The organism is Actinoplanes sp. NPDC051537 (genome assembly GCF_055586105.1).
The window spans coordinates 427,011-484,181 of record NZ_JBVJIU010000008.1 but is presented as its reverse complement, the minus strand read 5'-3'; the positions used below and the strand labels follow the sequence as shown (position 1 = coordinate 484,181).

Genomic DNA, 57,171 nt, shown 5'->3' with positions numbered 1-57,171 from the left:
TCACATCACAAGGCTTGGTGATAGCGGCCGGGTCCGGGGCGTCCGCAGGCTGGGAGCTAAACGCGGCATCAGTCGCTTCCGCGCGGCGTGAATTCCTGCGCCGACATCCGGCGGAGGCGGACCTGCTTTTTTGGGCCGCTCAGCGCTGGAAGGCATCCTTGTCCGCCGCGGCGAAGGCGCGGTCCAGAGCGTCCCGATCATCGAGATCAGCCACAGAGTCAGGGGTCAGGCGCCGCCAGTTTCCGCCGTCCCTGTCTCGATAGAGGGACTTGACACGGAGGCGCCCACGGTTGGGACCGCCCGCAAGGGACACGGTCTCAACCCGGTAGGAACGAACCTTCCCGTCGCGGCCAGGCAACCCAGCCCCCTCCCACTGGTCTGGCGCATTGTCGCGCGGTCCGGACACCTTCCAATCGATGGTTTTGCACTGCTGGAGCCGACGGAGTGCGTCCATCGCCGTGGCCGGCCGCGACGACTGATTCTGCGAGATGAGCGCTCGCACAGCGCGACGTACTTGTTCGTTGACGCACGGTGGAAACTCCGCAAAGCGATCCGGGAAGGCGCGACGCCCCCTCCCCAGCCGTTCTTCCATCTCCAGGGGGTCCATTTTCTCGTACGGAAACGACCCGCGGATCATCTCCAGAAGGGTCACCCCGAGGCTGTAGATGTCTGACCGCACGTCCAAGATGCCGGTCCCGTACTCCGGGGGCCGATAGAGCAAGGTACCGCCGTGCGCCTCGCACGTTCGATCACCCTCCGACAACGGCGCGGCCGACCCAAGATCCCCGAGATAAGCCGTCACCCGCTCCTCGTCAAGCAGCACGTTTCCCGGCTTGACGTCACGATGCAGAAACCCATGCTTCGCGTGCAGATGGTCGAGTGCGTCGAGAATGTGCCCCGCAAGGGCCAGCGCCCGGCGGACCCCGAAACGATGACCGTCTTGCAGAGCGCCGTCCACGCTCCCGCCGGCCAGATAGTCCATCACGAGAGTCAGGCCATGCTGGATGTCGCGGTCCGGTTGGGCATCACGGATCCTGACGACGTGATCGTGTTCGACTCGATCGAGCAGCCTCGGCTCCCGGTAGGCGACGGCGTCCTCGAGCCCGAGCAGGTCAATCGTCTTCTGTACCAGCATCCGCTGAAGCGGCTCGTGCCAGACGAGCCGGACCTCGCCGACCGAACCCCCGGGCAGTGTCTGGAGAAAGGAATAGGTCGGCTTGTCGAGCCGATCACCGTGGATCACCTCAGGCTCGCTGTTCCCCAGCGACGGCAGCGAGCGCGGCGACACCGCGCCCATCGCCCCAGAATTTGCCGCTCCGGGCGACCCTGCCCTTACCGAGCTTCGCCAAGCCGCCACGTCCGGTAAGCCCGAGCGCGCCCTTCACGGCCTGCTGCGACAGGTACCGGCACGGCACGCCCGCCTTCGCGCATTCCAGCCGTATCAACGTCTCCATCGCCAAGCGATCGGTCCATCCGGTGTGCGTGTCCGAGTAGTTAGAAACAGCCCGCAGAACCACAACCTCAGACGCCGCGGCGTCGCGCAGAGCACGGACGACGTCCTTGCCGAACTCCACCAGACGATCGGCATCGGACAAACCGTCGCGAAACGCAAGCCGCTCCGGTTTGCCCTCCAGAACGGATTCCCCGTCCGCGACCGCGAGGTAGGCACACGACGATGTACAGGCAACCCCGAGCGTAGCCATGGTCCTCCTTGACCTCTGGCCGCCGCGCCCAGCTCGAGCGCAGCCGCAGGGCGTCCGAGGTGCCGGGCAGTCGCCGACCGAATACAGCTTAGAGGACTCTGAATGGTGCTGAAAACGCCAGGTCGACGGCGTCGGCGACCAGCGATCCATCCCCGCGGGCACTTCTGAACCACCGCCGGCATGGACATCTCGCGACGCATTTCTCCGGCAGTGACCGAGCGCTCACCGGCGGGGTCGAGCCGCGCCGAGGGAGTCAACCCCTCCGATTGGCCAGGCCACCGCGATGGCCGATCGGATTTCGCCCTTCACGCCCCGTCCCAGCCCGAACGGCTTACGAAGGCCATGTGGTCAAACGCAAAATCCAACCCCCGTGGTCGTGGCCGGGCCACCCCCTGCCCGAGCTCACCCGACCGCGCCGAATACCACACCTTCACGCCGGAACAGCGAGCCCAGTTCGTGGCGCTCCTGACCAACATGATCGTCAGCTGGCGCCAGGAGCAGCACCTCGAACGGGTTCGCTCGGGGGCGGCAGCCCAGTCGGACCTTCGCCAGCCAGAGGGAGTTCCAGGTCACAGCCCTACGCAATGATCGAAGAGTTCGTATGCCGTAACCTCAGCTCCACTTGGGTTCGAGTACGGACGTATTATCACAATTCCCATGCAAACACCATTCGCACGGATATGCACGCGCGGTCTACCCCGATAGGCGCCTCTATCTCCGAGATGCCAGGACGAATCGGTCTCGAATGACGAGCTGGCCGGCTGATCTTGGCGCGGACGGCGGTTGAGGTGTTTTGGGTGACCCGCCCCGGGCACGCAAAAGGATCCCCAACGGGATCCTCCCGCTCTTCGGAGGCGCATGCGCCGACCCGGTGGCGGCTATCGGCTCGCGGTTGAGTCGATCGTGCGAGGCATCCGTACGGTGCGGTCGGTGCCGGTCCGCGACGGCGACGCCCGCCGGCTGATCGACCGCGTCCGATTGACGATCGCGGTGTCCCGGAACCGAGCCGAACTTTCCCGAGGCCGCCTGTCCACCTGCCTCGATCGGTTGTGGAGATTGGCGTCGGTAATCATCTCCGGCCGATTCGGGGCCGCGGAGTATCTGCTTGATCCCTTTTCGCGTTTAGTCCCGTAATGGGGGTTCACGCAACAAGGGAAATAGGATGCAGAATACATTTTTGAGCCAAGGCCGTCGACTGCGGCTCGGCGCCGCCGTGGCCTGTGCTCTTGTCGCCGGTATCGGTGTGGAGGGGCCGGTGAGGGCCGCTTCGTCCCTGCCCGAAGGGGTCACGCAGCGTGCGGAAGCGCCCGGAGGTGCGGTCTTCACCAGAGCGGGCGGACCGTACGGCTACCTCGTGCCGGCCGGTGTAGCGAGCGTGTTCGTGCACATGGTCGGCGGGCGGGGCGGTAGCGGCCGCATGGCCGGCGGTCACGGTGCCGTCGCGGACGCGCCGCTGGCCGTGACGCCGGGCACCGTGCTTCAGGTCTACGTGGGCGGGAACGGCCCCGATCAGTCGGCCAGCCGGACGCGTTCCGGCGGTGTCAATGGTGGCGGCCGGGCGAATGGCAAATTCGCCGCCGGCGGGGGCGGAGCCTCCGACATCCGCACGTCGGTCGACCTGCAATCACGAGTCGTCGTGGCGGCCGGCGGTGGCGGCGGAGGCGACGTCGCCGGCGGAGACGCCGGACAACCCGGATTGCGGTACGAGTGCGGCTCCCCGGAGGAGGCGGGCCCAGGCACCCTGACCGCGGGCGGCGCCGGCGGAACCGATCCGTGCGACGACGAGCGTGCGACGGACGGCGGCGCGGGCCGCTTCGGCGCCGGTGGTGCCGGCGGACACCTCATCGACCGGAACGTCGGCGGTGGCGGTGGAGGCGGCGGCTGGTACGGCGGCGGCGGAGGCGGGGCGTACGGCGGTGGCGCAGGCGGGTCGAGCCTGGTCCCGGCGGGCGGTACGGTCGGTCTCGACTCGACCGGCTCGCCGCAGGTGTGGATCACACCTGCGGGAGGTGGCGCCGTCCTGGTGCCGTCGGTCACGGATCCGGCGGCGGTGGCGCCGCAGGTCATTCCGACGGTTCCGGCTGTTACGCAGCCGGCGGTGGTGGCGCCTGCGGACCCGGCGACGGTGCCCCAGGTCATTCCGACGATTCCCGCTGTCGTTCAGCCGACGGTGGTGACGCCTGCGGTGGTGACGCCGGCGGTGGTGACGCCTGCGGGCCCGGCGGCTGCGGTGGTGACACCTGCGGACCCGGCGGCTGCGGTGGTGACGCCTGCGGACCCGGCGGCTGCGGTGGTAGTGCAACCGGCGGTTGTCGCACCGGTGCAGTCGGCTGCGCAGGTGATCACGTTCCCGCAACCTGCGGACGCGGCGCTGACCGAAGGCGTTCGAACGCTGCCGGCGGTGGCCTCCTCCGGTCTGCCGGTCACTTTCGTCAGTGTGACGCCGGCCGTGTGCGCCGTCGCGGGGCCGGCCGTGACGCTACTTGCGGGCGGCGTGTGCGCGGTGGTGGCGACGCAGAGCGGCGGTGGCGGTTGGCAGCCGGCCGCCAGCGTGACGCGCATGTTCTCCGTTACCGGCGGCATTCAGACGCAGTTGGCGACGGTCTCCGCGTTGAGTGGCCTGAATCCGAATGGTCTTCTGCCCGCCGGTTGCGGTCTTGTGGTTTCGGCATTGTCGTTGCTTAGCGTGGGCACCTGTCCGACGGCCCGGTAATCGGTCGGCCTCCCGTCGCGAATGCAGAATGCAAGTGTAATTCGATCGAGGGACTTAAACGCCGCGACATCGCTGGGAAAAACGGCGAAAGCGGTACTTTTTGGGCATGACTTTCAATAATGTCAAATCACGAGTCCGGGTACGGCGGATCGCTGCTGCCGGGCTGACCATGATCGCGATGGGTGCGCTGGCCGTCAGCGCTCAGCCGGCCAGCGCCTCGTCGCACCGGCCCTGCGGGGTCGACAAGCACACCTCGACGAGCGGCGTGCAGAAGGTCGGCAGCGCGACGGCGACCCTGCAGGCGGACGGGATCAAGCTGACCACGGCGCAGTCCACGAACGCGGACAAGGTGTCGTGGCGGGCGAACTTCCTGCTGCCGGTGTCGGCCAGTTCGGTCACCGAGATGAACTACGAGACGATGAAGCTCGACACCGGGGCCGGCAACAACAACATCGTCAACGACGCCGCGCTGCCCGCGTACCACATCTACGTGCGCACCCAGCAGGGCGACGGCGTGCTCGTCTACGAGCCGTACTACTACCTCATGACGCTCGGCACCGGTAACCCGCAGCGTCACGTCCGCACCGAGTGGAACGTGATGACCGGCCCGCTCTGGACCAGCTCCACCACGATCAACGGGCTCCCGCAGACGGCCGGAGGGCCGGCCACGCTGACCTTCGCCCAGGTGGTCGCGCAGAACCCAGGAATGAAGGTCACCGGGATCGGCTGGGGGCTCGGTACCTACAACGCGGGTGTCATCGCGATCTTCGACGACCAGCGGTTCGCGACGACGACGACCTGCACGGATTACCAGTGGTCGACCGGTTTCAGTACCGGCAGCTGGTGGCCCTGGCTGTTCTGAGCCGTCGTGCGGCGCCCGGGGTTCGCCCTCCGGGCGCCGCATGCTCTTTCGCCGGGCCGGCGATGCGCCCACACTCCTGCCGGTCAGCTCCCGCTCATCGCGGCGACCGGGACGCGATGCCGGCTGTGCGCGGAGATGGGGTTTGGCACGAGCAGTTCCACGTTGCGGTCCACGAGGTCGCCGCGGCGGGCGTCCGTCCGGTTCGGCACGTCGTTGGCGGCTAGTTCGCGGGACAGCGAGGCCAGCGAGGCCGTCTCGGTCAGCCGGCTGCCCCGGGAGATCGGGCCGGTGTGATCGATGATCGTGCAGAAGATCGACAGGGTGTCGTCCAGGTTGTCGGCCAGCTCGACGATCCTGGACTGCTGCGGCCAGTCGATGTGTGCTGCGGTGTTGATTTCCCAGAAGCCGCCGCCGATGGCCGCCTCGGACGGGCGGGCATGCGACGACACCTGGTTGCGGTGGGTATGCCCATTGACCCAGGCGATCACGTTCGGGTATCGCAGCAGCAGGTCCCGCACCTGCGGGCCGCCGAGCCGGCCGCTGCCGTCGGACACGTTGGTCATCGTCTCGATGGTGTGATGGCTGAAGATCATGATGTACTGGTCCGTGCCGCCGCGGCGGCGCACGACCTCGCCCGACGGGGCCAGCCACTGGTTGCTCGCCGCCTGCAACTGCGCCTCCAGCCAGGCGAACTGCACCGGATCCATCGATCCTTCGGAACCGCCGCTACTGGTGACGGTGTCCAGCACGATGCCCCGTACCGGCCCTCGGTTGAAGGTGTAGTAGGCCGTGCCGGCGGCCAGGTTCGCGGCGGTGAATCCGTGCCCGACCGGGCCGCCGGTGGTCTTGAAATGCTCCTCGATGGTGATGCCGCGGTCCACGATCCGCCGTTGGGCATCGGGAGTGACGAATCGTCGGCCTCCCTCGGCCAGCTGCTTCGCCACCGCGGCCGGATCCAGCCGCAGCAGCCCCGCGATGAACTGCACCTGCGCCGGAAGCGGCGCCGCCAGGATCGACGGCGGCAGGCTGGTCAGTTTCACCGGGCCGGTCGCAATCTGTCGTAGCAGGTCGATGCCGGGTATGTTGCCCTGGACCAGGCCGTCGTGGTTGCCGTAGACGGCGTACCACGGCCGATCCAGACCGGCCGACCGGAACGGCGCGCGCGCGGCATCGAGCAGGCCGGGCGTCCGGGGGAATCCGTACGCCGCGGTGGGCACGCCGAACCCGCTCTCCGGATGCCAGAAGTAGGGGTCCGGCGCCACGTCGTCCATCACGCCCTCGTACCGCCCGGTGTCCCCGGAGTCCGGCCGGATCGTGCCGCCGTCGAGCAGGTCGATGTACCAGCGCAGCTCGTTGAACTGGCAGTTGTCGGTGTTGTCGCCGGTGACCACGGCGAACCGCACCGGCGCGCCGGTCGCCGGGCCGCGGCGCACCCGGCGCAACTGAGCCACCATCGCATCCGCCACCTGTGCGCTCAGCATCTCCTGTGGACGGTAGGCGCTTCCGAGATCCGACAGGCCGGGAATGGCGCTGTACTGATCGAGATATTCGAACCGGGCCGGCGACTGCACATCCATCACATGTACGTCGGTGAGCTGCGCGAAGCAGGTCAGCACCCGCCGGCGGCGGCAGGCATGGCGGGACACGCCGGCCAGGTCCCCACGGAACAGGAAAGGCTCGCCGGCCGCGGCAGTCAACGGAGCGTAGCCGCCGGCGCCGGCCGCGCCCCGGACGATGGTGCGTGCCAACGTCGTTCCCGCGCCTGAGCTGACGTGTGCGGACGCGGCTCGCTGAGAAAGCGGATCCACGGCTCCGGCGACGGTGAACCCGGCCGCGCCGAGCGCGCCCCTGAGGATCGTGCGTCTGGTAAGTCCCACGCGATGCCCCTCTCAAGCCGCCTCGTTGCGGTCCCTCCACAGTTCCCATTGGGTTTCCCGACCGCAATCAGCCGAATGGCCGCGGCGGTGCCGGCGAGGCATCGCTGTCACACATGCACGACGGCATCCGACAAAGGAGTAGGAGAAAGGAGCACGTCATGAAGATCGGCAGCATTTCCGGCCTCGTCTACCCCAGCAGCGATCTGGAGAGGACCGCCGCGTTCTACGAGTCCCTCGGCTTCCGTCCGGGCAAACGCACCGACCACGAGTACACCTGCTACGTCAATTGGTTCTGGCTGACCTTCTCCACCGAGGCGCACACCGCAGCCGAGGCCGCTGGCACCCTCTACCTCAAGGTCGACAACATCGATGACGCCTACGGTTTCGTGCTGGCCAACGGCTTCACGCCGCGCGACGAACCCCACAAGGACCAGGCAGGCCGCCGAGTCTTCGTTCTGCCCGATCCAGACGGCAATCACTTGGCCTTCTTCGCCAAGTGAGCCCGCTCCCCGCCGTTGGCGACCTGGCCCTGGCGGGCTGTCCACCGGATCTCGCTGCCCAGCAGCACACCGAGTGCGACGGCGACCATCGTCGCCGCGGTGGACAGCAGGGTGTTCAGGCCGTCCAGCGGGTCGGCGCCGAGGTACTTGGTCACGCCGAGCAGGCCGAGCGCTCCCGGCACCAGAAGCCAGAAGGCGGGCAGGACGCTGACCGGCGCCGGTGGTCCGTTCGGCGCGCGCGCCACCAGCCGGGCGACGGGGGTCATGAGCACCGCTCCGACGAAGGCCGACAGCACACCGCCCAGGAAGAACCCGCCGATGACCTGCCCCGCGTACGCGATGTAGAGCACCAGCAGCAGCCACCCGAGGGAGGCCAGGCGGGCGCAGTGGTGCAGCACGATTCCGGTGCCGAACAGAGCGACGCCGAGCCAGGTCGTCCAGACCGGCAACGGCTGGGCGCTGACCCCGATGATGGTCTGGACCGGGGCGCCGACCAGTTCGGCCGCGCTCGTGATGCCGAGCGCCAGCAGGAACAGGCGCATGCTGCCGGACGCCAGGCGACCCGCGCCCGAGATCATCTGCCCGGTGGCCAGCTCGATCGCCGCCGTCGTCAGCAGCGCGCCGGGCAGGAACGTCACCAGCGGCGCGGCCAGCGGCGCCAACGCTCCCGTGCCCGGAGCGAGCCGGACGAGTACGAAGGTCCCGCCCGCCACGCCGAACGCGTACAACGGTGGAAGGAACGGCTGCCACCGCGCCGGCGCCCGTTCCGTGGCCAGTTGCAGGAGGCCGACGCCCGCGCCGAGCACGGCGGCCGCCCAGAGGCCGAGCCAGTCCGCTCGCAGAACCAGCGCGAGCCCCGCCGACAGCAGGACATAGCCGGCGACCCGGACCGCCGGCCCGAACGCCGTCGGCATGCGGCGGATCCGGTTGAGCTCACCGAGCCCGTCCGCCGGCCGGACCTGGCCGCGTTCCGCCGACCGAACAAGCCGGTGCAGGGCGTCCATCTGCTCCAGCCGAAGCTGCTCGGTGCCGGCGGGCGCCACCGCGGTCTGCACCGTGCCCAACGTGGGTGCGGTGACGAACAACGCCGTCGCCAGAACGACGACTTCGGCATCCGGAACGCCGTTGACCGCCGCCACCCGGCCCAGGATCTGCTGGACCGAGGACACCGGCTCACCGCCGTCGATGAGCGCCTGCCCCAGGGCCACGAGGAAGGGCACGAGCGATCGGGAGACATCCGGCTGCGGCGGCAGCGGGCCCGTCTCGCGGCGGGTGCCACGCGCTGTTCGGCGGCGGATCGCCAGCGCGAACACGCCCGCGGCCAGCAGCGCACCCAGCGCCGCGAGCAGTGTGGACACCGCGATGCCGGACCGCGCCGCCGCGGGGGACCCCGCCGAATCCGGCGCCGGGGCGGGCGTCGGGGAGGGCGGTGGTGACGTGCTGGGCGGAGGCTGGGTGGACGCGGAAACGGAGACCGACGCGGAAGCAGAAGGGGAAGCAGAAGCGGAGGCGGAAGGGGAAGCGGAGGCGGAAGGGGAAGCGGAAGCGGAGGCGGAAGGGGAAGCGGAAGCAGAAACGGAAGCGGAAGCCGGGTCGGATGGCTCCGCGCCATTGGCCGGCCCGTCCAAGATGAGGGCGGCGACGAGACCCGCCAGCAGCAGGGCGGCCCGGCGAGCGCAGCCCGAACAGCGGACGGCCATTGCTCCTCCGAGACGCCGAGTGCTCTCGCATTCTGGCCTACATCCGCCGCACGGGGGCTCACCCGTGGGGGGTGAGATCGTCCTGACCACGGCCGGTGCGAGCGGCGCCGCAGGTGCCCACGTCGCACCGGGTTGCCGCTAGATTGCTCAGCGACGGCTCAGGAGAGATCCGCGCCATCAAGTCGCCGCGACATTAAGCCGCGACATTAAGGAGCCTGGTGTGGAATCAACGGGGTTCAAGGTGCCGCGTTCCGTCACCGCCTTCGTGGTTCTCGGCGGAATCGTGATCACCGTGCTGGGTCTGCGCGAGTTGGCCTGGCTGGTCACTCCGGCGGCGTTCGCGCTGGTGATCGTCATTCTGGTTTACCCGGTGCACACCTCGCTGGTGCGGCGCGGAGTTCCGGCGGTCCTGGCGCTGGCGGCCTTGATGCTGTCGATCTTCGGGGTCCTGCTCGCGCTGGCGGCGATCATCGTGTACGCGATCGCTCGGCTGGCCGCGGTCCTGCCGCGCTACTTCGCCGAAGCCGCCGCTACCCGGCGCGACCTGTCCGAGTTCCTGACCACGCTCGGTGTCGGCCCGGCGCAGATTCGCGAGATCGTCCGCGGCATCGATCTGCCGGTTGTGGCCGGCTGGCTCACGGCGCACATCCCCTCGCTGGTGGGAACCGCCGCGAGCCTGGTTCTCGTCTACAGCCTGCTGCTGTTCGTCGGTATCGAGTCCGCCCAGATCAACGGCCGGTCCGTCGCGCTGCGGGAGGACCATCCCCGGCTGGCCGGGGCGCTCGCCGCCTTCGTCGCCAACACCCGGCGGTACGTGGCCATCACGGGAGTGTTCGCGATCGTCGTCGGCACCCTGGACACGGCCTTCCTGCTGATCCTGGGGATTCCGCTGGCATTCCTCTGGGGGCTGCTGGCGGCGGTGTGCAACTTCATCCCGTACGTCGGCTTCCTCATCGGTTTGGTGCCGCCGGCCTTGCTGGCGCTGCTGACCCAGGGTTGGCAGAGCATGCTGCTGGTGATCGTCGTCTACACGGTCCTGAACTCGATCGTGACGACCTTCCTGCCGGCGAAGGTGGTGGGCGACGCGGTCGGGATGTCCATGACCGTGACCGTGGCCTCGGTGGCGTTCTGGTCCTGGGTTCTCGGTCCGCTCGGCGCGGTGCTCGCCATCCCGCTCAGCCTCCTGGTCAAGGCCGTCTTCATCGACGCCGTCCCCTCGGCGCGATGGCTGGCCGGTTTCGTCGACGCCGGCCCACGACGGCGGAAGCCCGCTCAGATCGACCCGCCAGGCCCCACCTGATCGGCCAAGACGATCCGCCCGCGGCCGGGCCGCTCATTCGTCAGGGAGGATGTCGCGCCTGGCGGTACCTGCCTGACTAGCGCTGAGGCCGGCCACGCCCGGCGACGATCACCGGCCGGACCCGAGGGCGGACCTCGTCGACACTGCGGTCGGGTGGGCGCCGAACCGAAGCGGGTGATCGATGTCCTGGGCGTTCATCTTCCGGATCCGTCAGTACCTCAAGGGCAGCCTCTGGATGTTGCCGGCGCTGGGCGGAGCGGCCGGCGTGGTCCTGGCCGGGCTCGACGACCGGCTGGAGCACCGCATCCACCTTCCGGACGCCTGGCAGTACTCCGCCGGCACCGCCTCCAGCGCACTGTCCTCGATTGTGGCGGCGACCATCGGGCTGCTCGGCTTCGTTGTCACGATCAGCGTCCTGGTCGTGCAGATGGCCACCGGGACGTTGTCGCCGCGGTTCATGCGCCTCTGGTATCGCGACCGGATGCAGAAGATCGTGCTGGCCGCTCTCACCGCGACGTTCGGGTTCGCGTACGGGCTGCTCCGCCGCATCGAGGAGAACTCCGTCCCCAGCCTTGGCGTCACCGTGGCCGGCGTCGCCGCCGGTGGCAGCGTGCTGCTGTTGCTGGTCTACCTCGAACACTTCGCACACGGACTGCGCCCGGTCGCCGTGGCGGCGAAGGTCGCCGCGGCCGGGCGCACGGTAGTCACCGCGATCTCCACGGATCGAACGGTGGAGAGCGCCGGGGACCGCTCGGCATCGACGGCGGGAAAACCGCTGGCGATCGTGCGATCCGCCCGGCCGGGCGCCGTTCAAGCCGTCCACCACCATGGGCTTCTCGCGGCGGCGGTCCGGCATGACTGCCTTCTCGTCATCACCTGCGCCGTCGGCGACTTCGTGTCGGGCGGGGCGGTGGTGATGGAGGTGTACGGGGAGGGCACGGCGCCGAACCCGCGGCACCTGGCCGCCATGGTCGCCCTCGGCCGCGAGCGGACCATCGACCAGGACCCGGCCTTCGCACTGCGCATCCTGGTCGACATCGCGATCCGGGCGCTGTCCCCGGCGGTCAACGACCCGACCACCGCTACTCAGGTCCTCAACTACATCGATGACCTGGTGCGGGTGCTGGGCCGGGCCGAGCTCCGGACCCCCTTGGGACTGCGGGATCAGGCGGGTCGCCTCCGGGTCGTGCTGCCGGCCAGGACGTGGGTGGATTACCTCGGTCTTGCGGTGACCGAGATCCGTCAGTACGGCGCGACGTCGCCGCAGGTGTGCCGCCGCCTCCGCGCGATGCTCGAAGAGCTGCTCGACGACGTACGCGCGGACCGGCGGCCCGCGGTGGCGGCGGAGCTCACGGCGCTGGACACCATCGTGGAGCGTTCCTTCGCCGACCCAGGCGACCGGGCCTTCGCGGCCGGCGCCGACCGGCAGGGGCTCGGCGGCTCGGCGACCGGGCCGCTCATCCAGCAGTCAGGTGACGGGAGCTCGCCGGCCACGCCAGTGTGAGACGACGGCCGGCGTCGCCCATGCCGAGGTCATCCGCGGCGGATGGCGTGTCCGCAACGGGCGCGCCCGCAGGATGGTGGGATGTCCGGACAGAGTGCGAACGCGACCGAACGGTCCTCCCCGCAGGACTCGGTGCCCGGGACGACCGGCTGGGTCGGCGTCCTCGTGTTCGGCGGGTTGATGCTGTTCCTGCTGGGTGTCTTCCATGTGATCCAGGGCATCGTGGCGATCTTCCACCACACCTTCTACATCGCGCGCAAGGGCGACCTGGTGGTGGCCGGAAACTACACGGCGTGGGGCTGGCTGCACCTCGTGCTCGGGGTCGTCGCCATCGCCGCCGGCATCGGGATCTTCGTGGGCGCGCTCTGGGCACGGGTGGCCGGGGTGGTGGTCGCCGCGGTCAGCGCGCTGTCCAGCATGCTCTTCATGCCGGCGTATCCGGTCTGGGGAGTCATCGCGATCACTTTCGACGTCGTGGTGATCTATGCGTTGGTCGCGCACGGGCAAGAGGTGCGCGGGGCCGAGCTCTAGCTGTCGTCGATACCCGGCATCTTGCCGACGGGGTCGCGCGTGCCGGAACGGGCGAGACCGATCGCGACGGACGGAAACACGATGACCGACAGAACGCCCGCGCCGACGAGCGCGGCGGCGTTCTCCGGCAGCATCGTCCCGGATTCGAGACCGATCTCGGCCAGCGCGACGAGCAGCGGCAGCGCGGTCGCGGTGAGCAGCATCATCTGGACCCGCCGGCGCCTGGGCAGATCGCGGCGGTAGATGAACAGGGCCGGCACGCCACGCACGGCAAGGAACAGCACGAAGAAGATCACCAGCCGCGCCGGCGCCTCGACGATCGACCGAAGGTCGAGGCTCAGACCCGATGACACGAAGAAGATCGGGATGAAGAATCCGTAGCCCACCGCATCGAGCTTGGCCTCCAGGGCGTGCACGTCGCCTGGCGCCCAACGGCGTAGCACCACTCCGGCGAGAAAGGCCCCGAGCACCACGTCGAGCCCGAAGTCCGCAGCGATCACGAGAAGGGCCATGAGCAGGAAAATGGTCCAGCGAAGGGTGGTCTGCGACGTCGCGTGCTCGCCCTCGGCGACGATCTTTCTGGCCCTCTCGTTCCGAACCAGCCTCGGAACGAACGTGAACAGCAGGCTGATTCCGGCGATGACGACCAACGAGATCAGGCCGAGAAACGCCCCGTTGGCGCTGAGGAAGATCGCTATGGCCAGGATGGGCAGAAACTCGCCGACCGCTCCGGAGGCCATGATGAATTGACCGAATCGGCCGGCCAGGAGGTTGTTGTCGCGCAGGATCGGCAGGAGCGTGCCGAGCGCGGTCGTGGTCAGTCCGATCGCGACCGGCACGAAGGCGTGAACGAACCCCACAAGCTCCAGCGCACCGGTCACGACGACCGCCAGCACCGCGGTCAGGAGCCAGGACCGGAACGCGAGCCGCCCGGCCCGCTCGCGAAACAGACGGAGCTCGAGCTCGTAGCCCGCCAGCAGAAACAGGAACCCGAGGCCCACGTTGGCGAACAGCTCGATGCTGTCCGGGTCCACCCACCCCAGGACGTCCGGGCCGAGGAGGATTCCTCCCAGAATGAAGATCACCACCTGCGGCACACGTCCGCGCGGCAGAAGGCCGGCCAGGATCGGGGCCAGCGCGGCGAGCAGGCTGACGCGAGCGAGATCGGCGAGGTCGTGCTGAAGGCTCACGACCTAGCCGGTGACGGTGACGGTGACGGTGACGGCCAAGCTGCCCACCTCCTGCCAGCTCGCCGGCTCGTCGGGAACGGGGAGGGTGGACGAGGCCGGCGCTGCTCAGCTAACCGGCCCGCACGCTCGCACCGCCTCACCCAAGGCGGAGGATTCCGGGAGGCACGCCCCGGCCTTCAGGCGCGCGCGAACCGGGTGGCGTGCGCTGCCACCCAGTCGGCGTAGGTGTGGGCCGGGCGGCCGAGGATCGCCGCGACGGCGCCGGTGGCCGGGAACTGGGGCTTGTCCAGGTGCCGGGCGTAGCGGGCCATCAGCGCGGTGACGAAGGCGGCGGGCAGGCCGGGGATCGCGTCCCCGGGTGCGATCTCCACGAACCGCAGCGGGCGGCCCAGCACCCGGCCGATGATCGACACCATCTCCTCGTGCGACAGGTCCTCGGGGCCGGTGAGCGTGACCCGCCGGCCGTCCAGGTCGTCGCCGAGCAGCGCGTGCGCGGCCACGGCGGCGAGGTCGCGCTCGTCCAGCGGCGACTCGGCGAAGCCGCCGTACACGTACCGGACGACGTCGCCCGCGCGGATGGCCGGGCCGAACGAGCCCGCCGAGTTGGCCGCGAACGTGCTCGGCCGCAGGCTCACCCAGGTCAGGCCGCTGTCGACGGCGGCGTCCTCGCCCTCCTTGTTGCGGTCGCCGGCGAGCCGGGACGGCTGCTCGTCCAGAGGTTCGTCCACATTGGCGGCGGAGAGCGCCACGACCTTGCGTACGCCGATTTCGCGCGCCCGCCGCAGGAACGGCGCCGGGTCGGGGACCGCCCGCGCGTTCAGGAAGATCGCCTCCACCCCGTCGAGGGCGCCCGGCGTCACCGCGGTCACGCCCTCGGGAAAGGGCGCCGCCGGGTTGCGGGTGGCGGCCAGCACAGGCACGCCACGGTCGACCAGCTCGTCGACGAGAGCGCGTCCGACGAGCCCGGATGCCCCGGTAACCAGAACAGCCATGACCGATCTCCTCTCGAACCTGTATGGTCCGAGAACCGCATCATATGAGTTCCGTATTAAGTCACCTGGTCAGGCCGGCGAGCAGCAGGCGGAGGGACTGGACGACGGCGTCGCGGGCCTGGCGCGGGTCGGGGGCGCCGGCGATCAGCATGCTGCCCCGGGTGAGCGCGCCGAGCAGCAGGCGGGCGAGGGTGTCCGGGTCGTCGACGCGCAGGCGGCCGCCCTCGGCGGCGGCCCGCAGCTCGGCGGCGATCGTGGCGAACGCGTACCGCTCGTCGAGCTCGGTGAAGCGGGCCAGGCCCAGCACGGCGGGCGCGTCGGTGACCAGGATGCGCTGGACCTCGGGCACGAGCATGCCGTCGAGGAAGGCCTCGAAGCCGACGCCGAGCGCGGCGATCTCGTCGGCCGCCCGCGACGCCGCGTCGGCCGAGCGGGCCAGCAGCTCGGTGTGCACCTGCTCGAAGACGGTCTCGAAGAGCGCCGTCTTGGTCGGGAAGTGGTGGTACAGCGCGCCGGTGGTCACCCGGGCCTCGCGGGCCAGGTCTTCGACCGGGGTCGCGGCGTAGCCCTGCCGGCCGAACAGGTCGCGCCCGGCCGCGACCAGGGCCGCCCGGGTCTGGGCCACCTGCTCCTCGCGCAGGCTGGGGTTTCGCTTGGACCTCACCCCGCATGTATAGCCGTTGCCGGCGGAGCGCTCATTTGACATAGTGCTGCTATGTTAAATACTGACGATATGTTGAGGGCGGCCGAGCGGACGGCGGCCGTGATCCGGGCCGCGGGCGATCCGGCCGCACGGGTGCCCGGCCTGACCTGGACGGTCGGTGAGACGGCCGCCCACCTCGTGCACGAGTTCCTCGACTACACCGCGTACGCGCAGGGGCGCAACAACCCCACCGAGGGTGGCCCGCCGTCCCGGCTCAACGCCGCCGCCAACGCCGTCCAACTGAGCGGCGACCCCGACCGTGACCTCGGTAGCCTGGCCGACCGGCTGGTCCCGGCGGTGGCGGGCTTCCGGGCCGTCGAGCCGCCGGAACGGCCGGTGACGGTCAGCAACGGCATCGCGATGAGCTGGGCGACGATGACCTCGGCCCTGCTCGGCGAGCTGCTGATCCACGGCCTCGACGTCGCCCGGGCGAGCCGGCAGCCGTGGCCGATCGACCGCGCGGACGCGCTGCGCGTGATCGACGGCGTCATGACGATGGTGCCGAGCTACCTCGACCGGGACCGGTCCGCGAACCTCGAGGCGACCTTCGAGCTGCGGCTGCGCGGCGGCCCGCGCTACCTGATCAGCGTCGACCACGGAACGGCCGTGACCGGTCCGGCCGGCGAACGGCCGGACTGCTGGATCTCGGCCGACCCGGTGGCGTTCCTCGAGGTCGGCTTCGGCCGGTCCGGCCAGTGGGGCCAGATCGCCCGCGGACGGCTGCTGGCCGGCGGCCGCAAGCCCTGGCTGGCCACCACCTTCGGGGCCCTGATCACCGGTCCGTAGGCGCGACCTTCCCGTGGGCCACTGAGGACGGCTAGGGTCGGTTCGGTGACCGATCCCCACGTCGCGCTCCGCGAGCTGGCGGAACGCTGCCTGGTGCGCGTCGGCGACCGGCCCGACGACGGCGGGTCCGGGGTGTGGATCGCGCCCGGCATTGTGCTCACCTGCGCGCATGTGGTCACCTCGGGTGTGGACAGTAAGGTCGCGCTCCGCTGGGACGGGCACGACCTCACCGGCACGGTGATCGAGCAGACCCCCGACACCACCCCGCAGAGTCGCGTCCGGAGCTTTCCCGACCTGGCGCTCATCGCCGTCACCGATCCGCCCGAGCACCCGTGCGCCTGGCTCGCCGAGATGGAGTACGCCCGCGAGTCCGATCTCACCGCCCTCGGCTACTCCCGGCGGAGCGAGAAAGACGACCTGGCCCCGGCCACCGTCCAGGGCCACTACGGCGGATACGAGTCGAACTTCTGGCTCTTCAAGACCAACGAGATTCGGCCGGGCATGTCCGGCGGCCCCGTCCTCGACCTGACCAGCGGCGCGGTGTGCGCGCTGGTGAAGACGTCGCTCGAGGTCGACACCGACCGCGGCGGCTACATCGTGCCGGTCAAGGCGCTTCGTCAGCTCCCCGCGGACCGGCGCCGGGAGGTGCTGCTCGCCGCGTACCGCTTCCATCGCGCCAACCAGCAGTGGGCCGCGCTGCGGGCGCGGCTGCCGGTCGTGCCTGGCGCCGTTCTGACCCCGGGGGAGGAGGTCGAGCTCTTCGGTCTCCTCGCCGAACTGCCCCCGATGGACGAACCGGAGCTCCGCCGCGTCTACCTGGAGTCCGCGCCGAACCACCGCCCGCCCGACGCCCGGCTCGACACCGTGCTCGACGTGGCTTACGCGCTCCTCGACAGCGGGACGCGTGCGGCCGACGGGGAACGGGCGCTGCTGCGCCTGGGTCACCGGTTCCCGGCCCTGCGCAACTGGACTCAGACGTACGCGACCAGCCGCGGCCTGCCGATGACCGGCGCTCCACCGCCCGCCGCGCCGCCGCCGGATGTCGTCACCGTCGAGATCGCGCCGGGCTGCGCCGAGGAGGACCGCTACCGATTGACGGTGAGCGTGAGCGACGCCGCCGGCCGGGGACAACGGCTCTACTGCGACGAGTCGCCGCGGCACACCCTCGACGAGGTGACGGCACTCGCGTGCGACCAGCTCCGCGCGGCGCTGTGCTGGCAGGGCAGCCAAACGATGATCGAGTTCGTCGTCCCGCGCTCCCTCTTCGCGGAGCCCTTCGAGAAGCTGCGCCCGATCGAGCGGAAGAAGACGAACCTCGGCCGCGGCTATCGCGTCGTGTTGCGCGACCTAGACCGGCAGGCCGACCCCTACATCCGGGCCGACTGGTTACGCCGCTGGCAGCACCTGGCCGGCGGCACCGGGCTCGTGCGCTGGACCACCTGCGAGGAGACCCTCGACGGGGAGCAGCTCAGCGCCGAGCTCGAGGCCGAGGAGCGTACGTCGGTGATGGTGTTTTCCCGTCGCCCCGACTCCGATCCGCATGTCACCGAGCTCTTCGAGGCCGCCCTGGACCTCGGCGTTCCCGCCGTCGCCTGGCGCCGCGACACCTGCGCCGAGCACGACAACGGCACCGGCGGCCCGCAGTGCTCGGGCGCCCACTTCGCCCGGGCGCTGCGCCCTCGGCTCGTTCAGCGGCCCGGAGCCGGCCTCCCCGCGCTGGCGCAGGAGATCCGGATCGACGCCGCCCGGCAGACCCCGGCGTCCACGCCCTGCCACGAGATCGTCCTGATCTGGGACGACCCTCGTCGCGCCGTCACGCAGACGGTGGCCCTGACCGAACCGCCCCGGATATGACAGGACGGCAGCCCTTGACCGCGAAGATCTTCAAAGGCGACGGCGTACCGCACGAGTGGGAGCTGCCCGAAGCGCCGCCCTGGCGTCAGTTCCGGGGCGAGCCGGTGGTGGAGCGGCCGATCGAGGACGAGCCGCATCCCAACGAGATGGAGCGGGCCCGCACCTACCGCGCCGGCCCCCGCGAGATCGATCTGGTCAACGTCGCGATCCTGCTGCGTAGGCCGATGCTCATCACGGGCCGGCCGGGGACGGGCAAATCAACGCTCGCGTACGCGGTGGCGCACGAGCTCGGGCTCGGCCCGGTGCTCCGGTGGCCGATCACCAGCCGGTCCACGCTCCAGGACGGGCTCTACCGGTACGACGCGATCGCCCGGCTGCAGGACGCCAACCTGCCCGCGGAGGAGCGGCCGGCGGCGGGCATCGGCCACTACATCCAGCTCGGGCCGCTCGGCACCGCGCTGCTGCCCACCGAGCGGCCCCGGGTGCTGCTCGTCGACGAGATCGACAAGAGCGACGTGGACCTGCCCAACGATCTGCTGACCGCCCTCGAGGAGGGCTCGTTCACGATCCCCGAGCTCAAACGGGTCGCCGACCGCGTCCACGACGTCGAGGTCGGCCTGGACCGTTCCGCCGGCACCGCGCCCGTCCGCGACGGCACGGTCCGCTGCCGGGCGTTCCCGATCGTGGTGATGACCAGCAACGACGAGCGCGACTTCCCGCCCGCGTTCCTGCGCCGCTGCCTGCGGCTGGACATCCCCGAGCCGGACGCGGACCAGCTCGCGTCGATTGTGGAGGCACACCTCGGCGCGGAGGCGCTCGACGACGGGTACGAGGTCATCGCCGAGTTCCTGCGGCGGCGCACGGCCGGCGAGATGGCCACCGACCAGCTTCTGAACGCCCTCTTCGTGACGATGCACGGCGAGCAGACCGGGGCCGGCACACCGAGTGAGCTCGCCGAACTGGTCATGCGCGACCTGGGCACGCCCGGCCGGTGACCGTTCTCGGACTGGTCGAGAGACTCCGGCGGGCCGGGGTCAGCCCGACCGCGCGCGAGCTCGCCGAGGCGATCTGGCTGGCCGGCCGCCTCGACGTCGCCGCGCTCGCCGACCGCCCCGGCGCCGCCGCGCAGCCGGCGCCGGAGCCGGAGGATCCGTCGCCACCGGCCACGAACGGCGACGATCACCCGGCGCCGCGGACCGTCGCGGTGGCCGCGCCGTCGGAGGCCGGTCCCGCGCCGCTGAGCGGCTTCCCGGTGCGTAGCCCGGCGGCGCCGGCGCTGCCGAACGCCCGGCGGTTGCAACGTGCCCTGCGCCCGCTGCGCCTGCGGGCGGAGGACCCGCGTCGGCCGGTGCTCGACGAGGCGGCGACCGCCCAGGCGATCGCGGAGACCGGAGTGTGGGCGACGGAGCTGGTGGCCGGCCGTCAGCGGCACTTCGACGCCGTGCTGGCGGTCGACACCGCGCCCTCGATGGAGATCTGGCGTCATCTGTCGGCCGGTCTGGCCGCCCTGCTCACCCGCTCGGGCGCCTTCCGGGACGTACGCGTCTTCCGCCCCGGCCGTGGCCTTCGCCCGGCTCAGCTGGTGGACGCCGGCCGGCGCCGCCTCTTCTTCGTGCTCACCGACGGGGTGGCCGAGGGCTGGCGCGACGGGTCGGTCGCCGGCCGGCTGCGCGCGTGGGCGCGTACCGGACCGGTGGTGGTCCTCCAGCCCCTCCCCGAGCAGATGTGGCTGCGTACGGGACTGCCGGTCGTCGCCGCCCGGGTGAGCGCGCCGGCCCCCGGCGTCCCGAACACCGGCCTGCGCACCCGCTACCGTCGTCGCCACGTTCCCGCCGGTGTCCCGCTGCCGGTCGTCGGTCTCGAGCCGGCGGCGCTCGGGGCGTGGGCGCGGCTCACCGCGGGACGGGGCGGCGAGGTGCCGCTGGCCGTCGCCCTGCTGCGCCCGGAGCCGCCGGAGTCGCCGCCACTTGCCGTGCTCGACGAGCTCAGTCCCGTCGAGCGGTTCCGGTCCACGGCGTCGCCCCAGGCGTACCAGCTGGCGGTCTGCCTCTCGCTGGTGCCGGTGACGCTCGACACGATGCGCCTGGTGCAGCACGTGACGTCGGCCGGCGACAGCCCGTCGATCCTGGCCGAGGTCCTGCTCGGCGGCCTGCTCAACCAGACCGGCGAGGGCATGTACGTCTTCGTCACCGGCGCCCGGGCCGAGCTGCGGGCCGAGCTACGCCGCTCCGAGGCCGCGCGCGTGACCAGCGCGATGTCGCGGTACGTCACCGAGCACGCGGGCGGCGCGGGTCCGGTGTTCCCGGCGTTCGCCGCGCACGCCGACGGTCCGGCCCGGGCCGCTGCCGAGCCCTTCGTCCAGGTCCCGGAGCCGGCCGCGGGCCGGCTCGGCGTGACCGCCGGCGAGCCGGCCGCGCACCGCTGGCAGGCGCGAATCCGCGGCATCGATGGCCGATTCGTGGGCGGTGGTGTGCTGATCTCCGAAGACGAGGTCCTGACCTGTGCCCACGTTCTCGGGTGGGGTCCGGAACCGCCGCACGGTCCGTTCCTGGTCGATTTCCCGCTGGCCGGGCGGCACCCCGTGATCCGGGGACGGGCGACCGCGTGGTTCCCGGAGCCGGATCTCGCCGTGCTGCGCCTGGACGTTCGGGCCGGCGGCGACATCAGTCCGGCGACGGTACGGCCGGCTGCCGACGCCCGGGGCGCGAACGCCAGGGCGCTCGGATTCCCCTCCGACCGGCCCGACGGGGTGTGGATGCGCTTCGTGGTGGGCGGTTCCGAGGCATCCCGCGGCGACCTGGTCCGGCTCGACTCGCCGGGCGTGATCGACCCGTGGCAGCTCGTGGGCTTCTCCGGCAGCGGCGTGATCGACAGCGCCTCGGGCGCCATGGTCGGTCTTTTCGCCCTGCAGAGCAGCGCCGATCTCCCGTCCGCGTGGATGATCCCGGCGGAGAGGATCCTCGAACGGATCCCGTTTGGTTTGCCCGTCCCGGCCGCGGTCACGAATCCGTTCGAGATGCGTCCCCTGCGCTTCCCCGAGGACGGCGACCACTTCGTCGACGCCGGCGGGAGCGACGACGCCTTCCGGGAGTTCGCCGCGCGCTGCACGCCGGCCGACGTCCAGCGCACCGGGAGCTTCGTGGCGATCAGTGGCCTGCCGGGTTCCGGTCGCACCTCGCTCGGCAATCGCTGCGCCGGGCTCTTCCGGAGCCGATGCGTCGAGGCCGGGGTCGAGCTGATGACGGTGGACCTGCAAGGCCCGCGCGCGATGGAGGAGAGCACCGAGGAGATCTTCGCGCGGATCCGCGATGAGCTGTCGTACTTCCACGACGGCGCCGCCACCTCGCTCGCCGAGATCGGCTACCGACTGACGGCCGCCGGCACGGTCGCGCTGATCCGGCTGCCGGAAGTCACCGACATGCCTGTTCTCCGCCGGTTCGCGATGGAGCAGCACCCGGGACTGCTGTACGTGGTGGACGTGGTGTCGGAGGAGCCGCTGAATCGTCGCGAACTAGGCCTTGACAGCGGCATTTTCCTGCACCTTTCGCCGGTGTCCACGCAGGACGCGGTCGCCCTCGTCCGGCAGCGGGTGACCGATCCTCGCCTGCCGCAGATCAGCCAGGAGACGATCGATCGGCTGCTGACGGCTCGCCCGATGACCATCCGAGAGCTGAAGAGGCTTCTCGCTCTGGCGTACACCGAAATAGCAGGGAATCAGCCGCTTCAGTCCGAGCTCACCTACGACTACCTCACCGACGTCTACTTCCGCTCGGTCGTGACGTGAAGCTGTTCGGTCTTGACATGAAGCTGTTTGATTGACTCGAATCTCTTCAGCCTGACATCAGAGTCAGTCGAGTCGCGGATGGTGATGCGGTGACGTCCTGGATGCGCCGACGTGATCACAACATCTTCCTCAATACGACAAATCTGTTGATCTGCGGCGCTCTCGCCGGAGTCGTGGTAGCGGCCGGGGTCTTCCCGGCCGCGGCCATGTCCGGCCTCGCCGCCAAGGCCGGCGGGGAAACCTTCGCCAGCCTGCCGAGCGAGCTCAAGGACTTCAGCTCCCCGCAGATCACCCGGATCTACGCCGCCGACAACAAGACGCAGATCTCCCAGTTCTACGACGAGTTCCGCAGCGACGTCCCGCTCAAGGACATCTCGAAGTACATGCGCGACGCCATCGTGGCCGCGGAGGACCGGGAGTTCTTCCACCACAAAGGCGTCGACATCAAGGGCGTCGCGCGCGCCCTGGTCAACAACAACAACGGCAAGTCCAAGCAGGGCGCCTCGACGATCACCATGCAGTGGGTACGCATGTCGCTGGCCTACTCGGCGACCAATCCGCAGGAGGTGGTGGAGGCCACGGTCGACACGCCGAAGCGCAAGGTCACCGAGATGAAGTACGCGCTGCAGGTCGAGAAGGAACTGAGCAAGGACCAGATCCTCGAGCGCTACCTGAACATTGCTCCCTTCGGCAACCAGGCGTACGGCGTCTTCGCCGCGAGCCAGGTCTACTTCAACAAGAAGCCGAAGGACCTCACGATCGGGCAGGCCGCCATGCTTGCCGCCATCGTGAAGGCGCCGACCAGCTACAACCCGACCAGCGCCGAGGGGCACAAGGAGCTCTCCGAGCGCCGCAACAACTACGTGATCCCGGGCATGGTCGAGCTGGGGGCGATCACCCAGGCGCAGGCCGACAAGGCGATCAAGGAAGCGATCCCGAGCAAGGCCAAGCCGACCGCGAACGGTTGCGTCTCGGTCGCCAAGAACATCTGGGGCTTCTTCTGCGACTACTTCTACCGCTGGTGGATGGGCCGGGAGGAGTTCGGCCAGACGCCGTACGACCGGGAGCGTCGCCTGAAGAGCGGTGGTTACCGGATCACGACCACCCTCGACATCAAGGCCCAGGCCAGCGCCCGTAAGCGGATCTCCGACCAGATCAAGGACACGAACAAGAACGCCCTGCTGCTGGCCGCGGTCGAGCCCGGCGACGGGAAGGTGCGGGCGCTCGCGGCTAACCGGCGCTACAAGCTCGACGACCCGGCGCACCCCCAGAACGGGATCTCCGCCGACCCTCGGAAGGCCAAGCAGGGTAAGCGGGGCACGTATCCGAACACGACGAACCCGCTGCTCACCGGCGGCGGGGACATCACCGGCTACCAGGCCGGCTCGGTCATGAAGATGTTCACCATGGTGGCCGCCCTGGAGAAGGGCTATCCGCTCGCGTACACGATCAAGGCCGAGAAGCAGGCGAAAACGCACTACATCATCGAGGCCGGCAGCGACTCGGCCTGCAAGGGCACGCACTTCTGGTGCCCGATGAACTCCGGCGGCGGTGGCGAGGGCATCTACAACATGTGGACCGGGTTCGGCCGGTCGATCAACACGTTCTTCGTGCCGCTCGAGGAACGGGTCGGCGCCGAGAACGTGGTCGCCGTGGCCAAGCGGTTCGGCGTGCAGTTCCGGTCGGAGAGCGACGCCGACTACGCCTCACCCGGCCGCGCCCATCAGTGGGGCGCCTTCACCCTGGGCGTCTCGGCCACCACGCCGCTGGACATGGCGAACGCGTACGCGACGCTCGCCGCCGACGGCATGTACTGCGAGCCGACGCCGATCGAGCGGATCACCACTCAGGCGGGCGAGAAGCTCGACGTCGGCAAGTCCCACTGCATGCGCGCGACCAGCAAGGACGTGGCCCGGGCCGCGCTCGACGCGACGCGTTGCCCGGTGGGCGACTCGGCTCAGCTCGGCTCCTGCCACGGCGCGACGGCGGGCGGGGTGCGGTCGGTGGTCGGCCACCCGGTCTTCGGCAAGACGGGCACGACCGACAAGGACCGCACGGCCGGCCTGATCGCGGGGACGACGTCGCTGGTGGTGGCCGGCTATCTGGTCAACCCGGACTATCAGAACCACTCCGACCATCTGCGCCACTACCAGGTCAATCCGGCCGTCTACAACACGCTTGCCGACTACATGAAGGGCAAGCCCAAGATCCAATTCAAGAAGCCGGAAAATCGCAAGATTGCGTACGGGGACCAGCGCCGCATCCCGGATGTGGAATGCGACTCGATCTCGAGCGCCCGCAACCGCCTGGAGAACGCCGGGTTCTCGGTCTGGCTCAGCTCGTCGTCCGTCGACTCGTCCTGTCCGGCGGGCACGGCGGCCGGCACCAACCCCGAGGGCCGCACGATCAAGGGCGGCGTGGTCGAGATCGAGACCAGCAACGGCAAGGGCGCGCTGCCCACGCTCCCCGGCCTGCCCGGCGGCACCAAGCCGCCGATCACCCCACCACCGCGGCGTAGGTAGACGAATATCTTCCCAGCCTGCTCACAGCTTCTGTCGCAGGCAACGAGTGGACCAACGCCGTACCCTGGAACGGCAGCACATGACGTGCTTCAACCTCGTGGGATCTTTGACGCGAGAAGGAATCAGGAGGCTGGACGCAGTGAAATCTTCGAACCCGGTTCTCACGCGGCTGGGCCAGGCGGCCGAGCAGCAGCGGGCCTCCGGGTACGGATATGGCGAGCCGTACCCGACGACGCCGGGCTACGCCGCTCCGCCCGTCGCCCGTGCCATGTCGATCGACGACGTGGTCGTCAAGACCGTGGTCCTGCTCGGCATCACCGGCATCTCGGCGATCGCCGCGTGGAACCTGATCCCCGACTCGCTGCAGGGCCCGGCCTGGATCGGCGCCGCCATCGTCGGCCTGGTCCTCGGTCTGATCATCTCGTTCTCGCGGATGGCCAACCCGGCCCTCGTGGTGGCCTACGCGGTGGTCGAGGGCGCCTTCGTCGGCATGGTCAGCAAGGCCTTCGAGTCCTTCTACCACGGCATCGTCCTCCAGGCGGTGGTCGCCACCTTCGGCGTCTTCTTCCTGATGGCCGCGCTCTACAAGTCGCGGGTGATCCGGGCGACGCCGCGGTTCACCAAGGGCCTGATCGCGACGATCGGTGGCCTGTTCGTCCTCATGCTGATCAACTTCGTGCTCTCGCTGTTCGGCGTGCACACCGGCATCCGGGACAACGGCGCGATCGGCATCATCTTCAGCATCGTCTGCATCGTGGTCGCGTCGCTGAGCTTCATCCTCGACTTCGACCAGATCGAGCAGGCGGTCCGCATGGGCCTGCCGCAGCGCTACGCGTGGACCTGCGCGTTCGGCATCCTGGTCGGCCTGATCTGGCTCTACCTCGAGATCCTGCGCCTGCTCAGCTATCTCCAGGGCAGCAGCAGAGACTAGACGCTTCACCCTCGGCGCCCGGATCGTCCTCCCACGGTCCGGGCGCCGCCGTGTCCGCGTCGCATCGCCGTGTCCGCCCCGCGTCGCCATGCCCGCGTCGCTGTTCGCACGCCGGCGGCTACGCTCGGCCGCGTGACCGACTTCGCGACCTCGATCGAGCGGCTCCTCTCCCAGGTGCGTCACTGGGAGCAGCCGCGATGGCGGGGTCCCCGGGCCGAGCGGACCTTCGGGTTGGTGCAGTTGCTCGCCGATCTCGGCGCCGACGCCGAGGGCCGCCCCCGCCGCCCGGTCCCGCGCGAGCACGACATGATCCTCCCGGACCAGCTCCGCGTGATGGCCGACGACCTGCTCGCCGCCGACCCGCCGCCGGCCGTCCTGGCCGAGGCCACCACCGCGGTCGACAAGCTGCGAGCGGCCCTCTGAGATCGCCGGCCCTCTGAGATCGCCGGCCCTCTGAGATGGGCGGCCCTCCGAGAAATGAAAACCGCCGAGCCCGGCCGCTCGTGGCAGACCGAACCCGGCGGAAGACTCCGGGGCGAATCAGCTCAGCTCAGGCGCTCCAGCACCATCGCCATGCCCTGACCGCCGCCGACGCACATCGTCTCGAGGCCGATGCTCTTGTCGTGCCAGTCGAGCGAGTTCAGCAGCGTGCCGGTGATGCGGGCGCCGGTCATGCCGAACGGGTGGCCGACCGCGATCGCGCCGCCGTTGACGTTGAGCTTCTCGATCGGGATGCCCAGGTCCTGATACGAGGGGATGACCTGAGCCGCGAACGCCTCGTTGATCTCGACCAGGTCGACGTCGGCGATCGTCATGCCGGCCCGCTTCAGCGCCTGCTTCGACGCCTCCACCGGCCCCAGCCCCATGATCTCGGGGGAGAGGGCGGTGACGCCGGTCGAGACGATCCGCGCCAGCGGGGTGATGCCCAGCTCGCGGGCCTTGGTGTCGCTCATGATGACCACGGCCGCCGCGCCGTCGTTCAGCGGGCAGCAGTTGCCGGCCGTGACCCGGCCGTCGGGCCGGAACACCGGCTTGAGCCCGGAGACGGCCTCGATGGTCACGCCGGGCCGCGGGCCGTCGTCCTTCGCGACGACCGAGCCGTCCGGCAGCGTCACGGGCGTGATCTCGCGGTCCCAGAAGCCGTCGGCGATCGCCTTCTCGGCGAGGTTCTGGCTGCGTACGCCGAACTCGTCCATCTCCTCGCGGGAGATGCCCTTGATCTGCGCCAGGTTTTCGGCCGTCTGGCCCATCGCCATGTAGACGTCCGGAACGTTGCCGTCCTCGCGCGGGTCGTGCCAGGTCTTGCCACCCTGGGCGGCGGCGACCGTCCGCTCCTGGGCGGAGGCGAAGAACGGGTTCTCCCAGCCGCCGCCGACCAGCTCCTGGGCGGCCGACGGGAGCCCGTCGGAGCTGCCCCGGAAGAAGCGGGAGACGGTCTCGACGCCGGCCGAGACGAAGATGTCGCCCTCGCCCGCCTTGATCGCGTGGAACGCCATCCGGCTGGTCTGCAGCGACGACGAGCAGTACCGGGTGATCGTCGCGCCGGGCAGGCCGTCGAGGCCGAGCTTGGTGGCGACCACGCGGCCCATGTTGAAGCCCTGCTCGCCACCGGGCAGCCCGCAACCGAGGTAGAGGTCCTCGATCAGGGTGCGGTCGAGCTGAGGCACCTTGTTCAGCGCCGCGTCGACGATCGTGGCGGCGAGGTCGTCGGGGCGCAGATCCTTCAGCGACCCCTTGACGGCCCGGCCGATCGGGGAGCGCGCGGTGGCGACGATGACAGCTTCCGGCATGACCCCAACGTTAACCGGTCAGTAACAACCTCTGCGAGTGCAGATTTATCACACGCCCGCCGCTTTTCAGATTGGGCTCAGCGCTGCTTTTGCGACAGCGGGATACAAAGCGTGCGCCCAGACGCGGTAGCCGTCCGCGGACGGGTGGAAGCCGTCGTAGCAGAACGTGCCCGCGTCGGCCCGGAACACGGCGCCGGTCTCCTCGGCCAGGTCGACCACCGCGCCGCCGGCCTCCTGCACCGCCTTGGTCTGCGCCTTCGCCATCCGGCGGCCCAGCATGCCGGCCACCTGGCGCAGCGGCGGCGCGATCGCCCGCAGCGCGCCCAGGTCGGGGCAGGTGCCGACGACCACCCGCACGCCCGCCTCGCGCAGCCGGCGGACGGCCTGCCCGAGCAGCTCGGCCGCCTCCTCGGGGCTGCGCATGCTGGTCGCGTCGTGCGCGCCGATCAGCACCACGGCCACGTCCGGTCGGTCGCCGAGCAGCGCGCGGGCCACCTGGGTCGCCAGGTCGGCGGCCCGGGAGCCGGCCACGCCCACGCTGGAGAGCAGCACGTGCCGCTCGCCGGTCTCGGCCGTGCCCTCGGCGAGCAGCCGGGCCAGCTGGCCACCGACCGTCTCGGAGAGCCACTCGACGCCGACGCCGATCGCGGCCGAGTCGCCGAGCAGCACCAGCCGCAGCGTGGGCGCCGAGATCTTGCCCATCGACGTGCGCAGGGCCAGGCCCATGGTGGGCTTCGCGTACCGGCGGGCCTTCGCGGCGAGCACCTCGCCGGCCAGCAGGGCGATGCCGCCCACCGCGCCGGCGAGCAGGCCGGTGGCCGCCGCCTTGCCGATTCGTGCGTTCAGCCCCGCCATCTCTCGCCTCCCTGCGTCACCCTGCGGCCTTAATGATCCGCTGGGGTCCACCCTACGGCTCCCGTCGCGGAAGGGCCGCTCGGAACCGTTGCCTTGTGCCCGAACCAGGTGCGCGGCTCGCCGAACCACGGATGCCGACGCAGCGTGGCCCGGCGCCCGCCCGACTTGGCCGGGCTGACCTCGGTGCCGGCCGCGCGTACGGCCTCCTGCGCCGCGGTCTCGAGATCGCTCACACCCACCGCGGCGGCCGGCCGATCCTCCTCGCCGAGCAGCGCGAGCAGGGTCGGCAGCACCACGGACGCGGCCCGCGCGTAGCCCTCGGCGGACGGGTGGAAGTGGTCGGAGCTGAACATCCGCACCGGATCCGCCTCGAACATCGGCCCGAGCAGGTTGCCGATCGACACCGTACGCCCGCCGGCCGCGACCACCGCGACGGTTTGTGCGGCGGCCAGGTCGCGACTCCACTTGCGGGCGAGCCAGCGCAGCGGCGGCTTGATCGGCTGGATCGCCCCGATGTCCGGGCAGGTGCCGACCACGACCCGGCAGCCGGCCTCGCGCAGCCGCCGCACCGAGTCGCCGAGGTAGCGCACGGCCTGGTCCCGAGCCGAGATGTGGGTGACGTCGTTGCCGCCGATCAGGATCACCGCGACGTCCGGCTCGTACTCCAGCGCGGCGTCCACCTGATAGGGCAATCCGGCCGACATCGCGCCGACCACGGCGACCCGGTAGAGCCGCACCGGCCGGCTGAGGCGACGCGACACGCCGGTCGCCAGCAGCGCGCCGGGAGTCTCGCGGGGACGGTGCACGCCGTACCCGGCCGCCGAGGAGTCGCCGAGAATGACCATCGTGATCGGCTTGCCGCCGAACTTCGCCCCGTAGACCCCGTCGCCCCGCGGCGGGGGCGCCTCGGCCAGCGGGATCACCCGCCGCGCGTCCGCCGCCTGCCGCATCAGCAGCCCCGCCGAGCCCGCGCTCAGCACGGCGAGCCCACCGGTGACGCCGCCGACGATCTGACCGGCCAGCTTGAGCCGCCGCCGGTCCTCCGCGGTGAACTCGATGCCGCTCACGGGTCCCCCTCCAGATCCGGCTTGGATTTCGAGGCTAACTCGTTCGGGCGAAGGGTAAATCAAAGTCGTGCCGGAGTTCCGGCGACGCCATCGTGGCGCAGGCAAGTCATGCTGGAGTTGCGGAGAGGGGAAGTGATGGCGAAAACGCTGAAACGGACGGCGGCGTTCACTGCGCTGGCCAAGCAACTCATGTCGGGCGCTCGAGGCGGGCCGTCGGTGAGCAAACGGCTGGCGGCGGTGCCTCGCATGCTGAAGGCGACGGCGAAAGGGGAGTACGACGGCGGGGTGCGGGTCGCTCTCATGGCGGCTGCCGCGGCGTACGTCGTCTCGCCTATTGATCTTATTCCGGAAGCCTTCCTCCTGGTCGTCGGCCTGGCCGACGACGCCGTGATGATCACCTGGCTGGCCGGCGCCGTGCTCGTCGAAACCGAGCGCTTCCTGGAGTGGGAGAAGCGGCGGGACCACGTCGTCGTAATCTAAAGCGTGCGTTACTACGACAACGTCGTCGAGATCATCGGTGACACACCCCTGGTGAAGCTGAACAGCGTCACCGAGGGCATCGAAGCCACGGTGCTGGCCAAGGTCGAGTACTTCAATCCCGGCGGTTCGGTTAAAGACCGGATCGCCCTGCGGATGGTGCTCGACGCGGAAGAGGCCGGGATTCTCCGGCCGGGTGGCACCATCGTCGAGCCGACCAGCGGAAACACCGGGGTCGGGTTGGCTCTGGTCGCGCAGCGGCGCGGCTACAAATGCATCTTCGTGTGTCCCGACAAGGTCAGCGAGGACAAACAGAACGTCCTTCGCGCGTACGGGGCCGAGGTCGTCGTCTGCCCGACGGCGGTGGCCCCGGAAGACCCGCGCTCCTACTACAACGTCTCCGACCGGCTGGCCCGCGAGGTCCCCGGCGCTTGGAAGCCCGACCAGTACAGCAACCCGGCCAACCCGCGCTCCCACTACGAGGACACCGGCCCCGAGCTCTGGAAACAGACCGAAGGCAAGATCACGCACTTCGTGGCGGGCGTCGGCACCGGGGGCACGATCAGCGGCGTCGGGCGATATCTGAAGGAACAGGGCGCCGTACGGGTGATCGGCGCCGATCCCGAGGGATCGGTCTACTCCGGGGGCAGCGGCCGGCCGTACCTGGTCGAAGGTGTTGGTGAAGATTTTTGGCCGACCACCTACGACCGCGACATCTGCGACGACGTCATCGAGGTCTCCGACTCAGACTCGTTCGAGATGACCCGGCGGCTGGCTCGCGAGGAGGGCCTGCTGGTCGGCGGCTCGTGCGGCATGGCCGTGGTGGCCGCGCTCGAGGTGGCCCGCAAGGCCGCCCCCGACGACGTCATCGTGGTCCTGCTCCCCGACGGCGGCCGAGGCTACCTGTCCAAGATCTTCAACGACGACTGGATGGCCCGCTACGGCTTCCTCCGCACGGGCGGCGACGCCCCCACCGTCGCGGATGCCCTGGCCGGCAAGGACGGCCGGATGCCACCCTTGATCCACGTCCACCCCACCGAGACGGTCCGCGACGCGATCGACTACATGCGCGAGTACGGCGTTTCGCAGCTGCCCGTCCTGAAGGCCGAGCCCCCCGTGGTAACCGGCGAGGTGGCCGGATCAATAGCGGAAAAGGCCCTGCTCGACGCGTTGTTCACCGGCCAGGCCCACTTGCACGACACCATAGAGCGCCACATGGGCGACCCGTTGCCCATGATCGGCGGCGGCCAGCCGGTGACCGAGGCAGTAAGCCTGCTGGAAAAGGCCGACGCCGCGATGGTGTTGGTGGATGGGAAGCCGGCCGGGGTCCTGACCCGGCAGGACCTGTTGGCTCATCTGACCTGATGTGGGTTGCCCGCGGTCGCCCTTTCGGGGGTGGTCGCGGGCCGTCTGCTCGCTCGCCTGGGTATGGTCCTGCTCTTGCCGCGCTCGCTGGGTTTGGTCGCGCTCGCTTGCGTGGGTTTGGCCGCTTGCCCGTTTCTGTCGTGTTCGCTGGTTCGTGCCGCGCGCCTCGGCTCCGCGTTCCCGCGCCCTGTCCCCGCTCCCCGCCGCGTCCCGCCTCGCGCTGCGTCCTCTCTCATCGCCTCGCGCTGCGTCCTCGCTTCTCGCCTCGCGCTGCGTCCTCGCTTCTCGCCCCGCGCCGCGCCGCGTCCTCGCTCCCCGCCCCCGGCCCCGCGCCCCCGCCTCCGCCCCACGCCATGCGGCCTGAAAACTTGCGGCGCCCCGGTGAACCGCACCCCACCAAGCTCCGTCATCAGCGGGAACTCCCAGCGCGCTGATGAGTCGCCACCTCAAGCCGTCGGCAAGCATCCAGATCGAACCGCTTGTCCACAACCGCGATTTGACACCGCCCCAGCGGCACCCGGCACACTCATTTCTGTGGCTGGTCGGCCCCCTTGGGCGGGCGGGGTGTACCCCGGCGTGCAAGGCCAGGCGGGCGCGCACCTGAGTGGCGTCCGAGCCATCCGCTCCGACGAGCTTTGACAGGCCATGCGCGCGGGTCAACGATGCGGCGTTCCACCGCGGGCGCTCGCCTCTAAGCGACCTGAGCCCACCACGCTCCAACCAGGCGGACACCCCCGCCCATCGCCAAACCAAGCGACGGCAAATTTCAGCCGAGCTCAGCCGGCACGCTAACCACATCCACCAGGGCATTCTTGCGAAGCAACGTAATCGGCAAACTCTTCCCGATCGCCGGCCCGAGCATGAGGCGCTGGAGGGCCTGCGTCGTCTGGATGGCCTGGCCGCCCGCCGAGATCAAGATGTCGCCCAAGTAGATACCGGAAGTGCCGGCCGGGCTTCCGGGGACCACCTCGACCACGCGCAGGCCCAATTTCTGGCCCAGGCGATCAGCCAGTGCGGGAGGCAGGGGCGTAGGCACACCGGCCACGCCCAGCCAGGCTCGGCGGACCCGGCCCGAGGCGACCAGCTCGCCGATGATGGTGCGGGTGGTGGAGTTGATCGGGACGGCCAGGCCCAGGCCGTAGCCGGCTACGGCGGTGTTGATGCCTACGACCGTGCCGGTGGCGTCGGCCAGGGCGCCGCCCGAGTTGCCGGGGTTCAGGGCGGCGTCGGTCTGGATGACGCTGTCGATGATGCGCACTCGGCGGCCGTCGCGGGCGGGGAGTGAGCGGCCCAGGCCGGAGACCACGCCGGCGGTGACCGAGCCGGCCAGGCCCATGGGGTTGCCCACGGCCACGACCAGCTGGCCGATCTTCAAGGTGTCGGCGTCGCCCAGGGGTGCGGCGGGGGCGCCGGAGTTCTGCACGCGGACCACGGCCAGGTCGGAGAGTGGGTCGGCGCCGACCACGTCGAAATTCGACTCTGTTCCATCGGCGAAGGCCGCAGTGCCGTGGGAAGCGCCGGTGATCACGTGGGCGTTGGTGAGCAGGAAGCCGTCGTCGGTGAAGGTGACCGCGGAGCCGGCGCCGGCGCCACGGGCGGTACGCACCGAGAGGGCGGCGACCGAGGGCAGGAGGCTGGCGGCGACACCCGTCACGACGCGGCTGTAGGCGTCGAGCGCCTCAGTCGGGTCGACTCCCGTGTGTTCGGTATCCATGACCGCCTCAACAAACGGCCGGCAAAAGTCGATGCCGGAGGGCCGTCCGCCCAAAGCGAAATGAGAGCCGTCACGGATAGTCGCCACAGTCGGACAGAAAGTGCGGCGACGCGAAGGGGCGGTGCGGTTGTATCTGTCGTACCGGAGGTTGCAGTACAACCCGACGGAGAGTGACGGATGGTCATCGCCGACCCACCGGCCGACATCGTGGACCGGATGCTCTGGCGCGACGCCCAGCAGATGCTGGGTCGCCATGCCGATGGCGACCACGAGGGCAACTGTGTCTGGTGTGGATGGCGCTGGCCGTGCGCGCCGCGGCGGCTGGCCGAGCGGGCCGAGGAAGCTTCCCGCCGGCCGTGGCGCGAAGCGTGGACCGCGCGGCACGACCTGAACAGCATCCGGGCCATGCCGGGCCTGCGGACCGACGACCGGCACGGCTACCGGAGCCCGCGGACGAACCGCGGATATTTTGACTGATAAATCAATAAAGGCCCGATAAATACATAAAGGCTCCGACGTCGCCGTCAGCTTGACCTCCCCCGGCAGGCCCCGGCTTCCCAGCCCGGTCGACGTCTCCCAGCGGTGACACCGCAGCGCCCCGCCAGCGCCGCGGCATCCCGCAACAGGACCCGCCCTTGAACTGGTTCAGGACCGGCACGCCTCCGCTGGTCCAGCGCCTCCGGCCAGGCGCGACCCCCGGTTTGGGCGGGGCGGTTGGCGGGAGCGCGTGACCACAGGTTCCCCCGCAATATCTCGGTCGCGCGCTCCCGCCCACCTATAGTTGGGGCGGTCCAATATGGAGGTGGTGCGACCGCCATGCCCGCCCCGGCGCAACTACCCCCCGACATAGCGTCATTTACTGGACGCGACGCGGAGATGGCAACGCTGAGCGAGCCCACCGCCGTTGTGGTGCTCTCCGGTCCGCCTGGCTGCGGAAAGAGCGCTCTCGCCATCCACTGGGCCAAAACGGCCACCCATGAAAACCGCTTATATCTGGATTTACGCGGCTTCGGTGGTGCCGCCCCGCGCGAGCCCGCCGACGCCCTCCGCCTCCTGCTCGAGTCCCTGGGCGTCACCCCCGACCGGATGCCACCGGACGAGGACGGCCGGCAGGCGCTGTGGCGTGGTGAGACCGCCGATCGCCGCCTGCTCCTGCTGCTCGACAACGCCCGCGACGACGAGCAGGTGCTGCCCCTGCTGCCGGCCGGCGACGAGACCCGCACGGTGGTGACCAGCCGCCGCCGGCTGACCGGCCTGGTCGCGGCCGTCGGGGCGCGCCCGATCGCGCTCGGCGTGCTGCCCGAGCCGGAGGCGATCGAGCTCTTCCAGCGGCGGGTGGGCGCCCTCGCCGGCGAGTCGGCCCTCGACATCGTGCGGGCCTGCGGCGGCCTTCCGCTCGCGGTGACCCTGGCCGCCGCCCGGGTGCGCACCTCCGGGCATCCCCTGGCCGCCCTCGCCGCGTTGACCGCCGAGCTGCGCCGCCCGTCCCGGCGCCTGGCGGCCCTCGACGATCTGCGGTCCGTCTTCTCCTGGTCGTACCACGGGCTCGACCCGGAAACGGCCCGTCTCTTTCGCCTGCTCGGCCTGGTCGCGGCCCCCGACATCGCCGTCGCCGCCGCCTCGGCTCTGGTCGGTCGCCCACCGGCCGAGGCCGGTCGCCTCCTGCGCGAGCTCACCGAGACGGCTCTTCTGACCGAGCCGAGCCCCGGGCGTTTCCACATGCACGATCTCCTTCGCGCGTACGCCGGGGAGCTGGCCCGTGAGCACGACCAGCCCGCCGAGCGCCGGGCCGCCCTGACCAGGTTGCTCGACCACTACACGCACACCGCCTACCAGGCCGACCTCGTGCTCAACCCGACCCGGGCCCCGATCCCGATGACGCTGGGTGAGCCCGCCGACGACGCCCGGCCGAGCCCCGTCGGCGACATGAAGGCCGCGCTGACCTGGCTCACCGGCGAGCGGGAGACGCTGCTGGCCGCCGTCCGGCAGGCCCGGGACGAGGGCCTCGACACCCAGGCCTGGCAGCTGAGCTGGGCGCTCGACTCCTTCCTGCACGAGGAGCGCCGCTGGGACGACGAGGGCGCGGCCTGGGCGGTGGCGCTCGATGCGGCGGCCACCCTCGCCGACGGGCCTGCCCTGGCGTACGCGTACTCCTTCCTCGCCGTGGCCGACGCCCGCCGTCAGCGCTTCGCCGAGGCCCAGTTGCACATGAGCCGCGCCCTGGGCCTGGTCGAGGACGCGGGCGACGTCGCCGGGACGGCCGAGTGCCGATTCATCCTGTCCTACCTGTGGTGGCTCCAGGGCGATCAGCAACGCGCGCTGGCCGAGGCGGAGCGGGCGCTCGAGCTGTTCGGCACGCTCGGCGACCCGATCTGGGAGGGCAAAGCCGCGCTCGCCGTCGGCTGGTACCACGCGCAGCGCGGCGACAACCGCACCGCGCTGCCCTACTTCACCCGGGCCGTGCAGCTGCAGCGCGCGGCCGGCGACCGGGAGAACGAGTCGGTCACCCGGGACAGCCTGGGCCTGCTCCACCTGTTCACCGGCGAGCACGACGAGGCCGCCCGGCAGTTCGAGGAGGGGCTGCGGCTCTCCCGGCGCACCGGCAACCCGGCCGTCGAGGCGCAGATCCTCGGCCACCTCGGCGACCTCTACGAGACGCTCGGCGATCGGCCGACGGCGGAGGAGCGCTGGCGGGAGGCGTACGAAATCTTGGCCGATCTTGGACATCCGCAGGCCGCGGCCGTACGCGCCAAGCTCACGCCCGTGCGGAAGCAGGACGCGCCCGGCATCCGCGCCCACCGCCTGCGTCGCGGTTTGTCCCAGGAGGACCTGGCCGAGCGCACCGGCCTGAGCGTGCGCACGATCCGCAACCTCGAGTCGGGCCGGGGCGGACGGCCGCGCCCGGAGACCGCCCGCCTGCTCGCCGACGCGTTCGGCCTTCAGGGTGACGAACGGGAACGGTTCCACCTGGAGCTCGCCGGCTGATTTGCCGGTCGCTTGCCGGTCCGCTTCCTGTGCCGCACCGACCCCGCGCCGCACGATGGAGGCAGAGGAACACGGGGGAGTGTCCGGGTGGGGAACTGGGGGCCACCCGGGCAACAATCAGCGCAGGTCCCGGGTGTAGCGCAACTGCGGCACCGGTTGACCGCCGACCGCCTCGACCCGGGTCACGCCGTCCGCCTGCCAGCCGGCCTTGTCGTAGAAGCGCCGCGCCCGTTCGTTCTCCTCGAGCACCCATAGGACCGCTCGATCGCCGCCGAGTTCGGTCAGCTGCGTCCACGCGTTCTCCATGAGCAGCCGGCCCACACCCGTGCCGACCAGCACCGGGTCGACGTGGATCGCGTACAGCTCGGACGCGCCCTCGGTCTCGCTCGGTCCCACGTAGGTGAAGCCGACGACGCGTTCGAAGTCCTCGGCGACGGTCAGCCGGTGCGTGTCGCGCTCCCATTTCCAGCGTTCGGTCCACCACTCGGCGAGCGCGGCGGCCGAGAGCGACGCGAGCGTGTCGGGGGCGAGGATGTGCGCATAGGCGGCACTGCGCGATCGGAAGTGCAACGCGCCCACCGCGGGAAGATCAGAGTCCTCTCCCGTACGCAACAAAGCAGTCATCACCGGACTTTAGCGACCGGGTCGCGAGTCGAGATCAAATCGTGGACACTCCTCCCGACGGGGGTGCTCAGTGGACGGTTTCGTGCGACTGTTCGTGGACTACTGCCAGTACCTCGTGCACACCTCGCCGGAGCGGAACGGCCTGGAGATCTACACCGTCGGGGACGACCTCGTGCACGTCGGCGGGCCGGGGGAGCTGACGGCCTTCGCCGGCACCCACACCGGCCACATCGAGATCCGCGTGGTGGCCCTTCCCGATCAGCCGGTGTCCGCGGCCGAGGACGATTGGGACGCGATCAGCGAGGCGACCCTCTGGTGTCCGACCGGCACGTTCTCCGTCCACGGCCTGATGGGCGGCAGCGCCGACGGCCTCACCGCCGTCGCGGTCGGCCGGCCCGGGCTGATCCGGGTGCGGGTGCACGCGCGCAACCGCGTGCACGAGTCCGTACGGACCGAGGACGACCCGCCCGAGCAGCACGAGGTGCACGTGTGGCCGGTCGCCGAGGACCCCGGCCTGCTGACGCTGCGCTCGGACGGCTCGCGCGGCGATTGGTCGCCCCAGCTCGGCAAGGCGGCGGAGTGGGCGATGCTCGGCCTGGTCAACGGCTCGAGGGCGGCCGATCACGGCTCCGGCTCCCGCGCGACCGTCGTCCGGCGCCGTCCCGTGCCGTTGCCGGCCGCCCAGGCCCTGCTCGCCGACCCCGCCGCCGCCCTGACCCAGCCGGCGCCCGACCGCGCGCTGCCCGCCGGCGACCTCGAGATCCGCCTCCGCACGGTCGCCGAGGGCCTGCGCACCCGCACCCTGACCTGGCGCTGGGCCGGCCCCGAGCCGCTGCCCGACGACGAGCCGACCGCGGTGAGACTGCGAATCGACGCCGACGGTTCGGGCGCGGCCGGCCTGACCGTCCGCCACGAGGAGGTCCCGGCCCGCGACGCGATCGCGCTCGGCCTGATCTGGGACCACCTGCTCGACCGCCTCGCCACTGCCACCGGCACCCCGCCGGCGTGGGACGCGGCCCTGCGCGAGAAGGCGGCCCGGGCCGAGGCCGTCCGCCGCCACAACGCCGAGCGCGAGGCCGCCACGTGGGGCGGCCCGCCACCGCCCGACCGCGTACGCCTCCTGCCTGCCCGCGCCGCGCTGCTGGCCCGCATGGACCGTCCGCTGCTGGACCGCGTCGCCGAGATGCCCGCCGACCGCCAGCGGGAGGTGGCTCGCTGGGCCGCCCGCCGGGCCTTGGAGGTGGCCGGCCTGCTAAGCGTCGCCTGGATAGCCGACGCCCTGGCCACCGCCGACGCCGGCGGCGACCTGCCGGCGAGCTTCACCGACTCGCAGGCCGCCTTTCAGCGCCTGCTCTCCGACCCCGAGGTCCCACACACGGTCATCACCGTGCCCGGCGGCCCGGCCAACTTCGTGCAGCAGGCGGCCGCCTTCCCGGCCTTGCTGGCCCTGGCCATGGACGACCCGCTGGCCGCCGCGGTCGACGCCCTCTACGTGGCAGCCACCGCTCACGGGGACGCCCACCGGGACTTCCTCGCTTCGGCGCACGCCGCCTTCCCGCCACTGGCGCCGGGCGGCCGATCTCCCCTCTCGTAACTGAGCAGAAGCGTCAGCAAGCGGAGGCCGAACGCGAGGCCAGGCAGGCCGAGGCGGCAGCCAGGAAGGCTGATGCGGCGCGCTTGAAACAGGAAGTTCAGGCACAGCGGCTGGCGGCTCAAGCCGCGACAAAGGCGGCGCGCGAGTTGGCGCACCGTCGGCAGGTGGAGGAGAAGCGCCGCCTCGCGGAGGAGCGAGCGAGGACCCAGGAGACCGCCGTCTCGAAGGGCCTGGCCGATGCCGAGGAAGAGGCTCGCCGCGCGGCGGAGGTGGAGTTCCGGACGGAAGCTGTCAGCGCGCTGTTGAGTGAGAGGAACCATCGGGCCCGCCTATCGCTATACGAAAGCGAAGGGCTTGATGACGGTGCCGCGCGAGGAAGCCGAGACGAAGAAGCTCTATGCCGATCTGCTCGCGCGACTAACACTCCGCACGCTGGCCGAGGCGTTCGACGCCACCTCCCCGAACGTGGTGACCAGCTCGGCCTGGACGTGCTCATCGGGCTCCCGAAGGTGCCACCAGGATGGGAACGCAAGGACCTAACTTGATCTGGATGGGACGGGGATGCGGGCCAGGTCTTCGGCCAGGACGATGGTGCCGCCGAATTCGGCCTTTGCCTCGTCCAGGTAGCGCTGGGGGTCCTGGTAACGCTGGGAGAAGTGGGTCAGCACCAAGGTGCGGACGTTCGACTCGCGGGCCACGGCGGCGGCCTGGGCGGCCGTCAGGTGGCCGACCAGGCGGGCCATCTCGGCGTCCTCGGTGAGGAACGTTGACTCGATCACCAGCATGTCTACGTCGGCGGCCAAGGCGTAGACGTTGTCGCACAGGCCGGTGTCCATGATGAAGGCGAAACTCTGGCCGGGGCGTAGCTTGCTCACCTGCTCGAGCGTGACCTCCCCGAGGCGGCCGGTGCGCTGGAGCTCGCCGACGGCCGGGCCCGAGATGCCGTGGGCGGCCAGCCGGGACGGGATCATGCGGCGCGCCTGCGGTTCGTCGAGGCGGTAGCCGTACGTGGGCAGGGAATGCCAGAGTGGCAGCGCCGTGAGTCGCCCCGCGGGGGTCTCCGTCGTGAAGCTCGCGCCGCTCACCGGTGCGGCCACGATGTCGGCGTTGTCCCAGTAGCTGGTGGCGTGCCGCAGCCGGTCGTAGAACTCCTGGCCCTCGGCCGGATAGTGCACGGCCACCGGATGCGGCACCTTGTCGAGCGAGATGCGCTGGAGGATGCCGGGCAGGCCGAGGCTGTGGTCGCCGTGGAAGTGGGTGATGCAGATCCGCTTGATCGGGGTGACCGCGAGGCCGGCCATCAGCATCTGGCGCTGGGTGCCCTCGCCCGGGTCGAAGAGGATCACCTCGTCGTCCCAGCGCAGCAGGTAGCCGTTGTGGTTGCGATGTCTCGTGGGCACCTGGCTCGCGGTGCCGAGGACGGCCAGCTCGCGCATCGAACGGACTCCAGAAATGGGTCGACCCCCGGGGGTCATCCACGACGCATCGCAACACACGAAGCGAAGTGGTCCGGTCGGACAAGGCCGGATCCCCGGGGGTCGGGTGGCTGCCTGATACTCGCCGGACCGCTGCCACACGGTCTCGACGTCATTCGTCAAACAGAACGAAGCTGTCGAGGACAGCGGCTAGCGGACAGCCACCTCACGAGTCCCGTTGGTATACAACTTCGGACCACCTCCCTTCACGTGTACGGCCACGTTAACCAAGCAGGGGAGGCGATGCCAACGCTTTTAACATCACTAGAGGCGAGGGAATACGCGCGGGGACATTTCGGTCCCCTCCACCGCGAGCGACGCCGGGCCCACGATCAGCTGGTCGGGGCGGCCGACCACCTCGTCATCCTTGTTGTCGTAGTCGAAGCGACTGAGCACGTGCCGCATCGCCTCGAGCCGGGCCCGCTTCTTGTCGTTGCTCTTCACGACCGTCCACGGCGCGTCCGCGGTGTCGGTGTAGAAGAACATCGCCTCCTTGGCCTCGGTGTAGTCGCCCCACTTGTCGAGCGACGCAAGATCCATGGGCGAGAGCTTCCATTGCCGTACGGGATCGACCTGCCGGATCGCGAAGCGGGTGCGCTGCTCGCCCTGCGTCACCGAGAACCAGAACTTGACCAGGTGAACGCCGGAGCGCACCAGCATGCGCTCGAGCTCCGGGGTCTGGCGCATGAACTCGAGGTACTCGGCGCGGGTGCAGAAGCCCATGACCCGCTCGACGCCGGCCCGGTTGTACCAGGAGCGGTCGAACAGCACGATCTCGCCGGCGGACGGCAGGTGGCTGATGTAGCGCTGGTAGTACCACTGCGTGCTCTCGCGCTCGCTCGGCTTCTCCAGCGCGACCACCGAGGCGCCGCGCGGGTTGAGGTGCTCCATGAAGCGCTTGATCGTGCCGCCCTTGCCGGCCGCGTCGCGCCCCTCGAAGAGCACCACGAGCCGCTCGCCGGTGGTCTTGCACCAGTTCTGCAGCTTCAGCAGCTCGATCTGGAGCAGCCGCTTGTCGTGGTCGTACTGCTGGCGGGTCAGCCGCTCGTCGTACGGGTAATCCTCGCGCCAGGTGTCGACCGGCGAGCCGTCCGCGTTGAGCAGCACCGGGTCGTCATCGTCGTCGTCCGCGACGCGATAGCCTCCGAGCGCCGTGATCGGCCCGTCGTACGGCTGGGTGGTGGTCTGTTCGTCCTGGTACTCCGCCTCCGCCTGCATGGGCTCTTCATACCCCGTTCAGATGAACGTCAGCCCATCCAGCGACGAAGCTTCTTCCTCCGCGAAGCTTCCACCACAACGGGCAGCTCGCGGTACGTGTCCTTGCCGATCTGCTCCTGCCGGCCCCAGAGCACGCCGAACCAGAAGCTGTCCGGCCCGAGCTCGTGCAGCAGCTCGCGGGCGACGACCGAGTCCTGGTGGGCGCCGAGCACGTCCTGGAGGTCGGTCAGGGCGTTGACCAGGCCTTTACCCGGCTTTCCGGCGCCCGGCGCGAAAACTTCAACGGCATAGCGAGCCTTCTTGTACGCCTTGCGCGCCTCATGCAGCTCGGCATCCATCCCGTCGGCGAGGGCCTGGTCGAGGAGCGCGTCGGCCTTGTGCAGGCTCTTGCGGGCGCGGCGGCGCGGGTCCGGCTCGCCGTTGCCCGGGAGCGACGCCAACCGGTCGACCTTGTCGAGCAGTGCGAGGTACCGCTCGCTCTCCAGCGCCTCGCCCAGCGCGGCCCGGCCCTCCTCGACCTGGCCGTCGAGGTACTGGGTGATGCGCTGGGCCGCCTCGGCGAAATCGGGTCCGGCCTGCTCGACGTCGGCGAGCAGCTTGCCCTTCTGCACCTGGCCGTCGCGCACCTGGCCGAGCAGGTCGGCGAGCCACTTCAGCTCGTCGCCGACCTCGGCGAACCCGGGGAACGAGCGCTTGAACGTCTTGAGGGTGCCGCGCAGGCGCCGGGTGGCGACACGCATCTTGTGCACGGACTCCGGATCGCCCTGACGGACGCCGGGGTCGTATTCCGTCAGAGCGTCGCGCTGCTGTTGGGCGTACGCGAAGACGGGGTTGGGTCTCCTGCCCTTGACCTTGGTCGGCGTCACGTCGGAGAGTCTGCCGTTCAGCGCGCGAGCGACCTTGGAGGGTCCGGCCGCCGGCTTGGCGCCCGCCTTGCGCAGGCGGCGCTCGACCGCATCGAGCAGCGCCACGTCGCCGTCGACCAGCTCGACCTCGATCTCCTGCCAGCTCTGCCTCCGGCCGTCGGCCTCGGCCGTCACCTGGTCCTGCGCGACCAGGGCGAGCGTGTTGCCGTCGGCGTCCCGCAGCGGCGTCTCGATCCGGCGGGTGCGCAGCCGGGCGATCGGCTTGAGCGGCTTGCGCCGGATGATCGCCCGGACCTGCCCCCGCAGCTCGGCCGGCACGGTGTTCTGGTCGCCGTTGAGGGGCATCCGGTGCTCGGTGCGGCTGCCGCCGCTGCCCGGCGTCTTGAGATGCCAGCCCGCGTCGCCACCGCCCGTCCGCCGGCGCAATGTCCGGCGGTTTTGCATCAAGATCAGCTCGTCGGTGTCGAAATATGTGGCGTCGAGATCGTGCGTCTCGGCCGCGGCCGCGTCCCGGATGCCGGCCGTGCCCACCAGCGAGGGCATGACGAAGCTCTGAGGAACGTCGTATTTGCGCTCTGTTTCGCCGGCGATCTCCATACGTTCATGTTGCCCGACGGACGGCCCCCGACACAGACCAATCGATTGGCAGGTTCTGCACAGCTCTGTCTCAGCTCCGGCTGGCACCGTTGAAGGCCGGTTTCCCCGCCATGTCGGCTGGAGGTAGTTCATGGAGAAGTCCGAGACGCGACGGGTCTCGCTCGCCGGGCTCGGCCTGATCAGCGCGGGCGCGGTGCTCGGCATCGCGCTCGCGACCCCGGCCTCGGCCGCGACGCCCGACGGCCCCCGCTCGCCCAAGCCGGCGGCCTCCCCGGTCGTCGAGCACGGCACCGATCAGCAGGACTAGAGGCATTAGCGATAGGTGCCGCGGCTGCGCAGATAAAGCGCACGCGAGTAGTTCGCGGTGGCGGCGCCGAAATACATCGTGGCGAGCCCGACGTGGAAGTTGTTGTCGGTGAGCGCGTTCTTCGAGTTGGCCGATTCCGCCCAGCGGATCTCGGCGTCCGAGGCGCTGATCCCCCGGCGCTCGCAGCGCAGGCGGTTCATCTCCTTGCCGAGCTTCCAGGTCTCGAGCGCGGCCTCGGCCTGGCGCATCATCGTGCGTGCCTGATCGGAGAGCGACTCGGCGAGAGCCCACGCGGCTCGCTCCTCCTCGTTGTTGAAGGACGGCATGGGTGCACCTCCCGGGGGTGGCAGCGTCGATCTCCAGTGTGCGGATCATGTCGGGACATGTCGATCTTTTTCAGCCACAGGCGTGAAATCCGCGCGCATGGACAGGGGTCGGTTCGGGGCCCTAATCTGCGCCCGTGACCGACATGCCGCGCGCCGTCCGAACCGCGTCACGACTGCTCACCGCGTCGGCCGTGGCGGCCCTGGCGATGCTGGCCGGGCGCCTGATCGCCGGGCGCCGATTCAACGCGACGTTCGCGGAGTACGCCCGGTTGCCCTCGAAGGCGGGCACCACCCTCGACCACGCCCGCGCGCACATCGCCGAGGGCCTGCGGACCGACGCCGTGATCGTCGGGGTGGTCCTGCTGATCGTCGCCGTCCTCGCGTTCGCCGTGCGGCGGCCGTGGCCCTGGGCCCGGGTGACAACCTGGTGGGCGACCGGCCTGATCGGCCCGTTCCTGCTGGTCTGGCTCGTCGCCGGCCGCGACCCGGCGGCCTCCGCCCCGAACGCCGAGGCCTCGGCGCAGGACCGGTTCGAGTTCGAGCTGCTGCCGCAGTGGTATCCGAGCGTCAACGCGGTGCTCGGCCTCGCGCTGCTGGCGACGCTGATCGCGGCCACGGTGAAGCTGGCGAGCTCGGGAAATGAGGACTACTACCGGCTTGCCAGCGGCTACCGCGACGGCAAATGGGAGTCGTTCGTCGAAAAACAGAGGGAAGCGTGACGCTTCCCTCTGCCGGGGTGCTTACTCGGCGACCCGGGCGACACCGACCGGGCAGGTCATGCCGTTGGGGCCGTGGTTGCAGTAGCCGTACGGGTTCTTCGCGTCGGACAGGTACTGCTGGTGATAGTCCTCGGCGTAGTAGTAGGTCGTCAGGGGCTTGATCTCGGTGGTGATCGCGCCGTGGCGGGCCTTGGTCACGACCGGCTGGAACGCCTCCAGGGACTCCTTCGCGATCCGCAGCTGGTCGTCGGTGGTCGTGTAGATCGCCGAGCGGTACTGCGTGCCGACGTCGTTGCCCTGGCGCATGCCCTGGGTCGGGTCGTGGTTCTCCCAGAACGCCTTCAACAGGTCCTCGAAGGCGATCTTGCTGGGGTCGTACACCACCTGCACGACCTCGGCGTGACCGGTGGAGCCGGAGCAGGCCTCCTCGTAGGTCGGGTTCTTGGTGAACCCGCCGGCGTAACCGACCGACGTGGAATACACGCCGGGCAGGCGCCAGAAGATGCGCTCCGCGCCCCAGAAACAGCCCATGCCGAAGACGGCGACCTCGAGACCCGCAGGCCACGGGCCCTTCAGCGGGGTGCCGAGCACGACGTGCCGGTCGGCGACCGGCATCTCGAGGAATCGGCCGGGCAGGGCCTGGTCGGGGGTGGGCAGCTCGAGCTTCTTGTGCCGCAGGAACACGGTCACTCCCTTCATCCGGTCTCTGCAACGCCGGAGGTTAGGTAACCCTTACCCGAGTTCGGAGGCGATTTTGGCGGCGTACTCGGTGGCTTCCTCGTCGCTCGCGTACTTGGTGCGCGGCCAGAAGAAGCCGCGTAAGCCGTCCCCCTTTGTCCGAGGCACCACATGCGTGTGGAGGTGCGCCACCGACTGCGATACCACGTTATTTATCGCGACAAAGGTGCCCTGGGCGCCGAGAGCCGCCGGCACAGCGGCGGCCACCTGCTGAACAAGTCCGAAATATCCGGGCAAAGACGGCGTGGGCAGGTCGGGCAGCGTCACCACGTGCGCACGGGGCACCACCAGCACATGGCCCTTGAACACCGGCCGGGTATCGAGAAATCCCACACCGGAAGGGACGTCGACGACCTTGAAGGCGGGAACCGAGCCCGCCACGATCGCACAGAACACGCAGTCCGCCACGATGCGAGACTAGCCTTGCGCAGCATGACGGCTAACAGCTACGGCTTCGACACCCTCGCCATCCACGCCGGCCAGGAGCCGGATCCGCGGACCGGCGCGGTGGTGCCTCCGATCTACCAGACGAGCACGTACGCGCAGGACGCCGTCGGCGCGCCCCGCCTCGGGTACGAGTACAGCCGCTCCGGCAACCCGACCCGGGACGCGCTCCAGGAGTGCCTGGCCGCGATCGAGGGCGGCCGTCGCGGGCTGGCCTTCGCGAGCGGGCTCGCGGCCGAGGACACGCTGCTGCGCGCCGTCTGCCGGCCCGGTGATCACGTGGTGATCCCCGGTGACGCGTACGGGGGAACCTTCCGTCTTTTCTCGAAGGTGCTCGAGAACTGGGGACTGGACTGGACCGCCGTGCCGCTCGACGACATCGACCAGGTGCGCGCCGCGTTCCGGCCCGGGCACACCCGGATGATCTGGGCCGAGACGCCGACGAACCCGCTGCTCAACATCGCGGACATCGCCGCGCTGGGCGCGCTCGCCCACGAGTACGACGCGATGCTCGCCGTCGACAACACCTTCGCGTCGCCCTATCTCCAGCAGCCGATCGCGCTCGGCGCCGACGTGGTCATCCACTCGACCACGAAGTACCTGGGTGGACACTCCGACGTGGTCGGTGGCGCGCTGGTGGCCGCCACCGACGACCTGGGCGAGACGCTGGCGTTCCACCAGAACGCGATGGGCGCGGTGAACGGCCCGTTCGACGCCTGGCTCACGCTGCGGGGGATCAAGACATTGGGCGTACGCATGGAGCGGCACTGTGACAACGCGGAGCGCGTGGTCCGGTACCTCGGTGAGCACACCGCCGTGGAGAGCGTGCTGTACCCGGGGCTGGAGTCGCACCCGGGGCACGAGACGGCGGCCAAGCAGATGCAGCGCTTCGGCGGGATGGTGTCGTTCCGGGCGGCCGGCGGTCCCGAGGCGGCGATCGCGATCTGCAACCGGACGAAACTGTTCGTACTGGCGGAGTCGCTCGGTGGAATCGAATCGCTGATCGAGCACCCGGGTCAGATGACACACCTGTCCGCTGCGGGCTCTCCGCTTGAAGTACCCGCCGATCTCGTGCGACTGTCTGTCGGCATCGAAAGCGTTGACGATCTGCTCGCCGACCTCGAGCAGGCGCTCGGCTGACACATATTTACGGAGCATGGCATGTCGGACGGTTCGAGCTGGGTGGGCGCCACCGCGAAACAGATCTCCCGGGCGGTACGGCGCGGTGACGTGTCCGCCACGCAGGTCGTCGCCGACACGATCGAGCAGATCTCCATCTCCGACCCCTCGCTCGACGCGTTCCGGGTGATCCGGGCGGGCGAGGCGCTGAGCGAGGCCGAGAAGGTCGACGACCAGGAGGATCTGGCGAACCTTCCGCTGGCCGGCGTGCCGGTCGCGGTCAAGGAGAACACCGCCGTCGCCGGCCTGCCCACCTGGGGCGGCTCGGCGGCGGCCCGCCAGCCGGTCGCCGAGCAGGACCACGAGGTGGTACGGCGGCTGCGTGGCGCCGGCGCGATCGTCGTCGGCGTCACCCGGATGCCCGAGATGGGCCTGTGGGCGGTGACCGACGACGAGGACGCGCCGACCCGCAACCCGTGGGACCGCGACCGCACGCCGGGCGGCTCGTCCGGCGGGTCGGCGGCGGCGGTGGCGGCCGGGCTGGTGCCGATCGCCCAGGGCAACGACGGGCTCGGCTCGATCCGCATCCCGGCCGCCTGCTGCGGGCTGGTCGGCCTCAAGCCGGGCCGCGGCGTGATCCCGGCCGAGCTCGGCATCGACGACTGGTTCGGCCTGGTCGAGAACGGCGTGCTCACCACCACGGTCGCCGACTCGGTGCTGGGCTTCTCGGTGCTGGCCGGCCGCGACCCGGTGAAGCTGATCGAGCCGGGCAAGCTGCGCATCGGCGTCTCGACCAAGTCGCCGGTGGTGGGCATCCGCCCCGACGAACCCAACCGGAACGCGGTGGCCACCGCCTCGAAGCTGTTCACCCAGGCGGGACACGACACGCTCACCGCCGATCCGCGCTATCCGACGGCGCTGGGCGTACGCGTGCTGGCCACCTGGTTCGCATCGGCCTACCGCGAATCGCAGAACCTCGACGTGTCCAAGCTTCAGCCGCGCACCCGCCGGCACATCGCGCTGGGCAAGTGGGCGTGGAAGGCGGGCCTGGTCAAGCAGGCGCATCGGGACGCCTGGCGGGAGCAGTCGATCAAGTTCTTCGCCGACCGGGACGTGGACGTGCTGCTCACCCCCGCGCTGGCGGCCGCGCCCCCGCCGGCCGAGCAGTACTCGACCGGCTCCTGGCGGCACAACATGATGGTCAACATGAGGTACGCGCCGTACGCCGCCCCCTGGAACGTGGCCGGCCTCCCGGCGATCGTCGTCCCGGTCGGGGTGCGGCCGGACGGGCTGCCGCTGGCCGTCCAGATCGTCGGCCCGCCCGACTCCGAGCTGCTGCTTCTCTCGCTCGCGGGCCAGCTCGAGGTCCTCAACCCCTGGCAGCGTCACGCCTTCGGATGACGTGGTGGCACCATCGTCCCCATGACCGCACCTCTCGAACTGCTGTCGCTGGCCGACATCGAGGCCGCGCGCGAGCTGATCGCCGGCGTCGTCGAGCCGACCCAGCTGATCCACTCGCGCCCGCTGTCGGACATCCTCGGGGTGCCGGCCTGGCTGAAGTGCGAGAACCAGCAGCGGGCCGGGTCGTACAAGGTGCGTGGCGCGTACACGAGAATCGCCCGTCTTTCCGACGCCGAGCGCAAGCGCGGTGTGGTCGCCGCCAGCGCCGGAAACCATGCGCAGGGTGTCGCCCTCGCGGCCGAGTTGCTGGGCGCGAGCGCCACGGTCTTCATGCCGGAGGGCGCGCCGCTGCCCAAGGTCACGGCGACCAAGGGGTACGGAGCGGCGATCGAGTACGCGGGAACGACCGTCGACGACGCGCTGGAGGCGGCGCGCCACTTCGCCGACGAGACCGGCGCCATCCTGATCCACCCGTTCGACCACCCGGACGTGATCGCCGGGCAGGGCACGGTCGGCCTGGAGATCCTCGAGCAGCTGCCGGAGGCGACCACGATCGTGACCGCGGTCGGCGGCGGCGGGCTCATCTCCGGCGTGTCGGTCGCGGTCAAGGCGCTGCGGCCGGATGTGCGGATCGTCGGCGTGCAGGCGGCGGGCGCCGCGGCGTACCCGCCCTCGCTGGCCGCCGGATCGCCGCAGAAGCTCGACCGCGGGTTGACCATCGCCGACGGCATCGCCGTGCTGCGCCCTGGTGATCTGACGTTCGCGCACGTCAGCAAGCTGGTCGACGAGGTCGTGACGGTCACCGACGACGATCTGTCGGCGGCCCTGCTGATGCTGCTCGAGCGGCACAAGATGGTGGTCGAGCCGGCCGGGGCGGCGGGCGTGGCGGCGCTGATGACCGGGGCCTGCATGCCGCCGGCCGGTCCGGTGGTGGCGATCCTCTCCGGCGGCAACATCGACCCGATGCTGCTGCTGCGGGTGATCGAGCACGGGCTGGCGTCGGCGGGCCGCTTCCTGCGGCTGGCGGTGCGCTGCGACGACCGGCCGGGGGAGCTGGCGCGGCTGCTGGGCCGGATCGCCGAGCAGCGGGCGAACGTGGTCGACGTCGCGCACGTCCGGGAGAGCCCGCGCCTGAGCTTCGGGGAGGTCGAGGTGGCCCTGTCGGTGGAGACCCGGGGGCCGGACCACTCGGCGACGCTGATCGAGGTGCTGCGGGAGTCGGGCTACCGGGTGGCCATGCTGGCCGACGCCACCCCGTGAGGCGGCGCCGGCCTTGGGGAGATCAGCCCTCGAACGGGCCGAACTCGACCACGGTGACCTTGATGTCGGCGCCGCTGGGCGCCGTGTAGGTCACGGTCTGGCCGGGACCGGCGTCGATGATCGCCTTGCCGAGCGCCGACTCCGGGCTGTACACGGTCAGGTCGGTGGTGGAGGCGATCTCGCGCGAGCCGAGCAGGAAGGTCTCGGTATCGGTCTTGTCGTCGTCGAAGTAGATCGTCACGACCGACCCGGGCTGCACCTTGTCGGCCGTCTTCACCTCGCCGACCTCGGCGTTGCGCAGGAACTCCTTGAGGTACTGAATGCGGCCTTCCTGCTTGCTCTGCTCCTCGCGGGCGGCGTGGTATCCACCGTTCTCCCGCAGGTCACCCTCCTCGCGACGTGCGTTGATCTCCGCGGCGACGGCGGGCCGCGCGGCGATCAGCTCGTCGAGGTCGGCCTGCAGCCGGTCGTAAGCGTCCTGAGAAAGCCAAGTCTTGGGCGCCTCTGAACTGGACACGGTCGATCTCCTTGCGTGAACGGGGAAACGTTCAACATCACCGTTGCATGCTGAACGGAGCGAATCACCAAGCTTACCAGCGGTACGCACGACGCCTGGATTGCTCGATCTTGCACCATTACCGGGCGGCCCGACAGGGGGTCAACCGGCGGGTTGACAATCCAGGACCTCGCCCACCGAGGCCCGCGCGGTGGTGGTCACGGGCTCCTCGGCGGTGATCGTCGTGGCGCCCGGCTCGGCCTTCACCGTGACCGTGCGGCGGCCCACCTCGTTGCCGTTGTAGTCGCGGGCCCGGAGCACGCACTCGGCGCTCGCCCCGGCCGGCACCCGGACCGTGAACTTGACCCGCAGCGTCGTCGGCGCCGTCTCCTGCCATCCGACGATCTGCGGCTGGTAGTCGGTCTGCCCGTACCGCTGATAGAGCTTCCAGGTCAGCCCCAGGGAGGCGGCGATGACCACCGCCAGGATGACGATCGGCAGCACCGGCCGGCGGCGTCCGTCGCGCCGGCGCCCGTAGCGACCCGGCGGGAACACCGGAGTTGTGGTGTGCGTCTCGCTCACCTGACGGCCTCTCGTGCAGTTCTTGTCGGTGGGATCGGCCAGAATGGCAGAGTTCATCTTCGCACTTGACCCCTTCCACTCTTCAACCAGAGGAGTCCTTCGGTGACCGAGCAGCTGCGCCTCATGGCGGTGCACGCCCACCCCGACGACGAGTCGAGCAAGGGCGCGGCGACCATGGCGAAATACGTCGCCGAGGGCGTCAGCGTGCTGGTCGCCACCTGTACCGGCGGGGAACGCGGCAGCGTGCTCAACCCGAAGATGGACCGGCCCGACGTGCTGGCCGACATCACCAACATCCGCCGGGCCGAGATGGCCCGGGCGCGCGAGATCCTCGGGGTCGACCAGGCGTGGCTCGGCTTCGTCGACTCGGGGCTGCCCGAGGGCGACCCGCTGCCGCCGCTGCCCGACGGCTGCTTCGGCCTGCAGGACCCGGAAGAGGCGGCCAAGCCGCTGATCAAGCTGATCCGCGAGTTCCGGCCGCACGTCATGACGACGTACGACGAGAACGGCGGCTATCCGCACCCCGACCACATCATGTGCCACAAGGTCTCGGTGGCGGCCTTCGACGCGGCCGGCGACCCGGAGAAGTACCCGGAGCTCGGCGAGCCGTGGCAGCCGCTGAAGCTGTACTACAACTCCGGCTGGACCAGGGCGCGCATGCTCGCCCTGCACGAGGGCATGCTGGCGGCGGGGCTCGAGTCGCCGTACACGGAATGGCTGGAGAAGTGGTCCGACCGCGACGACCGCGGCGACAAAATCACCACCCGCGTCGAGTGCGGCGAGTACTTCAGCGTCCGCGACGACGCCCTGCGCGCGCACGCCACCCAGGTCGACCCGGACGGCTTCTGGTTCCGCATCCCGCTGGAGCTCCAGCAGAAGGTGTGGCCGACCGAGGACTTCGAGCTGGCCCGCTCGCTGGTCGACAGCCCGGTGCCCGAGTCCGACCTGTTCGCCGGGATTCACGAGTCGGTCGATGCTCGCTGAGGTGGTTGCTTTGGTTGATTCGGGCCGTCCCGCCTGAGCTTGATGGCGTCGCCTCCGGCGCCGCGGGCGATCGCCCCCTTGAGGCCGTGAGGGAGGTGGTCGATTTTCCGGCACCGCAAACCCCGCGGCGACGAAAAATCGACCACCTCCCTCACGGCGGGGCGATCGCGGGCCGTTCCGTGGGGATGGGGCTCGCGGCACGTCTGGGGGTTTGGGGCGGCCGCGGACCGAGCGGGGCGGCGCGGTGAGCCGCGGAGCGAGCGGGGCGGCGCGGTGAGCCGCGGAGCGAGCGGGGCGGCGCGGTGAGATCGAGGGGTGGCCCCACCCTGACCGGGGGCGATCATGAGTTCTCGGCGTAGTCTTAAGGGGTGGATAGCATCTCGGTCGCGGTCAACAACTTCGGTGACACCCGGTCCGGCGGACTCGCCGGGCCTATGGGTTTGTTCGTCATCGTGTTGCTCTCCATAGCGACTGTTTTGCTGATCCGCAATATGAACAAGCGCTTGCGTCGGCTTCCCGACAGTTTTACGGACGGACAGCAGACACAGCGTGAGGCTGAGATTGCCCGGCTCAATGCTGACCTTGAGCGTTCCGGTGTCGAACCGCTTCACTCCGACGTCGACCAGAATCGATCGGCGGACGGTGCGGTCGTCACGGAAACCGAGGTCAAGGGCAATACTACTCAGGGTGATGCTGCTCGCGCGGAAGGCGATCACGGCCACGTTTGACCACGTCGCGGCCGGTAAGGGCGCGATGACGGCCAATACGCTCCGTATTGGTCAGACCAAAGCCAAACACGGCTCGTGCGTCAACCCTTGTTGTGTTCATCGGGATTGATTTAGCCTTCCGCCGGGGGTCTCAACGACCCCTGAGCCTGCGCGGAAGGGGGCGCCGAAAATGACCATTCCCCGCCCCCGCCTTTCTCCCCTGCAGATGCACGTGCATTCGCGAGTGCCGCTCGTGAACAGGGACAACTCATGACCGCCCCACCGGTCCTCGGGGCCGGCGTCCGTCGATCGTGGATCGACGCGGCGGGCCTCGCGGGACGCTCCCGGGGCGTCCGCGCGCTGACCGCGTGCGTGCTCGCGGTGGCCGTTCTCACGGCCGTCGGCGGGGCCCTTCTGCCGGTCGAGCGACCCGACGATCGTCCACTCTCGGTAATGGGCGGGGTGGCGCTCGCGGCGCTCCTGGTGACGGCCGGTCAACTCGCGCGTCTTCGCTTCCGGCTCGGGCGCGGCGTCGTCTCGGTCTCGTGGGGCGAGGCCGCCTTCATCATCGGGTACGTGGTGGCGCCGCCCGGCTGGCTGCCGCTGGCGACCCTGGCCGGGGCGGCCGGCGCCTGGGCGCTGCTCTCCTGGCTTGACGAGCATCGCAACGTCGCCGAGATCGCGCACCTGGCCGCGTCGCTCGCGCTGGGCACGGCGGGGGCGGCCACCGTGGCGCGGCTGATCGGTGGGGACGCGGCTGTCCTCAGCGTACGGACGCAAATCGCTCTTGTTGCCGGAGCGCTCACCTACCTGGCCATCACGTTCGGGCTCGCGGCCCTGACGCTGGCGCTGCATCGGGATGCCGCCACCGCGCAGATCTTCGCGCGGATCCCGTACGCCAAGGTTCCGATGGTCGTCGGGAACGTCCTGGTCGGACTCGGCGCCGTCTTCGCGCTCGTGCGCGGGCCGATCTGGCTGTTCGCGTTCGTCCCGGCGCTGTGGCTGCTGCAACGCACCTACCGCTTCCACCTGCGGGCCGAGGAGGAGCGCCGGATGTGGGAGGCGTTCGCCGCCGCCACCGCCGCCCTGCCCGGCCGCACCGAGGCCGATGTGGCCGAGGCCGGCCTGTGCGGCGCGCTCGACGTCTTCGGCGCCCGCCGGGTGGAGATCGAGGTGCGGGTCCCCGGCGGCGAGCACCGGTACGCCGAGGACGGCCCCGGCCAGGACATCTCGCTCGCCGGCCTGACCGGTCCCGCGATCACCCGCTCGATGGCCGTGGCCGGCGAGGTGGTCGGCGAACTGACCGTCTGGCTGGCCGAGCCGACCCTGCCCGTCTCCCGCGACGAGGCCGCGATATCCGCCTACGGCGACGCGCTCGCCGCGGCGCTGCATGATGCCGCGGCCCGCGACCAGCTCGCCGAGCTGCGCCGGCGCGTCGACCACGACGGCGTGCACGACCAGCTGACCGGCCTGCACAACCGCGGCAGCCTGCTGAGCGACGGCGACCGCCTGATGCGCGGGCTCGCGCGCGACAGCCACGTCGCCCTGCTGCTGCTCGACGTGAAGGGCTTCCGCGAGGTCAACGGCACGCTCGGCCACCGCGGCGGCGACGAGGTGCTGCGGCTGATCGCCGAACGGCTCACCGACCTGGCCCGCGAGACCGACCTGGTCGCCCGGGTCGGCGACGACGAGTTCGCGCTGCTCATCCCCGGCCTGACCGCGCTCACCGACTCGTCGTCCCCGCTGCACGAGACGCCACCGCCGCTGCCGTCGGCGGTGCGCCGGGCCCGCGAGCTGGTCGAGCACATCGGACTGCCGATGGAGGTGGCCGGGGTCCGGCTGGCGGTCGAGATCGCCGTCGGTGTCGTGGTGGGCCGGGCCGGGCGGGTCGAGCTGGCCGAGCTGGTACGCCGCGCGGCGCTCGCGCTCGACCAGGCCAAGCGGCAGGAGCTGGCGGTCGCGACCTACGACACTAGCCAGGACGCGGTGACCATCGACGAGCTGGCGTTGCTGGCCGAGCTCCAGGACGCGCTGGCCGCCGAGGACCAGATCGTGCTGCACCTCCAGCCCGCCGTCGACCTCGTCACGGCCGCGCCGACCGGCGTCGAGGCCCTGGTCCGCTGGCAGCACCCGCGCCGCGGCCAGCTCTCGCCGAACGACTTCATCCGCACCGTCGAGCACACGGAGCTGCTCACCCCGTTCACCCATCGCGTTCTTGATCTTGCGTTGGCCGCCGCCGCCAGCTGGAACGCGGTGGGTGTCGAGGTGCCGGTCTCGGTCAACGTGTCGGCCCGCAGCCTGCTCGACCCGGCGTTCCCCGGCCAGGTGGCCGACGCCCTGCGCCACCATCGCGCGGCCGCCTCGAACCTGGTCCTCGAGATCACCGAGTCGGTCGCCGTCAGCGACCAGGCCATCGTCGACGACGTGCTGGCCGAGCTGCGCGACTGCGGGGTGCAGCTCTCCCTCGACGACTTCGGCACCGGCTACTCGTCGCTCTCGATCGTCACCCGGGCCCCGGTCGACGAGATCAAGATCGACCGTTCCTTCGTGGACGACATGATCGACTCCGCGGCGGCCGAGGCCGTCGTCCGCGGCGCCGTCGAGCTGGGCGCCCGCCTGGGCGTCCGGGTGGTGGCCGAGGGCGTCGAGACGACCGAGCAGCGGGCCGCGCTGATCGAGCTGGGCTGCCCGAACGCCCAGGGCTACCACTTCTGCAAGCCGATGCCGGCCGACCGCATCGTGCAGGCGCTGACACAGCTGAGCGAGGCCGCGCCGGACAACATCCGCGCCCTGCGCGCCGACGACGCCTCCTGAAGGTGTTTAGGGTTGGGCCCACAAGCTGGCGATCGGCACGGCGATCATCTGGTCGGCCAGCCGGAAGACGCGAGGGCCGGTGTGCAGGACGATGCCCGCTGCGAAGGCTGACCCGATGCGTTCGGCGAACCATTCCAGGTGCCGAGCGTCGGCGGCCGAGGGCGCGGCGGTGGCTTTGACCTCGACAGCGATCATTCGGCCGTCTCTGGCTTCGATGAGCAGGTCGACTTCGCGCCGGCCATTCGCATCGCGATAGTGGAACAGATCGGCGCCGACAACGCTGGCGGCGCATTCGGCTCGTAGCTGGGCGGCGACGAGGGTGTCCAGAACACGCCCGAGGAGGTCGCCATCGCGCAGAACGCGTCGCTGGTCGATGCGCAGGAGCGGGCCGAGAAGGCCCGGGTCGGTGAGGTACCGCTTGGGTAGCCGCACGGCGCGATCCGTTCGGTTGCCGGCCCAGGCAGGCACGCGTTGCGTAATCATCAGCGTGTCGAGGAGGTCGTCGTAGCCGACCGCGCTGTGCCGGGTGATTCCGGCGGCGTCATAGAGCAGTTTGTGGTTCGGCACGCCGGCGGTGTTGGCGGCAAGAGCTTGCAGATATCTGCGCATCAAGACGGGGTCTCGGGAGATGCCGAGCGAAGCGGCCTCTCTGGTGACCAGATGGTCGACATAGCTGGTCAGCCAGCGGTCGCGCGCCCGCTCGGTGGGAGCGCGGAGGGCTTCCGGCCAGCCGCTGGTCAGCGCCTCTGCCACGTATCGGTGCACGTCCGACCCCGGTGAGGGGTCGCTGAAGCTGTCGAGGCCGTCGGCGAGGATTCGATCGATCAGTGATGGCGCGGACGGGTCACCATGCCGCTCCCGACCGACGAGCGGGTGCATCGTCAGCCGGACGATCCGACCGGTGGCGGGCCAACCCGCGGTGGTCAGGTCGGTCTGGGAAGAGCCGGTCAGAATGAACCGGCCGGGGCGCGGATCGTCATCGACAGCTCGCTTGACCGCGCCGAGGACTTCGGGGACCAGCTGCCACTCATCGACGAGGATCGGCTCGTCGAGAGCACGGACTGCGGCGTCGGGGTCGGCGCGAACGACGGCGGCTTGGGCGGGGACATCCAGCCGCAGGACAGAACGGCACAATCGCCGCGTTGTGGTGGTCTTTCCGCAGGCACGCGGGCCGACGACGAGCACAGCGGGATGAGCCGCCAGGATCTCGGCGAGCTCAGTGTCGGCGATGCGAGGCACGTAGGCGTTCAGCCAAGACTCCCGTCAGTGACGATCTAGCACGCTCGGTGGTGCCTATTTAGCACACCTGGCGGTTCCTATATAGCACATGTCTGAGCCAGCCGTGAGAGGGTGGAGGCATGGCCAATCGTCTCGCCGACGCGACCTCGCCCTATCTCCTCCAGCACCAGCACAACCCGGTCGACTGGTGGCCCTGGTGCGACGAGGCGTTCGAGGAGGCCCGCCGCCGCGACGTCCCGGTCCTGATCTCGGTCGGCTATGCGGCCTGCCACTGGTGCCACGTGATGGCCCACGAGTCGTTCGAGGACGAGGCGGTCGCGGCGCTGATCAATGACGGCTTCGTGGCGATCAAGGTCGATCGTGAGGAACGGCCCGACGTCGACGCCGTCTACATGACCGCGACGCAGGCCATGACCGGGCAGGGCGGCTGGCCGATGACGGTCTTCGCCACGCCCGCCGGCGAGCCGTTCTTCTGCGGCACCTACTACCCGAAACCGCAGTTCACGCGCCTGCTCACGTCCGTCGGCGAGGCCTGGCGCAACCAGCGCGACGAGGTGGTCAAGCAGGGCGCGGCGGTGGTGCAGGCGATCGGCGGGGCCCAGCTGGTCGGCGGTCCCACGGCGCCGATCTCGGCGGAGCTGCTCGCGGCCGCGGTCACCGGGCTCCTCAAGGAGCAGGACCGGACGTACGGGGGCTTCGGCGGCGCCCCCAAGTTCCCGCCGCACATGGGCCTGCTGTTCCTGCTGCGGCACTACCAGCGCACCGGTTCGGCCGAGGTGCTCGAGGTGGTCCGCGAGGCCGCCGAGCGAATGGGCCGCGGCGGCATCTACGACCAGCTCGCGGGCGGTTTCGCGCGCTACTCCGTCGACGCGCACTGGACCGTGCCGCACTTCGAGAAGATGCTCTACGACAACGCGTTGCTGCTTCGCGCGTACACCCAGCTGTGGCGTCTCACCGGCGACCCGTTCGCCCGCCGCATCGCCGACGAGACCGCCGCGTTCCTGCGGCGTGACCTGGGCACGCCGGCCGGCGGCCTGGCGTCGGCGCTCGACGCGGACGCCGACGGGGTCGAGGGGCTCACCTACGCCTGGACGCCGGCCCAGCTCACCGACGCGCTGGGCCCATCGGACGGCGCGTGGGCGGCCGACCTGTTCCGGGTGACCGCGCAGGGCACGTTCGAGCACGGCAGCAGCGTGCTGGTGCTGGCGAGAGACATCGATGCCGCCGAGCCGTCGTTGGTCACTCGCTGGTCGGCCGTACGCGCAAAGCTCCTCGCCGCGCGAGCGACCCGCCCCCAGCCGGCCCGTGACGACAAGGTCGTCGCCTCCTGGAACGGCCTGGCCGTGACCGCCCTGGCCGAGCACGGCACCCTGACCGGCTCGCCTTCGTCCCGCGAGGCCGCGATCGAGATCGCCGAGGTGCTGGCCACCCGTCACCTGGTCGACGGCCGCCTGCGCCGAGTCTCCCGGGCCGGCGTAGTCGGCGACCCGGCCGGCGTGCTCGACGACTACGGTTGCGTGGCCGAGGCGTTCCTGGCCGTCCACCAGCTGACGTCCGACGGCCGCTGGCTGACCTTGGCCAAGACGTTGCTCGACGTGGCCCTGACCCATTTCCCCACCGGCGACGGCGGCTTCTACGACACGGCCGACGACGCCGAACGCCTGATCACCCGCCCGGCCGACCCGACGGACAACGCGACGCCGTCCGGTTCGTCATCGCTCTGCGCGGCCCTCGTCGCTTACGCCGCGCTCTCCGGGGAGACCGCCTACCGCGAGGCCGCCGATGCCGCGCTCGAACGGGTCGCCCCGCTGATCGGCGGCCACCCGCGCTTCGCCGGTTACTCGGCGGCCGTCGCCGAGGCGGCTCTTGCCGGCCCCTACGAGATCGCCATCGTCACCGCGCCTGCCGACGCCGCTTCGGCTGACGCCGCGCCTGCTGACGCCGATTCGGCTGACG

49 protein-coding genes are annotated in these 57,171 nt (G+C 70.4%); 27 read left to right on the top strand and 22 right to left on the bottom strand.

Features of this window, described 5'->3' with window-relative positions; genetic code table 11:
• Positions 1-139 precede the first annotated feature (139 nt).
• From ACZ6TB_RS22475 to ACZ6TB_RS22465, 3 genes are all read right to left on the bottom strand, one after another.
• Positions 140-1,297, bottom strand: coding sequence for a serine/threonine-protein kinase (locus ACZ6TB_RS22475; RefSeq protein ID WP_465556518.1), 1,158 nt, complete (start codon positions 1,295-1,297; stop codon positions 140-142).
• On the bottom strand, positions 1,245-1,703 hold the full coding sequence (locus ACZ6TB_RS22470; RefSeq protein ID WP_465556516.1) for a hypothetical protein: 459 nt from the start codon (positions 1,701-1,703) through the stop codon (positions 1,245-1,247). Before ACZ6TB_RS22470 ends, ACZ6TB_RS22475 begins: the two co-directional genes overlap by 53 nt.
• A 402-nt stretch (positions 1,704-2,105) precedes the next feature.
• Positions 2,106-2,276, bottom strand: coding sequence for a hypothetical protein (locus ACZ6TB_RS22465; protein WP_465556514.1), 171 nt, complete (start codon positions 2,274-2,276; stop codon positions 2,106-2,108).
• A gap of 589 nt (positions 2,277-2,865) precedes the next feature.
• Between ACZ6TB_RS22465 and ACZ6TB_RS22460 the strand changes: the two genes are divergently transcribed.
• Both ACZ6TB_RS22460 and ACZ6TB_RS22455 read left to right on the top strand, forming a co-directional pair.
• The gene (locus tag ACZ6TB_RS22460) at positions 2,866-4,416 is read left to right on the top strand and encodes a glycine-rich protein (RefSeq protein ID WP_465556512.1); all 1,551 of its coding nucleotides are present in this window, start codon (positions 2,866-2,868) and stop codon (positions 4,414-4,416) included.
• A 106-nt stretch (positions 4,417-4,522) separates the two neighbouring features.
• Positions 4,523-5,278 (top strand): hypothetical protein, encoded by a 756-nt coding sequence (locus tag ACZ6TB_RS22455; protein WP_465556510.1) that lies wholly within the window; start codon positions 4,523-4,525, stop codon positions 5,276-5,278.
• An 83-nt stretch (positions 5,279-5,361) separates the two neighbouring features.
• On the opposite strand, the gene ACZ6TB_RS22450 is transcribed toward ACZ6TB_RS22455, so the two are convergent.
• Positions 5,362-7,026, bottom strand: a complete 1,665-nt coding sequence (locus tag ACZ6TB_RS22450) for a TIGR03767 family metallophosphoesterase (protein ID WP_465556508.1) — start codon at positions 7,024-7,026, stop codon at positions 5,362-5,364.
• 287 nt (positions 7,027-7,313) lie between these two features.
• Here ACZ6TB_RS22450 and ACZ6TB_RS22445 point away from each other — a divergent pair, with 287 nt between their 5' ends.
• Complete coding sequence (locus tag ACZ6TB_RS22445; protein WP_465556506.1) at positions 7,314-7,655, top strand: VOC family protein; 342 nt, start codon at positions 7,314-7,316, stop codon at positions 7,653-7,655.
• Here ACZ6TB_RS22445 and ACZ6TB_RS22440 read toward each other — a convergent pair.
• Positions 7,631-9,013, bottom strand: coding sequence for a threonine/serine exporter family protein (locus ACZ6TB_RS22440; RefSeq protein WP_465556504.1), 1,383 nt, complete (start codon positions 9,011-9,013; stop codon positions 7,631-7,633). The two genes, ACZ6TB_RS22445 and ACZ6TB_RS22440, sit on opposite strands and share 25 nt — an antisense overlap.
• 562 nt (positions 9,014-9,575) lie before the next feature.
• On the opposite strand from ACZ6TB_RS22440, the gene ACZ6TB_RS22435 reads away from it, so the two are divergent.
• The 3 genes from ACZ6TB_RS22435 to ACZ6TB_RS22425 all read left to right on the top strand — a co-directional run bounded on the left by ACZ6TB_RS22435 (position 9,576) and on the right by ACZ6TB_RS22425 (position 12,690).
• Positions 9,576-10,655, top strand: coding sequence for an AI-2E family transporter (locus ACZ6TB_RS22435; RefSeq protein ID WP_465556502.1), 1,080 nt, complete (start codon positions 9,576-9,578; stop codon positions 10,653-10,655).
• A 181-nt stretch (positions 10,656-10,836) separates the two neighbouring features.
• On the top strand, positions 10,837-12,159 hold the full coding sequence (locus ACZ6TB_RS22430; protein WP_465556500.1) for a DUF2254 domain-containing protein: 1,323 nt from the start codon (positions 10,837-10,839) through the stop codon (positions 12,157-12,159).
• An 81-nt stretch (positions 12,160-12,240) separates the two neighbouring features.
• Positions 12,241-12,690 (top strand): DUF7144 family membrane protein, encoded by a 450-nt coding sequence (locus tag ACZ6TB_RS22425; protein ID WP_465556498.1) that lies wholly within the window; start codon positions 12,241-12,243, stop codon positions 12,688-12,690.
• Here the strand turns inward: ACZ6TB_RS22425 and ACZ6TB_RS22420 are convergent.
• The 3 genes from ACZ6TB_RS22420 to ACZ6TB_RS22410 form a co-directional block, all read right to left on the bottom strand.
• On the bottom strand, positions 12,687-13,880 hold the full coding sequence (locus ACZ6TB_RS22420) for a cation:proton antiporter (protein WP_465556496.1): 1,194 nt from the start codon (positions 13,878-13,880) through the stop codon (positions 12,687-12,689). The genes ACZ6TB_RS22425 and ACZ6TB_RS22420 overlap by 4 nt on opposite strands.
• Before the next feature lie 176 nt (positions 13,881-14,056).
• Positions 14,057-14,872, bottom strand: a complete 816-nt coding sequence (locus ACZ6TB_RS22415; protein ID WP_465556494.1) for an SDR family oxidoreductase — start codon at positions 14,870-14,872, stop codon at positions 14,057-14,059.
• 61 nt (positions 14,873-14,933) lie between these two features.
• Positions 14,934-15,536, bottom strand: coding sequence for a TetR/AcrR family transcriptional regulator (locus ACZ6TB_RS22410; RefSeq protein ID WP_465556492.1), 603 nt, complete (start codon positions 15,534-15,536; stop codon positions 14,934-14,936).
• Between the two features lie 69 nt (positions 15,537-15,605).
• On the opposite strand from ACZ6TB_RS22410, the gene ACZ6TB_RS22405 reads away from it, so the two are divergent.
• From ACZ6TB_RS22405 to ACZ6TB_RS22375, 7 genes are all read left to right on the top strand, one after another.
• Complete coding sequence (locus tag ACZ6TB_RS22405; protein WP_465556490.1) at positions 15,606-16,361, top strand: maleylpyruvate isomerase N-terminal domain-containing protein; 756 nt, start codon at positions 15,606-15,608, stop codon at positions 16,359-16,361.
• 45 nt (positions 16,362-16,406) lie between these two features.
• Entirely contained in the window at positions 16,407-18,215 is a 1,809-nt protein-coding gene (locus ACZ6TB_RS22400; protein ID WP_465556488.1) for a VMAP-C domain-containing protein, read from the top strand.
• A gap of 14 nt (positions 18,216-18,229) precedes the next feature.
• The gene (locus ACZ6TB_RS22395; RefSeq protein ID WP_465556486.1) at positions 18,230-19,210 is read left to right on the top strand and encodes an AAA family ATPase; all 981 of its coding nucleotides are present in this window, start codon (positions 18,230-18,232) and stop codon (positions 19,208-19,210) included.
• Positions 19,207-21,999, top strand: coding sequence for an SAV_2336 N-terminal domain-related protein (locus tag ACZ6TB_RS22390; protein WP_465556484.1), 2,793 nt, complete (start codon positions 19,207-19,209; stop codon positions 21,997-21,999). Before ACZ6TB_RS22395 ends, ACZ6TB_RS22390 begins: the two co-directional genes overlap by 4 nt.
• A 101-nt stretch (positions 22,000-22,100) precedes the next feature.
• A complete protein-coding gene (locus ACZ6TB_RS22385) occupies positions 22,101-24,521 on the top strand; it encodes a penicillin-binding protein (RefSeq protein ID WP_465556564.1) in 2,421 nt (806 codons plus the stop codon).
• Positions 24,522-24,660: 139 nt separating this feature from the next.
• The gene (locus tag ACZ6TB_RS22380) at positions 24,661-25,452 is read left to right on the top strand and encodes a Bax inhibitor-1/YccA family protein (protein ID WP_465556482.1); all 792 of its coding nucleotides are present in this window, start codon (positions 24,661-24,663) and stop codon (positions 25,450-25,452) included.
• A gap of 132 nt (positions 25,453-25,584) precedes the next feature.
• A complete protein-coding gene (locus ACZ6TB_RS22375) occupies positions 25,585-25,875 on the top strand; it encodes a hypothetical protein (protein WP_465556480.1) in 291 nt (96 codons plus the stop codon).
• A 122-nt stretch (positions 25,876-25,997) separates the two neighbouring features.
• Here the strand turns inward: ACZ6TB_RS22375 and ACZ6TB_RS22370 are convergent, their stop codons facing one another.
• From ACZ6TB_RS22370 to ACZ6TB_RS22360, 3 genes are all read right to left on the bottom strand, one after another.
• The gene (locus ACZ6TB_RS22370; RefSeq protein ID WP_465556478.1) at positions 25,998-27,242 is read right to left on the bottom strand and encodes an acetyl-CoA C-acetyltransferase; all 1,245 of its coding nucleotides are present in this window, start codon (positions 27,240-27,242) and stop codon (positions 25,998-26,000) included.
• A gap of 66 nt (positions 27,243-27,308) precedes the next feature.
• Positions 27,309-28,097, bottom strand: a complete 789-nt coding sequence (locus ACZ6TB_RS22365; protein WP_465556477.1) for an SGNH/GDSL hydrolase family protein — start codon at positions 28,095-28,097, stop codon at positions 27,309-27,311.
• Between the two features lie 29 nt (positions 28,098-28,126).
• Positions 28,127-29,164 carry an SGNH/GDSL hydrolase family protein gene (locus tag ACZ6TB_RS22360; RefSeq protein WP_465556475.1) on the bottom strand — a complete coding sequence of 346 codons (1,038 nt, stop codon included), beginning with the start codon at positions 29,162-29,164 and terminating at the stop codon, positions 28,127-28,129.
• 135 nt (positions 29,165-29,299) lie between these two features.
• On the opposite strand from ACZ6TB_RS22360, the gene ACZ6TB_RS22355 reads away from it, so the two are divergent.
• Entirely contained in the window at positions 29,300-29,644 is a 345-nt protein-coding gene (locus ACZ6TB_RS22355; protein WP_465556473.1) for a YkvA family protein, read from the top strand.
• 3 nt (positions 29,645-29,647) lie between these two features.
• Positions 29,648-31,006, top strand: a complete 1,359-nt coding sequence (locus ACZ6TB_RS22350) for a cystathionine beta-synthase (RefSeq protein WP_465556471.1) — start codon at positions 29,648-29,650, stop codon at positions 31,004-31,006.
• 766 nt (positions 31,007-31,772) lie between these two features.
• Here ACZ6TB_RS22350 and ACZ6TB_RS22345 read toward each other — a convergent pair.
• Positions 31,773-32,720: a S1C family serine protease gene (locus ACZ6TB_RS22345; protein WP_465556469.1), complete on the bottom strand. Its 948-nt coding sequence runs from the start codon at positions 32,718-32,720 to the stop codon at positions 31,773-31,775.
• 177 nt (positions 32,721-32,897) lie between these two features.
• Between ACZ6TB_RS22345 and ACZ6TB_RS22340 the strand changes: the two genes are divergently transcribed.
• Positions 32,898-33,197 (top strand): hypothetical protein, encoded by a 300-nt coding sequence (locus tag ACZ6TB_RS22340; protein ID WP_465556467.1) that lies wholly within the window; start codon positions 32,898-32,900, stop codon positions 33,195-33,197.
• Positions 33,198-33,596: 399 nt separating this feature from the next.
• Complete coding sequence (locus tag ACZ6TB_RS22335) at positions 33,597-35,705, top strand: tetratricopeptide repeat protein (RefSeq protein WP_465556465.1); 2,109 nt, start codon at positions 33,597-33,599, stop codon at positions 35,703-35,705.
• A gap of 117 nt (positions 35,706-35,822) precedes the next feature.
• Here the strand turns inward: ACZ6TB_RS22335 and ACZ6TB_RS22330 are convergent, their stop codons facing one another.
• Positions 35,823-36,329, bottom strand: coding sequence for a GNAT family N-acetyltransferase (locus tag ACZ6TB_RS22330; RefSeq protein ID WP_465556463.1), 507 nt, complete (start codon positions 36,327-36,329; stop codon positions 35,823-35,825).
• 82 nt (positions 36,330-36,411) lie between these two features.
• Between ACZ6TB_RS22330 and ACZ6TB_RS22325 the strand changes: the two genes are divergently transcribed.
• The gene (locus ACZ6TB_RS22325) at positions 36,412-37,923 is read left to right on the top strand and encodes a hypothetical protein (protein ID WP_465556461.1); all 1,512 of its coding nucleotides are present in this window, start codon (positions 36,412-36,414) and stop codon (positions 37,921-37,923) included.
• 536 nt (positions 37,924-38,459) lie between these two features.
• Here ACZ6TB_RS22325 and ACZ6TB_RS22320 read toward each other — a convergent pair.
• The 3 genes from ACZ6TB_RS22320 to ACZ6TB_RS22310 all read right to left on the bottom strand — a co-directional run bounded on the left by ACZ6TB_RS22320 (position 38,460) and on the right by ACZ6TB_RS22310 (position 42,079).
• Complete coding sequence (locus ACZ6TB_RS22320) at positions 38,460-39,359, bottom strand: ribonuclease Z (protein WP_465556460.1); 900 nt, start codon at positions 39,357-39,359, stop codon at positions 38,460-38,462.
• 303 nt (positions 39,360-39,662) lie between these two features.
• Entirely contained in the window at positions 39,663-40,616 is a 954-nt protein-coding gene (ppk2, locus tag ACZ6TB_RS22315; protein ID WP_465556459.1) for a polyphosphate kinase 2, read from the bottom strand.
• Between the two features lie 29 nt (positions 40,617-40,645).
• The gene (locus ACZ6TB_RS22310) at positions 40,646-42,079 is read right to left on the bottom strand and encodes a CYTH and CHAD domain-containing protein (protein WP_465556458.1); all 1,434 of its coding nucleotides are present in this window, start codon (positions 42,077-42,079) and stop codon (positions 40,646-40,648) included.
• Positions 42,080-42,209: 130 nt separating this feature from the next.
• Between ACZ6TB_RS22310 and ACZ6TB_RS22305 the strand changes: the two genes are divergently transcribed.
• Complete coding sequence (locus ACZ6TB_RS22305) at positions 42,210-42,386, top strand: hypothetical protein (RefSeq protein ID WP_465556457.1); 177 nt, start codon at positions 42,210-42,212, stop codon at positions 42,384-42,386.
• A 5-nt stretch (positions 42,387-42,391) separates the two neighbouring features.
• On the opposite strand, the gene ACZ6TB_RS22300 is transcribed toward ACZ6TB_RS22305, so the two are convergent.
• Positions 42,392-42,712, bottom strand: coding sequence for a hypothetical protein (locus tag ACZ6TB_RS22300; RefSeq protein WP_465556456.1), 321 nt, complete (start codon positions 42,710-42,712; stop codon positions 42,392-42,394).
• A 134-nt stretch (positions 42,713-42,846) separates the two neighbouring features.
• Here ACZ6TB_RS22300 and ACZ6TB_RS22295 point away from each other — a divergent pair, with 134 nt between their 5' ends.
• On the top strand, positions 42,847-43,431 hold the full coding sequence (locus ACZ6TB_RS22295) for a hypothetical protein (RefSeq protein WP_465556455.1): 585 nt from the start codon (positions 42,847-42,849) through the stop codon (positions 43,429-43,431).
• Between the two features lie 21 nt (positions 43,432-43,452).
• Here the strand turns inward: ACZ6TB_RS22295 and msrA are convergent, their stop codons facing one another.
• Positions 43,453-44,115, bottom strand: coding sequence for a peptide-methionine (S)-S-oxide reductase MsrA (gene msrA, locus ACZ6TB_RS22290; protein WP_465556562.1), 663 nt, complete (start codon positions 44,113-44,115; stop codon positions 43,453-43,455).
• A 48-nt stretch (positions 44,116-44,163) separates the two neighbouring features.
• Positions 44,164-44,577, bottom strand: coding sequence for an HIT family protein (locus ACZ6TB_RS22285; protein ID WP_465556454.1), 414 nt, complete (start codon positions 44,575-44,577; stop codon positions 44,164-44,166).
• Between the two features lie 24 nt (positions 44,578-44,601).
• Between ACZ6TB_RS22285 and ACZ6TB_RS22280 the strand changes: the two genes are divergently transcribed.
• The 3 genes from ACZ6TB_RS22280 to ilvA are packed head-to-tail and all read left to right on the top strand — an operon-like array spanning position 44,602 to position 48,393.
• A complete protein-coding gene (locus tag ACZ6TB_RS22280) occupies positions 44,602-45,753 on the top strand; it encodes a cystathionine gamma-synthase (RefSeq protein WP_465556453.1) in 1,152 nt (383 codons plus the stop codon).
• A 21-nt stretch (positions 45,754-45,774) separates the two neighbouring features.
• Positions 45,775-47,133 (top strand): amidase, encoded by a 1,359-nt coding sequence (locus tag ACZ6TB_RS22275; protein WP_465556452.1) that lies wholly within the window; start codon positions 45,775-45,777, stop codon positions 47,131-47,133.
• A 21-nt stretch (positions 47,134-47,154) separates the two neighbouring features.
• A complete protein-coding gene (gene ilvA / locus ACZ6TB_RS22270) occupies positions 47,155-48,393 on the top strand; it encodes a threonine ammonia-lyase (RefSeq protein ID WP_465556451.1) in 1,239 nt (412 codons plus the stop codon).
• 22 nt (positions 48,394-48,415) lie between these two features.
• On the opposite strand, the gene greA is transcribed toward ilvA, so the two are convergent.
• Both greA and ACZ6TB_RS22260 read right to left on the bottom strand, forming a co-directional pair.
• Positions 48,416-48,910 carry a transcription elongation factor GreA gene (gene greA / locus ACZ6TB_RS22265; protein ID WP_465556450.1) on the bottom strand — a complete coding sequence of 165 codons (495 nt, stop codon included), beginning with the start codon at positions 48,908-48,910 and terminating at the stop codon, positions 48,416-48,418.
• 141 nt (positions 48,911-49,051) lie between these two features.
• Positions 49,052-49,528, bottom strand: a complete 477-nt coding sequence (locus ACZ6TB_RS22260; protein WP_465556449.1) for a DUF4307 domain-containing protein — start codon at positions 49,526-49,528, stop codon at positions 49,052-49,054.
• 45 nt (positions 49,529-49,573) lie between these two features.
• Here ACZ6TB_RS22260 and mca point away from each other — a divergent pair, with 45 nt between their 5' ends.
• The 3 genes from mca (at position 49,574) to ACZ6TB_RS22245 (ending at position 53,976) form a co-directional block, all read left to right on the top strand.
• Entirely contained in the window at positions 49,574-50,455 is an 882-nt protein-coding gene (mca, locus tag ACZ6TB_RS22255) for a mycothiol conjugate amidase Mca (RefSeq protein WP_465556448.1), read from the top strand.
• 434 nt (positions 50,456-50,889) lie between these two features.
• On the top strand, positions 50,890-51,183 hold the full coding sequence (locus tag ACZ6TB_RS22250) for a hypothetical protein (protein WP_465556560.1): 294 nt from the start codon (positions 50,890-50,892) through the stop codon (positions 51,181-51,183).
• Positions 51,184-51,432: 249 nt separating this feature from the next.
• Positions 51,433-53,976 carry a putative bifunctional diguanylate cyclase/phosphodiesterase gene (locus ACZ6TB_RS22245; protein ID WP_465556447.1) on the top strand — a complete coding sequence of 848 codons (2,544 nt, stop codon included), beginning with the start codon at positions 51,433-51,435 and terminating at the stop codon, positions 53,974-53,976.
• Positions 53,977-53,982: 6 nt separating this feature from the next.
• Here ACZ6TB_RS22245 and ACZ6TB_RS22240 read toward each other — a convergent pair whose 3' ends face one another.
• The gene (locus ACZ6TB_RS22240; RefSeq protein WP_465556446.1) at positions 53,983-55,215 is read right to left on the bottom strand and encodes an ATP-binding protein; all 1,233 of its coding nucleotides are present in this window, start codon (positions 55,213-55,215) and stop codon (positions 53,983-53,985) included.
• Between the two features lie 119 nt (positions 55,216-55,334).
• Between ACZ6TB_RS22240 and ACZ6TB_RS22235 the strand changes: the two genes are divergently transcribed.
• Positions 55,335-57,171: thioredoxin domain-containing protein (locus ACZ6TB_RS22235; protein ID WP_465556445.1), on the top strand; the 1,837-nt coding region annotated here is incomplete at its 3' end.

What these genes read in the sequence shown, in the direction of transcription:
- ACZ6TB_RS22475 (WP_465556518.1), bottom strand. Translation starts at nt 1,297, where the DNA reads ATGGGCGCGGTGTCGCCGCGCTCGCTGCCGTCGCTGGGGAACAGCGAG.
- ACZ6TB_RS22470 (WP_465556516.1), bottom strand. Translation starts at nt 1,703, where the DNA reads ATGGCTACGCTCGGGGTTGCCTGTACATCGTCGTGTGCCTACCTCGCG.
- ACZ6TB_RS22460 (WP_465556512.1), top strand. Translation starts at nt 2,866, where the DNA reads ATGCAGAATACATTTTTGAGCCAAGGCCGTCGACTGCGGCTCGGCGCC.
- ACZ6TB_RS22455 (WP_465556510.1), top strand. Translation starts at nt 4,523, where the DNA reads ATGACTTTCAATAATGTCAAATCACGAGTCCGGGTACGGCGGATCGCT.
- ACZ6TB_RS22445 (WP_465556506.1), top strand. Translation starts at nt 7,314, where the DNA reads ATGAAGATCGGCAGCATTTCCGGCCTCGTCTACCCCAGCAGCGATCTG.
- ACZ6TB_RS22430 (WP_465556500.1), top strand. Translation starts at nt 10,837, where the DNA reads ATGTCCTGGGCGTTCATCTTCCGGATCCGTCAGTACCTCAAGGGCAGC.
- ACZ6TB_RS22425 (WP_465556498.1), top strand. Translation starts at nt 12,241, where the DNA reads ATGTCCGGACAGAGTGCGAACGCGACCGAACGGTCCTCCCCGCAGGAC.
- ACZ6TB_RS22415 (WP_465556494.1), bottom strand. Translation starts at nt 14,872, where the DNA reads ATGGCTGTTCTGGTTACCGGGGCATCCGGGCTCGTCGGACGCGCTCTC.
- ACZ6TB_RS22405 (WP_465556490.1), top strand. Translation starts at nt 15,606, where the DNA reads ATGTTGAGGGCGGCCGAGCGGACGGCGGCCGTGATCCGGGCCGCGGGC.
- ACZ6TB_RS22385 (WP_465556564.1), top strand. Translation starts at nt 22,101, where the DNA reads ATGCGCCGACGTGATCACAACATCTTCCTCAATACGACAAATCTGTTG.
- ACZ6TB_RS22370 (WP_465556478.1), bottom strand. Translation starts at nt 27,242, where the DNA reads ATGCCGGAAGCTGTCATCGTCGCCACCGCGCGCTCCCCGATCGGCCGG.
- ACZ6TB_RS22365 (WP_465556477.1), bottom strand. Translation starts at nt 28,097, where the DNA reads ATGGCGGGGCTGAACGCACGAATCGGCAAGGCGGCGGCCACCGGCCTG.
- ACZ6TB_RS22355 (WP_465556473.1), top strand. Translation starts at nt 29,300, where the DNA reads ATGGCGAAAACGCTGAAACGGACGGCGGCGTTCACTGCGCTGGCCAAG.
- ACZ6TB_RS22345 (WP_465556469.1), bottom strand. Translation starts at nt 32,720, where the DNA reads ATGGATACCGAACACACGGGAGTCGACCCGACTGAGGCGCTCGACGCC.
- ACZ6TB_RS22340 (WP_465556467.1), top strand. Translation starts at nt 32,898, where the DNA reads ATGGTCATCGCCGACCCACCGGCCGACATCGTGGACCGGATGCTCTGG.
- ACZ6TB_RS22335 (WP_465556465.1), top strand. Translation starts at nt 33,597, where the DNA reads ATGGCAACGCTGAGCGAGCCCACCGCCGTTGTGGTGCTCTCCGGTCCG.
- ACZ6TB_RS22330 (WP_465556463.1), bottom strand. Translation starts at nt 36,329, where the DNA reads ATGACTGCTTTGTTGCGTACGGGAGAGGACTCTGATCTTCCCGCGGTG.
- ACZ6TB_RS22320 (WP_465556460.1), bottom strand. Translation starts at nt 39,359, where the DNA reads ATGCGCGAGCTGGCCGTCCTCGGCACCGCGAGCCAGGTGCCCACGAGA.
- ppk2 (WP_465556459.1), bottom strand. Translation starts at nt 40,616, where the DNA reads ATGCAGGCGGAGGCGGAGTACCAGGACGAACAGACCACCACCCAGCCG.
- ACZ6TB_RS22310 (WP_465556458.1), bottom strand. Translation starts at nt 42,079, where the DNA reads ATGGAGATCGCCGGCGAAACAGAGCGCAAATACGACGTTCCTCAGAGC.
- ACZ6TB_RS22305 (WP_465556457.1), top strand. Translation starts at nt 42,210, where the DNA reads ATGGAGAAGTCCGAGACGCGACGGGTCTCGCTCGCCGGGCTCGGCCTG.
- ACZ6TB_RS22300 (WP_465556456.1), bottom strand. Translation starts at nt 42,712, where the DNA reads ATGCCGTCCTTCAACAACGAGGAGGAGCGAGCCGCGTGGGCTCTCGCC.
- ACZ6TB_RS22280 (WP_465556453.1), top strand. Translation starts at nt 44,602, where the DNA reads ATGACGGCTAACAGCTACGGCTTCGACACCCTCGCCATCCACGCCGGC.
- ACZ6TB_RS22275 (WP_465556452.1), top strand. Translation starts at nt 45,775, where the DNA reads ATGTCGGACGGTTCGAGCTGGGTGGGCGCCACCGCGAAACAGATCTCC.
- ilvA (WP_465556451.1), top strand. Translation starts at nt 47,155, where the DNA reads ATGACCGCACCTCTCGAACTGCTGTCGCTGGCCGACATCGAGGCCGCG.
- ACZ6TB_RS22260 (WP_465556449.1), bottom strand. Translation starts at nt 49,528, where the DNA reads ATGAACTCTGCCATTCTGGCCGATCCCACCGACAAGAACTGCACGAGA.
- ACZ6TB_RS22250 (WP_465556560.1), top strand. Translation starts at nt 50,890, where the DNA reads ATGGGTTTGTTCGTCATCGTGTTGCTCTCCATAGCGACTGTTTTGCTG.
- ACZ6TB_RS22245 (WP_465556447.1), top strand. Translation starts at nt 51,433, where the DNA reads ATGACCGCCCCACCGGTCCTCGGGGCCGGCGTCCGTCGATCGTGGATC.